Raw genomic sequence first — 55,903 nt, 5'->3', positions numbered from 1 at the left:
CTCTGACCGACCGTGACCGAGACATCGTCCAGAACTGGATTCGCGCCGAGGGGTTGGGTGAGCACGTCACCGCCGTCGAACCGCTGACCGGCGGCACCCAGAACATCGTGGTGCGACTGCACATCGACGGCCGCCCGGTGGTGTTGCGCCGCCCGCCCCGGCATCCGCGGCCGACCAGTGACAAGACGATGCAGCGCGAGATCGCCGTACTACGGACCCTGGCGGGGACCGCGGTGCCGCATCCCGCCTTCATCGCCGGCTGTGAGGACCCGTCGGTGCTCGGCGTCGTCTTCTACCTGATGGCCGAGGTCGACGGCTTCAACCCCGGCGAGGAACTCTCGCCGGCCTATGCCGCCGACTCCGGTCTGCGGCACGACGTCGGGCTGTCGTACGCGGGAAGCCTGGCGCAGCTCGGCAACGTCGCCTGGGAGGGCAGCCCGTTGGCGGCCATCCGTAAGCCGGGATCGTTTGTGGCACGACAGGTTCCGCAGTTCGTCGGGCTGCTGCAGAGTTATCGGCATGACCACTACGATCCCGAATCGCTCGACGGGGTCGAGCAGCTGGCGACCTGGCTGACCGACAACCGGCCACCCGATGGCGAGCCCGGCATCATGCACGGCGACTGTCACCTCAACAACGTCATGCTGCGCCACGACCGGCCGGAGTTGGCGGCGTTCGTCGACTGGGAGATGTGCACCGTCGGCGACCCGCTGCTGGACCTGGGCTGGATGCTGGTGTGTTGGCCGACCGCGCCCAACGCCATCGTCGTCGGCGCCGCGCTGGCAGAGGCCGGCGGTCTGGCCGGTCGTGACGAACTGCTGGACGCCTACCTCGCCGCGGGTGGCCGCCGCACCGAGCACCTGGACTGGTACATCGCGATGGCCTGCTTCAAGCTGGGCATCGTCATCGAGGGCACTTGGTCGCGGTTCCTGGCGGGCCTGGCAGACCGTGAGGCGGGGGAGAAGCTGCATGCCTCGGCCACCGAGCTGATACACCTGGGTGTCCGGGTTGCCAAGGGAGACAACCCGTTCGCCTACCGGTAGGCGTCGTAACCCAGCTTGGCCGCCAGCGCCAGGCCGCCCAGCGCGATGGCCAGCCGCAGCGGGGTCGCGGGAGCATGGCGGACCACGATCGGGCCGAGCCGGGCGCCGATCAGGCAACCCAGGCCGAGCGGCCACACGGCAATCCAGTGCACCGGCGCCAGCGCGATGAAGCCAATGCCGGCAACACCATTGGCCGCCCCGAGGACGACGTTCTTGGCGGCGTTGGCATGCGCGAGCGATTCGCTGCCGCCGTGCAGGAACAGCGCCAGCAGCATCACGCCCGCAGCGGCGCCGAAATATCCGCCGTACAAACAGATTGCGAAGATCGCGACGGAGATGAGCACCGAACGCCAGCGGCCGGGCTCGTCGTCCGCGCCGCGGCGCTGGGGTATCGCGATGGTGAGGCTCGACAGTGCCAGCAGGATCGGCACCACCTGCTCGAAACCCTCGGCGGGAAGGGACAGCAGTAGTGCCGCGCCGGCCGCGCCGCCGAGGACGGCCATCGGCATGACCCGGCGCAGCCAATGGCCCATGCCCTCGAGTTCGGGCAGTGAACCCCACACCGATCCGATGGTGTTGAAGGTCAACGCGACGGTGTTGGTCACGTTCGCCGCCACCGGCGGCAGCCCGGCCATCAGCAGGGCCGGGTACGTCGCGACGGACGCCAGCCCGGCGATACTCCCGGTCAGACCGCCTGCGATACCGGCGACGAGCAGAAGTAACGCGTGCTGCCAGCTCATCGCGGCAAACCCTACAACCTCGCGATTTGTGCACGAAAATCCGCGCTGACCGCGGAATAGCGTGCACGAAACGCGGCGGTAACTGTCGTCCGATAGAAACATCTGCATGTCCCCGGCTGATCTTGGTGTCGACGCCGCCCGCGCCGCGATCCTCGCGGCGGGTGGCGAGGACGCGCTGCGGTCGGGAATCGAGCAGGGCCTGCAGGCGGTGCGGGCCGCGGCGCGCGCCTCCGTGCCCGCCGCTGAAGTCGCGGCCGCGTGGTCGCAGGTGCTCCGCTCCGGCGTCGATGCGGCCGTCCGGCTGACGCCCGGCCCGTCCTGGTCGTGGTTCGTCTCCGGCAGCGTCGCGCGGGGCGAGGCGGTGGCAGGCTCGGACGTCGAGACCCTCGTCGTGCTGGCGGACGACACCGTGCGCGACGAAGCGCTGGCGGCGGCAGCGCAGGTGCACGCCGTGCTGGAACGGTGCGGGGTGCGCGCCGACGCCAACGGGGTGCTGGCCAGCCGGCCGCGGTTCTGCCGGACGGCGGGTGCCTGGTCCGACGGCATCGCGCACTGGACGTCCGACCCGCGCGCGGACCGCGGCGTGGTGATGACGGGCGTGCTGGCCGATTCCCGCGGCGTCCATCCGGCCGACGACGGGGTGGCCGAGGATCTGCTCCGCGCACAGGTGGTGCGCGCCGCTGTCGGCAACTACCCGGCCCGCCAGTACCTGCTGCAGGACGCCACGACGTTCCGCGCGACGTTTCCCTCCCGGCTGCGCATGCTGGCCAATCAGTCCGACACCGTCGACCTCAAGCTGGCGGCCATCGATCCGCTGGTGAAGATCGCGCGGTGGGCCGGCGTGTCGGCAGGTTCCACCGCGCTGTCGACGCCGAGCCGCATCGACGCGGCGGGGGCGGCAAATGTGCTTGACGCTGAAGATGTTTCGACGCTGCGGGACTGCTTCGCCGCCCTGGTGCGATTCCGGTGGACGTCTCGCGCCGGCGGCGATCAGGTGGTGCTGTCGGAACTGCCGCCACAGGAGCGGGCCATGCTGCGCAGCGTCGCCCGCGAGGTGGCCGGCATCAGCCGCAAGCTGACCTACCTCGCCTCGACGTCGGCGTTCCGCTGATGGCGACGACCTTGTTGGCGCAGCACGCGGTGCAGCAGACCCTGGCCGCCCAGCGCATCGAAGGCTGGGAGCCCCAGCCCGCCCATATCGTCGAGCTGGGTGCATTGGCGTCCGGTGCCGTCGAATTCGACGATTACCTGGCACGGTGCAGTGCGCAGTATCCGCCGACGCCCGAAAAGCGCCGCCGGTTCTTCCAGCGCCGGGCGCCGTATCTGATTCCCGGAACATCGGTGCTGCGCAACAACTTCGGTATTCAACACGGGCCGGACCTGGCGGCGGTCGAATTTCAGGTGACGGCGGGCCGAATGGTGCTGTGGCACTGCCGGCAATCCGCGGCGGTGACCGAGATCGACGTCCGTGCCATGCACCGGGAGCTGTTCGGCGACGTATACGCATGGGCGGGGGAGCTGCGCACCGTCGACATCCGCCGCGGTGACTCGGCGTTCACCTGGCAGGTCGACATTGCCGCCGGATTGGCCGAAATCGAGCTCGCGGCAACGGCATTGGCGGACGTCGGCGCCGAGTTCGGCAACCCGAGGCTGGCGTGGGAACTGTCGCGGATCTACGCCCGGTACAACCAGATTCACCCATTCCGGGAAGGCAACGGACGCACCGGGATGCTGCTGCTGCACGCGCTCGCCGGCCGGTGCGGACGGCAACTGGACTTCACCGGTGTCAGCCGTGCCGCCTGGTATTCGGCGGCGCGGGACAGCATGCCGCTGCACCGCGACGGGCGCCTCAGCCACCGGCCGTTCCTGTGGTTGCTCAACCCGGCGGTGAAATCGTCTTGACCCGAGGCGCGGTTGCGGACTAACCTCGGCGACCATGCTTCACATGCTCGTAGTAGCCAGTACCCACAGCGGGGTCTGATCCTGACCGACCCCTCGCTGTGGGTCGGACGCTACTACCTGTCGGTCACTCCTTTCGAGCAGAAAAGACCGACGCATGTTCACCTCCACCGCCATTTCCACCACGTCGCGTTTCGCGGATCTGTTTGACCGTCCGTTGCCCCGTGACCTGCGCGAACACGCCGAAACCATGTGTCACGACACCTTCGTCGACCACTACGGCCACCAGGGTGGTCCGGTCCGCCTGGGCAGTTGGGGAACGGCGGGCGACGACGACCGTCGCCGCGGCATCACCGCCCCGCGCCGCTATCGCGCCAGCATCGCCGTCGGCGACCGCATCGCGACCTCGACGGCCGCCGCGACCGGCCCCGTCGCGGCCCTGACCGCGATGCTGCACGAGCGCGGCATGGCCGTCGAGATGATCAAGTTCCATCAACTGCCCGCTGTCGGCGGCGGCATCGCGACCTTCATCCACGGCAGCGACGGCGTGCGCGCGGAGTGGGCCATGGGCTGGGCCCGCGACCCGGTCCAGTCAGCGCTGCGGGCGATGATCGCGTGCGCGAACCGGCTGCACGCCTAGTCTGGAAGGCCGTCTCGGCGCGGGTCAGCGAATGGGACGCAACACGATCGGCATGCCGTCCACCGGCACGGCCATGCCGCCGTAGTCGTACCACGGCTCGTAGCCGGGGTGGGTCAGCTCCAACCGGTACTGGCGCAGCAGCCGGTGCATCACGGTCTTGATCTCCAGCTGCCCGAAGACCATGCCGATGCACTTGTGCGCACCACCACCGAACGGGGCGAACGCGTAGCGATGCGCCTTGTGCTCGTTGCGCGGCTCGGCGAACCGTTCGGGGTCGAACCGCATGGGGTCGGTCCACAGCTCGGACAGGCGGTGGTTCATGCCGGGCCACGTGACGACGTCGGTCCCGGCCGGGATGTAGTAGCCCAACAGCTCGGTGTCCCGGACCGCGCGGCGGAAGTTGAAGCCCAGCGGCGTCTGCAACCGCAGCGACTCGTTGATCACCAGGTCATAGGTTTCCAGCTTCTCCAGTGCCTCGATGTCGAGCGGCGCGTCACCGATGCGTTCGGACTCCTCGCGCAGCCTGTCCTGCCACTGCGGGTTGGCCGCCAGGTGGTAGGCCATGGTCGTCAGCGTCGACGTCGTGGTGTCGTGCGCGGCCATCATCAGGAAGATCATGTGCGCGACGATCTGGTCGTCGGTGAAGGTCTGCCCGTCTTCGTCCTGCGCGTGACAGAGCACGCTGAACATGTCGGTGCCCTCGGAGCGGCGCTTCTCGGCGATGGAGCCGGAGAAGTAGTCCTCGAGCGTCTTCCGGGCCTGGACACCGCGCCACCAGGCGAAGGGGCGCACCGGCTTACGGATGATCGCGTTGCCGGCCCGGGTCGTGGTGGTGAAGGCCTGATTGATGGTGGTGACGAGCTTGTGGTCGGTTCCCGCGGGGTGTCCCATGAACACCTCGGACGCGATGTCGAGCGTCAGCTCCTTGACCGCCGGATGGAACAGGAATCGGGGATCGTTCGCCACCCAGTCGTTGGCCAGCACCTTGGTCGCCACGGAATCGATGTGGGACACATAGCCCGTCAGCCGCGAGCGGGTGAACGCCTCCTGCATGATCCGGCGGTGGAACATGTGCTCGTCGAAATCGAGCAGCATGAGGCCGCCCTCGAAGAACGGCCCGATCACCGGATCCCAGGCACGCTGCGAGAAGTCCTTGTTGCGGTTGGAGAACACGGCCTGCGTCGCATCGGGTCCCAGCGCCATTACGGCCGGCAGCGCCGGCGTCTGCGCGTAGTACAGCGGCCCGTGCTTGCGGTAGATGTCCAGAACGTAGTCGGGCCCGCCCCGGAACACCTCGATCAGGTGTCCGATGACCGGCAGCCCGGAGTCGCCCATGATCGGTTTGAGGCCGCTGCCTGTCGGCGGCTCGGCGAGCTTGAACTGCTCCCAGTCGGTGGCCAGCAGCCGCTGCTCGATGATGCCCATGCCCGGCACCGTGACGGGTGTCGGCTTGAGGCGCCGCATGGCCTGATCGAGGAGGTAGTTCGGGGTGCTGATAGTCGCCATCCAGGGATTCCTGTCTGCTCTTGATGCTCTTTTGTGGTGAAAGTCACCACCTGTTGTCATCTTGGCCGCCATACTTGACGCGTGTCAAGTTTTGAATTGGTGTGTCGGCGATGACATCGTGAGCGCCATGAGTGCTGAAGTCGAGACGGCCGACAAGGGCCGTAGTCGCGGCGACAAGCAACGCGACGCGATCATCGAGGCGGTTCGCGAACTGCTGGAGGAGCGGCCGTTCGCTGATCTGTCGGTCAGCACCATCAGTGCCCGCGCCGGCGTGGCGCGGTCAGGCTTTTACTTCTACTTCGACTCCAAGTACTCGGTGCTGGCCCGGATCGTGTCCGAGGCGATGGAGGAACTCGACGAGCTCACCCACAACTTCGCGCCGCGCGAACCGGACGAGACGCCGGCATCCTTCGCCAAGCGCATGGTCGGTAACGCGGCGGCGGTCTACGCGATCAACGACCCGATCATGGCGGCGTGCACCGCAGCCCAGAACACCGACGCCGAAATCCGCGACCTGATGGCCGACTTCGAGGACGGCGTCATCGACAAGATCGTCGGACTCATCGAGCAGGACGCCGGTCGGCGCCCGATTTCCGACGACTTGCCGGCGTTGGTTCGCACCCTGGTGTCGACCACGGCCTATACGCTGTCGCGCGACAGCGCATTCATCGGACGGGGCGGAGACCCGCAGCGCGCCGTCGACATCGTGGAACGACTGTGGCTCAGCGCGTTATGGGGTGGCGGCGACCTGCCTGTGTAGGGTCGGGCCATGACGGGGTGGAGCGGCTACGCAGGCAAGCGGTGTTTCGTGACGGGGGCGGCCAGTGGCATCGGCCGGGCGACCGCACTCAAACTGGCTCAGCAGGGCGCGGCCCTCTATCTGACCGATCGTGACGCCACCGGGCTGGAACAGACCGTCGCCGACGCCCGGGCGCTCGGCGGGGAGGTGGCCGAACACCGCGCGCTGGACATCTCCGACTATGACGCCGTCGCGGCGTTCGCCGCGGACATCCACAGCCGGCACGAGCCCATGGATGTGGTGCTCAACATCGCCGGGATCTCGGCCTGGGGCACCGTCAGCACCCTGACCCACCAGCACTGGCGCTCGATGGTCGACGTCAACCTCATGGGGCCCATCCACGTCATCGAAACCATGGTGCCGCCCATGGTGGCGGCCGGCCGCGGCGGTCGGCTGGCCAATGTCTCGTCGGCCGCGGGCATCGTCGCGCTGCCGTGGCACGCCGCCTACAGCGCCAGCAAGTACGGCCTGCGCGGGGTCAGCGAGGTGCTGCGCTTCGACCTGGCACGCCACCGTATCGGGGTGTCGGTCGTGGTGCCCGGCGCGGTGAAAACGCCTCTGGTGCAGACGGTTCAGATTGCGGGTGTGGACCGCGACGATCCGCAGGTGCAGCGCTGGGTGGCCAGGTTCGCCGGGCACGCAGTCTCGCCCGAGCAGGCCGCCGACAAGCTGCTGTCCGGGGTCGCCAAGAACCGGTTCATGATCTACACGTCGCCCGACATCCGGGCGCTGTATCTGTTCAAGCGGCTGGCCTGGTGGCCCTACAGCGTGTCGATGCGTCAGGTGAACGTGTTGTTCACGCGCGCCTTGCGGCCGAAGAGGCGCTGAACCCAACCCCTGGGCTTCAGCGCTTTCCCCAGTCCCACGGCGGCGCGGTGAGCATCGTCTGGCCGTCGATCTGGGTTTCGCCCCACTGCTTGACCAGCTCGACCTCGCTCGCGTCGCACGCGGCCAGCCGCTCGCGCAGCCGTGCCGAGTGGGTGACGACGATGACCTGCGTCTTGCGTGCGGCAGCGGCGATCATGTCCGCCAATGGACCCACCAGGTCGGGGTGCAGGGACGTCTCCGGCTCGTTGAGCACCATGAGCGCAGGCGGCTGCGGCGACAGCAGGGCGGCGCCCCAGAGCAGGAACCGCAGTGTGCCGTCGGACAATTCGGCTGACCGCAGCGGACGGAGCATGCCGCGTTGGTGCAGCTGCAGTTCGAACAATCCGCCGTCGGAGCTCACCGATATCTCGGCGCCGTCGAACGCGTCGCCGACCGCCCGCGGCAGGTCGTCGAACCCGGCTTCGAGGATGGTCTGCACGGCCGCGGCCAGGTCGTTGCCGTCGTTGCTGAGCACCGGCGTCCGGGTGCCCACCTGGCGGCGGCGAGCCGGTGCATCCCGGTCGACGCGGAAGCCGTCGTAGAAGCGCCAGTCGCGCAACCGATCCCGCACCGCGGCGAGCTCGGGCAGTGCCTCGGGATTCGCGTATTCGGCCAGGACGCTGCGGTAGCTGGGCAACGCGCGGGTCAGTTCGTCGAAGCCGCGGCCCGAGTCGGAGGCCACCTCGGCGTACGTGCGAGTCCGGCGGACCAGGGCGCTGCTGGGCCGGGGAGAGCGCCCGGCGAACACCGTCTCGCGCTTGATCTCGGGATCCTGGCCGAACATCGAGTTGTGGCCCGGGTCCTGTGGCAGCCCGAGGTCGATGAAATAGCCGAAATCGGTTGCCGCGAAGCCGAGTTCGAGCGACACGGGCCGGGTCCGGCTGGTGCCCTCTGTGGTGCCGGTCCGCCGCGCGCCACTGGTGTTCTCCGGGCCGGCCCACAGCACCGACTGCAACCCGCCCTCGCGGGCCAGGGAGCCGATGACCTCGCCGCGTCCGCAGTCGGCCAGCAGGCCCAGCGCCCGGTACACCGAGGACTTGCCGGTGCCGTTGGCTCCGGTCACCACGGTCAGCTCCGACAGCGGCAGGACAATCTCGCGCAGCGACCGGTAGCCCCGGATGGCGATGGTGGTCAACACTTCGGCGGAGCCGAATCAACGGGCTTCTGTGGCGGAGCCGAATCAACGGGCTTCAGTTGTGGCATCTCCAGTTCCAGCCGTACCCCGAGCAGTCGCACCGGTCGGTCCAGTTCGAAGTCGTGCAGCAGGTCGATCGCGGTCCGGGTGATGGTCTCCAGATCGGTACCGGCCACCGGTAGCTTGCGAATCTTGGTGCGGGTGAAGAACGTCTTGGTGCGCAGGGTCACGGCGACCCGGGTGACGATGCGGCCCTGCTCGACGATCTCGTCCAGGGTCTGCCGGGCCAGATCACGGACCGCGGCGTCCATCTCGGCGACGTCGGTGAGGTCCGCCGGGAACGTCACCACGTGGCTGCGCGAGCGCGGGACCCAGGGTTCGGCCGTCACGTTGCTGTCGCCGCCGCCCTTGGCGAGCAACAGAATCCACAATCCGGTTGTCGGCCCGAAGGTCGACGTGAGCAACTCGGCGTCGGTGCGGGCCAGCTCCGCGACGGTGGTGATGTCCAGCTCGGCAAGCTTTTTCGCGGTCTTGGGGCCCACTCCCCAGAGTGCGTCGACGGGCCGGTCGCCCATGACCGTCATCCAGTTCTCGGCCGTGAGCGCGAAAACCCCGGCCGGCTTGCCGAATCCGGTGGCGACCTTGGCGCGCTGCTTGTTGTCACTGATGCCGACGCTGCACGACAGGCCGGTCTCGGCGGCGATCACGGCGCGAATCTTCTCGGCAAGCGCGACCGGATCAGCCACGGCCGCACCGACGTACGCCTCGTCCCAGCCCCACACCTCGACCGGATGTCCGAGGTCGCGCAGCAGGCACATGACCTGTTCGGAGGCCTCGTCGTAAGCGGGCGCGTCGGAGGGCAGGAAGACGGCGTCGGGGCATTTGCGGGCGGCGCTGCGCAGCGGCATCCCGGCATGGACGCCGAATTCCCTTGCCTCATAGGAAGCGCAGGTGACCACCTTGCGCGGTTCGGTGGGGTCGCCGCTGCCGCCGACGATGACGGGCTGCCCGACCAGCTCCGGGTGGCGGCGCAGTTCGACAGAAGCGAGGAACTGATCGAGGTCGACGTGCAGTACCCACGTCATCTCAGGTCCCGCAAAGCTTGCGCGCCACGCTTTCCCACGCATCGCCCTGCGCCTGCAGGCTGTGACCCAGATCGTCGAGCTGGTGGCTGATGTAGTCGGCGTCGAGCAGGGCCAGCAGGGCATCGGTCTGGGCGTCCAGGTCTCCCGTGGTGCCGGCGGTGTGCAGCAGCATCCGGACGTGGGTGCGGTGGACAGCGGCCGCGGCCCCGAAGCGGCTCTGCGGATCACGCCCGGCGTCGGAGAGCAAGGCGCGGTGCTGCCAGGCGAACTGCAGCCGGTCACGACCGTAGGCGAGCAGTCGTTCCAGCGGCGGGGCACCGGGACCCAGCGGAGGTGGGCCGAACATCATGGCGTTCTGCTCGACCTGCTCGTCCTCGTCGAGGAGTACGAGCATGAGGCCGGCGCGGCTGCCGAACCGGCGAAATAGGGTGCCCTTGCCGACGCCGGCCTCGGCCGCGATGTCGTCCATGGTGACGGCGTCCGAGCCGCGCGCGGCGATGAGCCGGCGGGCCGCGTCGAGAAGGAGGAGCCGGTTGCGCGCTGCATCCCCGCGCTCGACCGGCGCAGCCGGACTCATCGGCAGACCCGCCAGGGGCAGGTTCGTGGGCCGCAGTTGCGCCACCCCGTCGCTCATGAAAAAACTTTAACTCAGGCGGAATGAATCGGACCGTAGTCCGGTTGACTCGTGCGAGGATCGGTTCGCCGGAACCGTCCGAAGAGACAAGCTAGGGGAAAGAAAATGGCAGATACCAAGGTCCTGGTCCTGGTCGGCAGCTTGCGTTCGGCCTCGCTGAACCGTCAGCTCGCCGAGGTGGCGGTCGAATCGGCGCCGGAAGGCGTGACGGTACGTGTGGCGGACGGTCTCGGCGACCTGCCGTTCTACAACGAAGACATCGACAACGACTCGGTTTCCGAGGCGGTCGTCGCGCTGCGTCAGATCGCGGGCGACGCCGACGCCATCCTGGCTGTGACCCCCGAGTACAACGGCACCATTCCGGCCGTCCTGAAGAACGCTATCGACTGGCTGTCGCGCCCGTACGGCTCCGGCGCCGTCGCCGGCAAGCCGCTGGCGGTCATCGGTACCGCGCTCGGCCAGTACGGCGGGGTGTGGGCACACGACGAGAGCCGCAAGTCGTTCGGCATCGCCGGCGCGGATGTCGTCGACGTCAAGCTGTCCCTGCCGGCATCGGCGTTCGACGGCAAGCACCCGCGCGAGGCGGCCGAGGTGGTCGACAGCGTGCGTGGCGTGGTCGCCAAGCTGGCCGCCGAAGTCGGCTGAACGCAACTCGACTGAGCGTCAAGGGCCGCCGGTATCCGCAACGGATATCGGCGGCCCTTGACGCTGTGTGGCCGCTGAGCGCCGGCCGACGAAATATCCGGCAGCTGTCGTCCTTCGGGCACAAACGGACTGACGACGAACTACGGTTTGGGGGTGGCCGGGAAAACAGGCAGTTAACGTGGCCGGTGGCGCAGACCGCACTGGCGCGGGTGATGCGTTGACGCACGCGGTGGCCGGAATCGGCACCCGATTGGACGCTCGGCTCACCGACATCACGCGCTCGGTCTCGGAGCTGCTGGTGGCCGATATCCGCGAACTGCGCGACGAAGAGCAACTCCAGCAGGTGCTGGCCGATTCGGTCTCGGCGAATATCGATGCGTTCTTCGCCGCGGCCCGGCACGGTATCGCCATCGACCTGTTGCACGCCCCCGCGGCCGCGCTCGAGCATGCCCGCCGGTTGGCGCAGCGCGACATCTCGGCCAACGTGCTGGTCCGGTCGTACCGGCTCGGTCACCAGGCGGTACTGAAAGAGGTTCTGGATGAGGTCCGGGCCGCTGACCTCGATCCACAGCTCGCGTTGGACGTCTTCGACGTGATGTCGACGATCTCGTTCAACTACATCGACAGGATCTCCCAAGAGGTCGTCGAGGTGTACCAACAGGCTCGGGAGAGCTGGCTGGAGAACCGAAACAGCGTACGCATCACGGAGATTCGCGAGCTGCTGGCCGGCGGCGACGTCGATGTCGACGCCGCGACGGTGGCGATCCGGTATCCGTTACAGCGCACCCATCTCGCGGTGGTGCTGTGGTGCGACGACTCCGAGGACCGGCTGGCCGAGATGGAGCGGCTGATCCAGCAGTTCGCCGCGTCGATCGGCGCGGCAGACTCGCCGCTGTTCATCTCGGTCGATCGCGCGACGGCGTGGGCCTGGGTCGCGGTTCCCGCGGCAGTGATCGGGGAGGCGGTGACCTGGCTGGGGAGTCTGGTGCCGGCCGACGGGCCGTACGTGGCCGCCGGCACGCCGCAGTCCGGCGTGGCCGGATTCCGGCTGTCACACCGGCAGGCCGAGGACGCCCGCGTCGTCGCGGTGGCATCGGGGTCGCAGCGGCGCCGGTTCACCGCGTTCGGCCACCGTGGCATCGCGCTCGCCGCACTGCTGGGGTCCAACGTCGAGGCACTGTCGGCGTGGGCCACGGAAGTGCTTGGCCCACTGGCCTGTTCGACAGACGGGGACCAGCGCCTCCGAGAGACGCTGCAGGCCTTCCTCAAGGCGGGCGGCAGCAACAAGGCCGCGGCCGAGGAACTGCACCTGCACACCAACTCGGTGAAGTACCGGGTGCAGCGGGCGATCGAACGCCGGGGCCGGCCCATCGAGGACGACCGGCTCGACGTGGAGGTCGCGCTGCTGCTCTGCAGTCTGTTCGGTGACCGGCTGCTGGACCCGGTGGATGACGGCGGGTGATGACGGCTGATGACGCCTGCGTCGGCCTGGTGTAACCCCGGCGGCTATCTACTTGTCGAAGTGGTCCCGGGGTGTGCCGGGCCGCACCGATGAGACGGGGCCAATGTGTCTGCGCAGCGTGACCCTGTGCACCGGACCCCACTGCGCGTGGTCTCGTCGGATTCCCGGTATCCCGACTGGGAATCCGTCTACCAGGACAACGCGACGTGGGTGTACCGCACGATCTACGCGCGGGTCGGCAATCAGGCCGACGCCGAGGACCTCACCGCCGAGGTGTTTCTCGCCGCGCTGCGGCCGTTGCGGCTGACGGCCAGTGCCGCCGAGGTGCGGTCCTATCTGCGGAGTACCGCGCGCACGGTGCTCGCCGCGCACTGGCGCGAGACGATGGGGCGGGAGATCACCTGCATCGACCTCGATATCGAGGCGCCACCGGAAGCCGAAGAGTCCATCAGCACCGCACCGGATCGTGTCGCCGCGGTGTTGGACGCCCTGCCGGACAATTATCGACGCATACTGGAGCTGCGATTTCTCCAGACCAAGTCGATCAAGGAGTCCGCAGCGGAGCTCGGTGTCAGCGTCGCCAACGCAAAGGTGTTGCAACACCGGGCATTACGGCTGGCGGCACAGATCAACGAGAAGGGCGAGCCATGAACGCGCGGGGGTTGCGCCGGTACCTCGACGATCTGCTGCGCGGGCGCAAGCCGTCGGGATTCACGCCCGACGATTTCGACGCGGCGCAGATGCGAACGGCGATCGACCTGCAGGCGGCCCGGCCCGGCGCCGACGAGCCGCGGCCGCAGTTCCTCGCTGACCTGCAGGGCAGGCTCGCCGCACAGTTCGACGGCGACGACGCGGCGGCACCGAAGCCCGGCTGGTTGCGTGCCAATCGCCGCCAGGTGATCGTCGGGACCTCCGCGGCCGCCAGTGCCGCGGTCGCGGCGGTGGCCGTCGACCGGGCGTTGGTGGGTCGCGGTGCGGCCGGCTCTCAGGACACCGCGAGCCAGGAGCTGGTCCCGACCGCGGGCAGCTGGCAGAAGGTCGCCGACAGCTCCGACGTGTCGGAGGGGGCGGTGCATCCGTTCGATCTGGGCTCGGTCGTGGGATTCGTGCGCCGGGTCGACGGGAACGTGCAGGGCATCTCTGGTGTCTGCACGCATCAGGGCTGCCGGCTGTGGTTCGACGGACCCGACAACCGGCTGCGCTGCCCGTGCCATTCCACGTCGTTCGCCACGGACGGGCACGTGCTGACGCATCAGTTGCCGATTGCGCCGAAACCGTTGCCCACGTTCGAGGTTCGTGAGGTGAGTGGCGTGATCGAGGTGTTCGCGCCGTCTCCGCCGAGTTGGCCCGCCGCAGGCGTGTAACCCGCCACCGTATCTGTTGGTGAGGGTGCGCAGGCGCACCCGTACCCGACGACCACGGAGGTCCCCGTCGTGTCGCGACGATCCCTGGTTGCGCTCACCGGCGCAGTCCTGCTCCTGTCCGCATGCACCTCGACCGCGCCACAGCAAAAGGCAGCACCCACACCGGTTTTCAGCTCCGACGTCAGCGGGACGCCCGGGATGAGCGGAGCCGGTGCCGGCTCCGGACCCACCATGGGGTCGATGGGGTCGATGACGATGTCCCCGCCCGAACCGGGCCACCAGGCGCCGATGCCGGCGGGGCCGAACGCGGTCAACATCGACAACTTCGCCTTCGCGCCCGACACCCTCACGGTGCCCGCCGGAACGGCGGTGACGTGGACCAACCACGACGAAGACCCCCACAACGTCGTCGCCGAAGGTGGTCAGTTCCGTTCTCCGACAATGGGTTCCGGAGCGACGTTCAGTTACGTCTTCGCGGCGCCGGGCACGTACACCTACGTCTGCGGCATTCATCCCTTCATGCACGGGACGGTGGTGGTCCGATGACCGAGAACACGGCTCAGGGCGACCCGCAGCAGATGAACCGTCGCCAGTTGCTCCGGCACTCGGCGTGGTTCGGCGCCGCTGTGGGCTTGTCAGTGGTCGGTGGGGAAGTGCTGTCGCACGTTGCGGGCAGCAGCTCATCCGCGCCGGCGGCACCGCCCACGCTGCGCTTCGCTCAGGTCAGTGACAGCCACATCGGCTTCACCGGCGCCGCCAACACCGACGTCGCCGGCTCGTTCACGCACGCCATCGACACCGTCAACAACCTTGGCTACACCCCCGATTTCGTCATCCATACGGGCGATCTGACGCATCTGGCCACCCCGGAGCAGTTCGATCAGGTCCGGCAGATGATGACCGGACTGCGCACCCCGCACGTATTCACCGTTCCGGGCGAACATGATTCGGCCGACGACGCCGGCGCCAAGTACCGCCAGGCCTTCGGTGCGGGCACCCGCGGCGACGGCTGGTACAGCTTCGACATCGCCGGCGTCCACGTCATCGCGCTGGTGAACACGCTGAACCTCAAGAAGCTCGGCCACCTCGGCGTCGATCAGCTCGAGTTCGTGGAGAAGGACGTCGCCCCGCTGTCGAGTGATACGCCGATCGTGGTGTTCAGCCACATCCCGCTGTTCGCGATGTATCCCGATTGGGGCTGGGGGACCGACGACTCCGCCCAGGCCCTGAGCTATCTCAAGCGGTTCGCATCGGTGACGTGCCTCAATGGCCATGTGCACCAGGTGTTTTCCAAGACCGAGGGCAACATCACCTTCCACAGCGGCACGACCACCGCCTATCCGTTGCCGCACCCCGGCGATGGTCCGGCGCCCAAGCCGCTGACGCTGCCGGCCGGCAAACTGCACGACGCGCTCGGTATCCGTGAGGTGAGTTACCAGGCCGGTCAGCACATGCTCGCGCTCAAAGAACGGACCCTGCTGTGACTCTCGTCTACCGTCTGGCGCTCGCGGCGGCCATGGTTGTCAGCGGCGGTGTGCACGCGTACCTCTACCTGCACGGTTACGGCCACATCCCGACGGTCGGCACCGGCTTCCTGGTGCAGGCGGCGGTGTTCTGTGCCGTCGGCGCGTTGCTGGCGGTGGGCGCCCCGCAGTGGTTCGCATGGGCGTCGGGACTGCTGTCGGCGGGGGCATTGGTGGCGTTCGGGTTGTCGCGAACGGTCGGACTGTTTGGATTCGTGGAGACGGGCTGGGAGCCGGTACCGTATGCAGTCCTCAGTGTGGTCGCCGAAGCGGTGGCCGTACTGGCGGCGGGGGTGTGGGCAGTGCGCGCCACGCGGGGGTGACAGGCCACATTTGTCACGTTCGTCACGCGGGTCCCACAGCTGTGGCGTCCGTCGCGCGGAAATCGGCGTAGCTGGCGACTTTCGTCTGGCCGAGCTCGGCGCGTCGCGGACGGCGCGCCGCCGGAACTTGTCGGTGCCTGGTGCTAAACCAGTAGTTGGAGCGCGACACGCCCCCCGGTGTGATGTGCGACACGCCGAGCGAGTGTCTCGGATTCGGCCTTACGACCTGGGAATTTCACGAATGTTGTTCAGAACATCTTGTATCTGTTCGGTTTGTCGCCCACTAGGTGTAGTGTTTGACGGACCGACAGGCCCCCACAATTTGAGGGTCGGCCGGGGCCGGAAAGTCAGTCCGACGGGGATTCTCGGACGTGCTGACCGAACGGCCCGGGACGACCGGAGATGCGGGAATTTCAGGGGTTGCCGGGCCGCTGATCCAGATGGGGATATCAGCGGAAAGCGCTACCCCGTCAGTTGCCAGCCATGTTCAGTTCAGCTTCCAGGCCTTCGAAGAGGAGTCGTACCGAGATGACCGTCACCGTGTACACCAAGCCGGCATGTGTGCAGTGCAACGCCACCTACAAGGCGCTGGACAAGGCGGGCATCGCTTACGAGAAGGTCGACATCAGCATCGATGACGAAGCTCGCGAGTACGTGCTCGCGCTCGGTTACCTGCAGGCCCCGGTCGTCGTGACCGACAGCGAGCACTGGTCGGGCTTCCGTCCCGACCGGATCAAGGCGCTCAGCACCGTGGCGGTCACCGCCTAGCAATCAACCAACCGGGGGAGGAGAAGGAAACAGTGAGCAATCTCGTCTACTTCTCCAGCGTGTCGGAGAACACCCACCGCTTCGTCCAGAAATTGGACTGGCCGGCCGACCGTGTCACTCGAATCCCCCTGCACGGCCGCATCGAGGTCGACGAGCCCTATGTGCTGGTGCTCCCGACCTATGGCGGCGGACGGGCCACCCCGGACATCAGCGACGGTGGCTACGTCCCGAAGCAGGTCATCGCGTTTCTCAACAATGAACACAACCGGTCGTTGATCCGCGGCGTTATTGCCGCGGGCAACAACAACTTTGGTGCTGAATTCGCTTACGCGGGCAATGTGGTCTCCCGTAAGTGTGGTGTTCCGTACCTCTACCGCCTTGAACTCATGGGAACCCCGGACGACGTCATCGCCGTTCGTGAGGGTCTGGAAGACTTCTGGAAGGAACTCTCGTGCCACCAACCGTCACAGCTGCAGAACCGGTAGCCGCCACCACACACGCGCTGCCCGGTGAGAGCGACTACCACGCTCTCAACGCGATGCTCAACCTGTACGACGCGGACGGCAAGATCCAGTTCGACAAGGATGTGCTCGCGGCGCGGGAGTACTTCCTGCAGCACGTGAACCAGAACACGGTGTTCTTCCACTCTCAGGACGAGAAGCTCGATTACCTGATCGAGAAGGAATACTACGAGCGCGAGGTGCTCGACCAGTACAGCCGCAACTTCGTCAAGCAGTTGCTCGACCGGGCCTTCGCCAAGAAGTTCCGTTTCCCGACGTTCCTGGGCGCGTTCAAGTACTACACCAGCTACACGCTGAAGACCTTCGACGGCAAGCGCTACCTGGAGCGATTCGAGGATCGCGTCGTCATGGTGGCCCTCACCCTGGCCGCCGGTGACACCGAGCTGGCCGAGAAGCTGGTCGACGAGATCATCGACGGCCGGTTCCAGCCGGCCACCCCGACGTTCCTCAACTCGGGCAAGAAGCAGCGCGGCGAGCCCGTGTCGTGCTTCCTGCTGCGGATCGAGGACAACATGGAGTCCATCGGCCGCTCCATCAACTCGGCGCTGCAGCTGTCCAAGCGCGGCGGTGGAGTTGCCTTGCTGCTCAGCAACATTCGCGAGCACGGCGCACCGATCAAGAACATCGAGAACCAGTCTTCGGGCGTCATCCCGATCATGAAGCTGCTGGAGGACTCGTTCTCCTACGCCAACCAGCTCGGTGCCCGTCAGGGTGCGGGTGCGGTCTACCTGCACGCGCACCATCCGGACATCTACCGCTTCCTCGACACCAAGCGGGAGAACGCCGACGAGAAGATCCGGATCAAGACGCTCTCGCTGGGTGTCGTCATCCCGGACATCACGTTCGAGCTGGCGAAGAAGAACGAGGACATGTACCTCTTCTCGCCGTACGACGTCGAGAAGGTCTATGGGCTGCCCTTCGCCGACGTGAACGTCACCGAGAAGTACTACGAGATGGTCGACAACGGCGCCATCCGTAAGACGAAGATCAAGGCGCGCGAGTTCTTCCAGACCCTCGCCGAGCTGCAGTTCGAGTCGGGCTACCCGTACATCATGTTCGAGGACACGGTGAACCGGGCCAACCCGATCGACGGCAAGATCACGCACTCGAACCTGTGCTCGGAAATCCTGCAGGTCTCGACGCCGTCGCTGTACAACGACGACCTGTCCTACGCCAAGGTCGGCAAGGACATCTCGTGCAACCTGGGCTCGCTGAACATCGCGAAGGCCATGGATTCGCCGGACTTCGCGCAGACCATCGAGGTGTCGATCCGCGCCTTGACCGCGGTGTCGGACCAGACGCACATCTGGTCGGTGCCGTCGATCGAGCAGGGCAACAACGACTCTCACGCCATCGGCCTCGGGCAGATGAACCTGCACGGCTACCTGGCCCGCGAGCGGATTCACTACGGTTCTGACGAGGGCATCGACTTCACGAACATCTACTTCTACACGGTGCTGTTCCACGCGCTGCGCGCCTCGAATCGCATTGCGATCGAACGCGGTACGAAGTTCGGCGGGTTCGAGAAGTCGAAGTACGCCTCGGGCGAGTTCTTCGACAAGTACACCGAGCAGGAGTGGGCGCCGAAGACCGAAAAGGTCCGTCAGATCTTCGCCGACGCCGGCATTCACATTCCGACGCAGGACGATTGGCGTTCGCTGAAGGAGTCGGTGCAGGCGCACGGCATCTACAACCAGAATCTGCAGGCCGTCCCGCCGACGGGCTCGATCTCGTACATCAACCACTCGACGAGCTCGATCCACCCGGTCGCGTCGAAGATCGAGATCCGCAAGGAAGGCAAGATCGGTCGGGTTTACTACCCGGCGCCGTACCTCACCAACGACAACCTGGAGTACTACCAGGACGCGTACGAGATCGGCTACGAGAAGATCATCGACACCTACGCCGCCGCTACTCAGCATGTGGACCAAGGGCTATCGCTGACGCTGTTCTTCAAGGACACCGCCACGACGCGTGACGTCAACAAGGCTCAGATCTACGCGTGGCGCAAGGGCATCAAGACGCTGTACTACATCCGGCTGCGCCAGATGGCTCTGGAAGGCACCGAGGTGGAGGGTTGCGTCAGCTGCATGTTGTAAGCATAGCTAACTAAAATGCGGGCCAGGGGAATCCCCTGGCCCGCATTTTTGCAGCGACCACCTTGGAAACTTGGCGTGTCTGCGGCCCGCGGTCCGCGGAAGGCCCGGCATGCTTCATGTGAGAGGGGAGCGTCGATGACTGCGCAGGAAGCAAGCCTTGTCGACCGAAGCGGGCGGCGATACCCCGCTGACCAACCCCGCTGGCGCGGTGACGACGGCACCCCGCTGGTCTTCGAACCGCTACCGGGCATCGGTCGCGAGCAGATCGATACTGCGATCAACTCGCAATGGCGCTACCGCGCGGCGCTGCCAAATCCCTTGGCGCACATCGAGCCGGTGACGCTGGGCGAGGGTCGGACGCCGTTGATCACCCGGACCTTCGACGGCATCGACATCGGCCTGAAGGTCGAGTCGATGAACCCGACCGGCAGCTTCAAGGACCGCGGCGTCGCGGTGATGACGACCGTCCTACGTCACCAAGGGATCGACCGCGCGCTCGAGGATTCCAGCGGTAACGGGGGATCCTCGGTCGCGGCGTACTGCGCGGCAGCGGGGATCGAAGCCCACATCCTCGTGCCGGCTGCGACCTCGCCGAACAAGATCGTCCAGAGCCGGTTGCACGGTGCGCACATCGAACTGATCTCCGGCACAAGGCAGGAGGTGGCCGACGAGGCCGTCCGCCGGGCCGAAACAGCGTTCTATGCGAGCCACAACTGGCACCCGTATTTCCTGCAAGGCATCAAACTGATCGCCTACGAGATGTGGGAGGACCTCGGATTCCGCGCTCCCACAGCGGTTCTTGTGCCCGCCGGCGCCGGCAGCTTGGTCCTCGGCTGCGCCATCGGATTCGGCGAACTGCATCGAGCGGGCGAGATCGCCCGCGTACCAAGAATTCTCGTCAGCCAGCCGCAGAATTGCTGTCCGCTCGTCACGGCCATGGAACAGGGGCGGGACGACGTCGCCGTACACCAATGGTCGACGACCGTCGCCGAGGGGACGGCCATCGCCAAACCCGTGCGGGATCGCGAAGTGCTGCAGGCGATCCGGGACACCGGTGGGACGGCCGTTGCGGTCCCCGAAGACGAGTTGCTGCCCGCGGTGGGGGAGCTCGCCAGGGCCGGGCTGTTCGTCGAGCCCACCAGTGCCCAGGTCGTGCCCGCGTTGCGTCGGCTACGGGCGGCCGGAGAGATCAGTGCCGCGGACACGGTCGTCGCCGTCCTCACCGGTTCTGGGCTGAAGGCCAGTCACCTTCTCACGCCAGGGCATAACGCTGGCGCGGGCGGCCGGCGGAGCCATACTGCAGGCCCATCGTGAGGGTGCCGGCCCGCACCAGATCCGCGAGGTAGCGCCGCGCGGTAGCCGGGGCGATGCCCACCAGCTGCGCTATCTCGTCTGCCAACAACGGTTCCCCCGCCTCGCGGAGCGCGTCCACGATCAGGCGTTCGGTCAGCGGGGCGCCGTCGTCCTTCTTGGCTGCCGGCCGCTCGGACCGCAGCGCCGAGACCGCCGAGTCCACCTGTTCCTGCGTCACGTGTGGGCCGTCGAGGATCCGCCGATACGCCGTGTAGGCGGCCAGGCGCCGCGCCAACTCGGTGTTCGGGAACGGCTTGATGAGGTAGTGCAGGGCACCTGCGGCCAACCCGGCCCGGATGCTCGCCGCATCGTCGGCGGCACCGAGAATGAATGCGTCGCAGCGCAGGTTGCGCACCAGGTCGATGCCGGAGCCGTCCGGCAGGTAGACGTCGACCAGCGCCAGATCCACCGGTGCCTGCGCGGCGTCGGCATCGGCCAACATCGTCCTGGCTTCCGTGATGGTTCGCGCCGAGCCGACCGTGACCAATCCGAGCATCGAGTCCACCACCGAGGCGTGCAGCGCCGCGACCCGAAAGTCGTCGTCCACCACCAGGATTCGCAGCTCACGCGCCATCGTCCAGAACACCTCCCGGAATCGTCGCCAGCACCGTCGTCGGCTCGCCGTCGGTGCCGCCGCGTGCGGCGATGGTGACGTCCCCGCCATGTCCGCGTGCCACCTGCCGTGCGATGGCCAGGCCCATACCGCGCCCGCCCGGCACCGTCGGATCAGATCGCGTGGTCACGCCCTCCAGGAAGGGGTCGTCGACGGTGAACCCGGGCCCGGTATCCGTCACCACGATCACCAGATCATGTCCGTCGCGCAGCAGATCCAGCTCTACGGCCGGGACGCGCGCGTCCGTCGCTGCGTTCTCGGCCGCCGCGTCGATCGCGTTGTCGAGCAGGTTCCCGACCACCGTGGTGGTGTCCACCGGGTGGGCAAGTGTGCCGACGAGTGCCGTCTCGTCGCCCACCCGCAGCACCACGCCGCGCTCGTGCGCACGGGCCGCCTTCGCCCCGACGAATGCCCGCAGATGCGGCTCGTCGAGGCGTTCCAGACCCGGCACCGGGGCCACGCCGGCTCGCCCGGTGATCTCGTCGAGGTAGCTCAGCGCTTCGGCGGTCCGGTCGTCGCGGAGCAGGCCTGCCACCACGTGCAGGCGGTTCGCCGACTCATGGCGCTGTGCCCGCAGCGCCGAGCTCATCGCCTGCACCGAGTCCAGTTCCCGGGTGAGCGCCTCGATGTCGGTGCGGTCCACGGCAGTCAGCACCGTGCCCAGATCGGTGCCGTCGCGGTGTACCCGCCGCGACGACACCAACACCACGCGTTCGTTGACGGCCGCGGCCACCGGCACCGTCGTCGGCTCCGCCGCGACCGCGGCCACGCGCGGAGTCAGGCCCAGATCGCCGAGCGGGGTCCCCGGTGCAGCGGCGATGCCGAGCAACTCCCGCGCCCGCTCGTTGATCACCCGGGCGATGCCGTCCGCATCTATCGCGATGACGCCCTCGGCACCCGAATGCAACACCGCGTCCTGCTCGCGGATCAGCTCGGCCATCTCCTCGGGCTCCAGGCTCAGGGTGAGACGGCGCCACCGCCGGGTCAACAGCGCCGAGCCGATCGCGCCCACCGTCAGTGCAACCGCCACCAACGTCACCATGAGGACCAGGGTGCGGTGGGTGGCCTGATTGACGGTGTCCATTGCCACGCCGACGCTGACCAGGCCGACGACGGTGCCGTCCGGACCGCGGATCGGTGCCTTCGCGCGGACCGAATCTCCGAGCGTGCCCTGCTGCACCGTCAGTTCGGATTCGCCACCGAGGACGGCGGACGGATCGGTGCTCAGCGGCCGGTCCAGCTGCGTCGCGTCGGGATGTGCGATGCGATAGCCGGCGTCGTCGGCGATCACGACGAACAACACCCCGGTGCGGGCGGTGATGGCCGCGGCCTGCCGCTGCAGCGGGGCGGCGGCCAGCTCCGCGGCGGAGGCCGGGTGGCCGGCCCGGCGCGCCGCCGATTGCGCGGCCGCGCCGGCCTGCACCTCCTGATCCGAGGCCACCGTCTCCGCGATGGCCTGGGCGCGGCGCGCGAATTCGGTTCGGGTCTGGGTGTCGGTGCGGTGGATGATGATGCCGAAACCGGCGGCCAGGCTGGCGGTCACGATCACCATCTGCAGGATCAGGATCTGCGTGCGTAATCGGATCCTCGGCATGATGGTCGAGGCTATCGCCGTCGACGACGGATCGGCCGCGGATCGGCGCGTCAGAGCGGTATCTGGCCGAGGACGACGCCCACCACCAGCATCGTCAGCGAGACCACCGCCGCGCGCCACAACACCTTCTTGTGATGATCGGCGAGGCCGACGCCGGCCAGCGCGACCAGCAGCAGGATCGCCGGGACCAGTGGGCTCTGCATGTGGAACGGCTGTCCGGTGATCGAGGCCCGCGCCATCTCGGCCGCGCTGATCCCGTAGTGGCCCGCGGTCTCCGAGAGCACCGGCAGGACGCCGAAGTAGAAGGCGTCATTGGACATCAGGAACGTGAACGGGATGGACAGAATGCCGGTGATCACGCCGAGGTGCGGGCCCATCGACTCGGGGATGATGCCGGTGACCCAGGTGGCCACCGCCTCCACCATGCCGGTGCCCTTGAACACTCCGGTCAGCACCGCGGCAGCGAGCACCATGCCCACCACCGACACGATCGATGACGAGTGCCGAGTGATCGCGGCTTGCTGCTCGGCCACCTGGGGGAAGTTCACCATGAGGGCCACCGCCGCGGCGATCATGAAGAGCACCGGGATGGGCAGGATGTCCATGGTGAGCACCGCCAGCAGCGTGATGGTGACAAATGCGTTGAACCACAGCAGTTTTGGTCGGGCGAACTCACCGGAGATCGCGCCTGAGTTATCGGCGGCACCTTCGAATGCGTCACCGCCGCCGAGGCCTGACGGTTCCGGCCCACCACCGACACCGGCCAGGACCCGCTCGCGAACCACGATCGAGCCGATCCGTTTGCGCTCCAGCACTCCCAGGTGCCACGCGAATGCCAGCACGATGAACATTCCGGCGATCAGCGACGGGATCATCGGGACGAACACCTCGGACGGCGAGATCTTCAGTGCGGCCGCCGCACGCGCCGTCGGGCCGCCCCACGGCAGGATGTTCATGGTGCCGTTCGCCAACCCGGCGACCACGGTGAGCACCACCGGGCTGACACCCAGCTTCAGATACAGGGGTAGCAGCGCCGAGACGGTGACGATGAACGTCGTCGAACCGTCACCGTCGAGGGAGACGACCGCCGCGAGCACCGCGGTGCCGACCACCAGCCGCGCCGGATCGTGATCCACCATGCGGATCACGGTGCGGATGACCGGATCGAAAAGCCCGACATCGATCATGATCCCGAAGAACACGATCGCGAAGAACAGCATCGCGGCGGTGGGCGCCAGGTCCTTGATGCCGTCGGTGATCATCTTTCCGATCCCGCTGCCCGCCCCGGCCAGCAGGCCGAAGACCACGGGGACGGCGATCAACGCCACGATGGGCGTGGCGCGCTTGGTCATGATGACGACCATGAATGCGGCGACCATGGTGAGGCCGAGGGCTACCAACATCAGCTATCTCCTGAGGGGGTGACTGGAGCAGTCTCAGAAGGGTCGCTGTAACCGGCATCACAACGCGAGCTTGTACGTATTAGTCGGGCTTTTGCGCGTTTCGCGCAGTGGTGCGCTGCCCCGCACCGACGGTGACTAGTGCGTCGCGTGCCCGATGGCGGCGGTGAGGCGACGGCCCACCCGCGTCGCGAAGCGGCCGACCCGGATGAGCGCCTTGGGGAGCGGGGTACGCAGAGTGGCGTGCTTTCGGACGTAGTCCGGGACGTGCCACCGGTGGGTGGTGCCCGCGGCGAACACCGCGGAATCGCCGGGCCTGAGCCAGATTCCGGTCTGCGGATCGCCGATTCGGACCTCGCCGGCGACGATGTGCACCGCCTCCTCGGAGTAGAACGTCCAGTCGAATGTGCCCGCCGAACAGTCCCAGATGTAGAACTCGACTGCCGAGTCGCTGCTGGTGTGCCAGCGCCGCGATCGTGCCCGCGGGTGGCCGTCGACAACCCAGGACGGATCGATCGGGCTGTCCGTCAGGTCGTCGTCGTGTGCACGGGCCGACTGCATGGTGGGGAATCGTAGCGACGCGCGGCACTCGCCGAGGGCGGTTCTCGGACTAGGTGGCGACTGGCGTCATCGCGAAGATCTGCCAGGAGTGGCCGTCGAGGTCGTTGTAACTGCGGCCGTACATGAAGTCCTCGTCATCGGTGTCGCCTGCCGTTGCGCCTGCCGCGAGGGCACCGTCAACGAGTTTGTCCACACACTGGCGACTTTCGACGGCCAGACAGACGACGCACTCCTTGGTTTTCGAGGCGTCGGCGGTTTCGGCGGGGTGCAGCGAGTCGAAGACGTCGCGTTGGGTCAGCATCGCGAACTGGTTCTCGCCCAGCACCAATGTCACCGCGTTGTCGCTGCTGAAGGTCTCGTTGAACGAATAGCCGAGGCCTGAGAAGAACTTCCGCGAGCGCGCGACGTCGGCGACGGGCAGGTGGACAAAGATCATGGCGTGCATCGGGCTGCTCCTGTCTTCCGCGGCGCCCGGAAGCGGGTGCCGTCACAGGGGTAGACAGCCGGCCCGCGCACAACTCATCGGTGCCAGTTCAGGGGAAGTCGTACTGCACGACCACTGGCGCGTGGTCGGATAGCCGCGCGCCGGGTGCGGCTTCCTTGTCGACCGTCACCGACACGGCGGTCCGCGCGAGACGCGGCGTGGCCAGGTGGTGATCGATGCGCCAGCCCACGTCCTTGGCGAACGACTCGCCGGCCCAGCTCCACCAGGACAGCGGCCCGGGGCGGTCGCCGTGCAGCGTGCGGACCACGTCGACGAGTGTGCGCGGCCCGATCTGTGCGTCCAGCCAGGCGCGTTCCTCGGGAAGGAAACCCTCCATCTTCTGCGCGGCCCGCCAATTGGTCACATCGTGTGGCAGGTGGGCCACGTTAAGGTCGCCGAGCAGCAGGAACTCGCGGCCCGCCGCGAGCGCCGCCCGGCGGTTGCGGCTCAGCTCGCGCGAGAACGCCCCGAGAAAACGCATCTTCCGTTCGTACTTGGCGCCGCCGTCCGGAATGTCGCGGATGTTGCCGGGCCGCTGCAGGTGCGCGGGCAGGCCGCCCTTTGGCAGGTAGAGGCACGCCACCGTGAGGGGAGCGTCCGTGAGGTCGACCTCGAGATACCGGCCCTCGAGCGCTTGCGCCCCAAGTCCCCGGCTGCGCGGCGGATGCGAAACCCAGGTCCGCACGTCGGAAGGTGCCTCCCGCGTCAGGATCGCGACGCCGTTGCGGCCCGGGATGGAGCCACTGTCGATCGCCGCGTGATAGCCGTCGAACGCACCGACCTCCGCGGGCGGGCAGCGCAGCTCTTGCAGGGCCACCACGTCGAGTCCCCGCCCGGCGAGCCAGGCGTCGAAGCCGCGGCGGCGTGCCGCCCGGATCCCGTTGACGTTGAACGTGGCGATGCCCAGCGGCGGGTTCGGTGTGTCAGCCATCGGGTCTACCCAAGCAGATCGCCGTGGCGGCCGTTCGGCGGAGTCGGTATGTCCGCTGATCGGTGGAGTGCGGTTCCACCGGCGAATCCGCTGTTCGGGGGAATCCGGGAAGACGTCATTCGCGGAATAGTTGGCGGTGTCAGAAAGACGTCCCAAACACCGTCTCGGAAAACAACATTCACGTGCAGGAGGCCCCATGAACATCACGACGGCTCGTATCGCCGCGGCAGGAACGGGGATTGCCGCCGCGCTGTCCTTCGCCGCTGTCGCCAACGCGGGCACCATGCCGGTCACTCATCCCGGCGAGCCGACCATCGCGATGACGATCACCAACCACACCGACAAGGTTCAGTTCCTGCTCAATGACGGGACGAGCCCCAACGGCACATGGGTCGACGGCCCCCAGCGGATACTGGCCCCCGGCGCCACCGAAACGGTGACAGCCGTTGCGCCACAAGGTGACTCGCTCGACATGCACGTCGCCTACCGGGTGGGCGTCGGCGGCCCGACCGCCACCTACGAGGTCAACAACTCGAAGACCAACACGAATGTCGCGAACACCGGGGTCACCGGTTTTCTCGCCAAGAACTACTGGATCAACCACAACTTCAGCAGCCACTATCCCAGCACCAATGTCGGTTTCGACCTCTGGTGAGTGCCCGCGGTGACGGACCGGTGGCTACCGGTCCGTCACGCTTCGCGATCTTGATCGGCGTGCAGCGACTTGATGCGTCGCTGCTCGCGCAGCACGTTCTGGTAGCTCTCGCGTTCGATGACCAGCCAGTCCGGCTTCTCTTCGAGCAGGGCGTCGATCTGCTCGGTGGTCAGCGCCTTCTCGACGCCACCGCGCGTGAGGCCGGCGATCGAGATGCCCAGCTTGGCCGCCACCAGGTTCTTGGGGTGCGGCCCGTTCTTGCGGAGGTCCTTGAGCCACTGTGGCGGGTCGGCCTGCAGGGCGGCGAGCTCGGCGCGGGTGATGGCGTTCTCCTGGAACTCCGCAGGCGTCGCGGGCAAGTACACGTCCAGCTTCTTCGCCGCGGTGGCGGGTTTCATGGACTGCGCGTTGGGCCTGCTCATGGGCATCAGCCTATCGGTAGGCCGGGGCGACGACCCCGTACGATCCGCGATGTGGAGTTTTCGCGGCTGGATCTCGCGACCCGCAAGTTCTGGCGGGCAACCGGCAGAGGCGTCGATCTCGATGGCGGCGAGGCCTGGCTGCAGGCGCCACTCGGGTCGCGGGACGGCGGGAACAGCTGGCTGCTGGACGAAGCGGCCCGGCGCGGTGGCGCGCTGCGGGACGAGGATCCGGACGCCGGGCTGCAGCCGGATCTAGACGGACTGTCCGGGCCCGGGTTCGACGCCGCGGCCGTCCACCCGATGATCCACGACTTCTACACCCACACCGCGCGCTGGCGCATGGAGGTGTGGAGCAGCTGGTCACCGTTGTTCTGGCCCGGCGGCGAACTGATCTCGCGTGTGTTCGGCAAGCGCGTGCAGCAACTGGCGCTGCCGATGCGTCCCCTCGACGTCGCACGGGGCATCGACGGCCGGGTGTCGGTGATCACCGACGGCACCGGCGCGCAGGTCGCGGCCGGCTGGATCCGGACCCTGCGTGGAAACGGCGACACCGTGTTCAGCGGATGTTATTCGCGCAGAACGCTTCCCGGCGCCGATCGGGCGAGCGTGCACGTGACGTTCCCGTTGGAGGAAGGCAACGTCCAGGTCTTCCTGCGGCCGCAGCACCTGCCGGACGGTGGGCTGCGGTTGTCGTCCCCGGCCGGCCCGTGGGGTGCCGACGGGGCGTACGTCCTGGTCCGTGATCGCGGTCGCCATTTCGCGCGGCGGGTGCCCGTGCACGAGACGTTCGACCTCTACGTCGACCGCGAGCAGGTGCTCCGTACCGACCATGTGCTGCGAATGTGGGACCTGCCGGCCGTCCGCCTGCACTACAAGCTGGAACGCCGCGGGACGTAACCGGTACGACCGTCCCAGTAGCCATGTTCGGAGATGGGGCGGAACCGGTAGGTCGCGAACTCGTGGTGGAAGTCGCGGCGGCGGCGCTCGGCCATCGCCTCGGCGTGCCGCGCCGGGTCGGCGAGCTCGGCCACCTCACCGCGGCCGTGCACCATGTCCGTCATCGCCCGCACCGAGTTCCAGATCGAGAAGGTGGAGATCGAGCGGGGCGGGCGCACCGCCGCCAGCGCCAGGGTGGCGTCCGGATGATCACGGACCAACCGCTCGACCGGCTTGCCCCACGTGAGGAAGCGCGGCACCTCGGGCAACCGCATGCGCGCCAGGGTGACGGCGACGACGGGCTCGTCAGCGTCGGAGGCGTCGGCCTCCTGCGGTAGATCCGGGAGTGCCGCGAGCGTGGACCAGCGCCGCAGAAACGTCATCCGGACGTGCCAGCCGGCAGCGAAGCGTGCGCCCGGATCGGCCAGGAAGGCGTCGATCGCGGACTCGTCGTCCCACCGGGCGAACATCGCGAGCCGCCGCAACTGCAGCCGGTCGGGGGAGACCGTCGGTGCGCCGAGACGCATCAGCGACAGGCATTCCGCGTAGCGCAGCCCCGTCACCCGGTCGGGCTGAGGTGGTCGCCGCAGCAGCGGCACCGTGGCCGTCACCGGCATCTCGACGAGATGGAATGTGAAGACGCCTGGCCCGGTCATGCCTCAATTATCGGCGCTGACCACGAACCGCCCGACGCGCGTTTGGGTAGCGTGATCGCCGTGTCACCGTCCTCCTTGTCGGCCTCATTGACCCTCGGGTACGTCCCCGGCGGGACGCCCGCGAAGTGGGCGCGGATCTGGTCCGAGCGTCATCCCGAGGCAGCGCTGGTTCTGCATCCGGTCGCCGCGGCCGATGCGGCCGACGCACTCCGGGCCGGCACCGTCGATGTGGCGCTGCTCCGGCTGCCGGCCGATACGAGTGGCCTGGCCGTCATCTCGCTGTACGAGGAGACGACGGTGGCCGTGGTGCCGACCGATCATCTGCTCACCGCCGTCGACGAGATCGCCGCCGCCGACCTCGACGGCGAACCGATCCTCGTACCGCTCGACCACGTGGTCGCGTGGGCCGACGCCCCGGGCGCGCCCGTCGACCACCGGCCCGAAACCACCGAGCACGCAATCGAACTCGTGGCCGCCGGGATGGGTGCGCTCATCGTCCCGCAGTCGCTCGCGCGGCTGTATCACCGCAAGGACCTCACGTACCGGCCGATCACCGACGCGCCCACCTGCGCCGTCGCACTCGCTTTTCCGGAAGGGGAGCAGTCGGAGCTGGTCGAGGAGTTCATCGGCATCGTGCGCGGCCGGAAGGCGAGTTCGTCGCGGGGGCAGGCCGAGCCGGCGCCGAAACGCAGCGCGCGGGAGAAGACCCTCGCCAAGCAGGCGGCCCGGGCCGCGGCGGGCAAGGTCGCGCGAAAGCCGGGCCAGGCCAAGCGCGGTCGGCGCTGACGCCGTTGTAGCCCGTCGCGTTTGCCCGGCGCTACTACACTCCCAGGCCATGAGCAGACCGTCGGCGGGCACAGGCAAAACCACCGCGCCACGATCCGCGACATCGGGAAGTCCGCGCACGATACGCGGTCTCGACGCCGAGCAGCGCCGAATCCACCGCCGTGAACAACTGCTGGCATCGGCGTTCGAGCTGTTCGCCCGGGACGGCTATGCGAACACTTCGATCGAGCAGATCTGCCAGAACGCGTTCGTGGGGAACAAGGCGTTCTACGAGACGTTCGACAGCAAAGAAGACTGCTACATCGAGTTGCTCCGGCAGATCGCCGAGCGCATCGAACGCCATGTTGTCGAGATCCTCGGCAGCGCACCGGATGACGACGACGAGACCGTCCGCCTGCTGCTGTCGGCGTTCGCCCACGCTCTGGTCGATGACCCCCGGATTGCGGTGGTGGCGTTCGGGGAATGCGCGGGCATCTCGCCGCGGGTCGAGCGTCAGCGTCGCGAGAATCGGCGTTGGACCGCAACGTTTGTCGAAGAATTGTGGCGGCGTCGCGAGTTCCCGGAGATCGCGGACAATGCCGCGCTCGACTTGCATGCGCTGGCGGTCCTGACGGTCGGTGGTCTGTTCGAGGCGGTTGCCGACTGGCTGCACGACCACGAAGCCGACCCCGAATCACGCCCGAGCATCGACACCCTGATCGGCAATCTGACCAGCTTCATGGCAGTGGTGCGGGCCGGTATCGCCGCCTCGGTGCGGTGATCGCGGGTCCTTCATACCTGCTGATCGCCGATTGCGGACGCTTTTGAACAAGACTTCTTGTTTTTAAAAAGAACTCTTGTTTTCGAATGCGGGATTGCTATAGCGTCCTGCGGCTATGGGGGTCAACTCAACACAACAATGGCAATCGTCGCGGTGGACGACCACGGTCTTGGCGAGGGGTGTCGCGGTCGGCATCGCGGCGGCGGCAGTGGCCGGTGTGGCGGCACCGGGTGCTCCGATCGTGTCGCAGGTCGCCGTACGGCTCGTCGACACCACGATCGGCATCGGTGGGTCCTTCGACCCGCTCGGGCTGAGCATCCCGATGTTCTTCTACGGAACCGCTGTCCCGCAAGGAGATTCGTTCCACGTCGTGCCCTACCCGGGGCAGATCAACGTCGAGTGGCCGATCATCTCCGCGCTGCCGGGTTTGTCGGGCATTCCGTACTGGCCGCATTCCTTGAAGCAGTCCGAGCGCATCGGCGCCGGATATCTCGAGCAGGACATCGCCAAACAGGCACCTGGCGAGAAGATCACCATTCTCGGCATGTCCCAGGGCGCGGAGGTTGCCGAGATCGCGCGCGCCGACATGGCCAAGGACCCGGCCTACGTGGCTCATGCGGGCGACTACACATTCACCCTCATCGGCGATCCGTACCAGCCGAACGGCGGAATCCTGTCCCGCTTCACCGCGTGGAATCGCATGCCGATTCTCGGTGACCTGTTTCCGTTCGGGCGACCGGGGCCGTCCGACAGTCCATTCCAGACCACGGTCTACCAGAACCAGTACGACGGATTCGCTGATTTCCCGGCGTATTTCAACCCGCTGGCCGTCGTCAACGCCGTCATGGGCATCGTGTTCGAGCATGTCCTGCCGGGATATGCGCTGGAGCCCAAGGCCAGTTCCAACACGGTCAGCACCACCGTGGGCAACACCACGTATGTGACGTTCCCGCAGCGCCTGCCGCTATTGGCGCCGCTGCGCCTTGCTGCATCCCTGATCGGGGCGCAGCGCCTTGTCGACGCCATGGACCCGGTCCTGCGCGTCATCATCGAAAGCGCTTATGAGCGCACGGCCGATCCCAGCCAGGTCAAGCAATTCAGCTGGACCACGCCACAGGCCAAGATCAAGGCCGCGCTCAAAGAGCTGCCGGGAGCGCTGGCGCAATCAGTGGAGATTCTCCGGACCGGCAAGTACACGCCGACCTTGCCGCAACCGACGGTCGATGCCACCCAACCGGTGACACCCACCACCGATCATCCCGCGACGACAGTCGACAATTCACCGCTGGCCAGAGCGATCCGGCAGACGGTGGTGAATGTGACTGCGGCGCTGACGAATATCACTCGTCCGGTGGCCAAGCTGCTGCAGGTGGTCGGCGGGCAGAAGCCGACGTCGGCAACGCCACCGAGTACCTCAGTCAAGTCCGTCGCCACCGTGACGACACCTGAGGCGGTGCCGACGACCGGAAGCCGCCTCGCGGCAACGGCACCGCGGACCGCGCAGGCGACGTCGGGGGACCCGGACTCGACCGCGGCCTCCGGTGATGTGGCGGCCTCGTCGTCACCGGCCGCCTCGAAGGGGAAACCGGCCAAGCGCGCGCGCTCGGTGCGGCCGACACCAGACGCCGTCGCGCCGGTGCGGCAGACCCGCGATCGGCGACCGCAGTCCGCGGACGCCGGTCACACAGATACCGGTACCGACGCGACCGCACCGTCCGTCAAGGCCGGCGACCGGCGAAGCGAATCTGCCAGGAGCACAACCAAATCCGACGCACCCGCCGGCACGAAGGCCGATCACGCGCCATCAGGAAAGGGCGCCCGGCCGGCAGCGTAGTCAGGTGTGTGCCGGCCCCTCGGCCTTCTTGTACAGCGACTTCAGCAGCACATCGCGGAAGACGCGGCTGTCGACCGCGCGGCGGCCGGCATCGGCCACCCAAGGGATGCCGGCCAGCTTGTGAAACAACCGGCCACGCCGGTACTCGCGGCCCCACGCGGCCTCGATCCGCTGCTGGTAGTTGGTGAAGTCGTCGGGACCGCCGTTCGCGAGTGCCGCGACGGCGCATTCGCCTGCGGCCAAACCGGATTCGAGTGCTTTCGAGATGCCCGCACCGGAGGCCGGCTTGCCGGCGCCCAGCGCATCACCGGCGAACAGGACGCCGGGCCGCCACGGCGGCCATGCGGTGAACCCCATGGGCAGGCGCCAGGCCCGGACGCTCCGGTTCTTCTTCAATTCGTCGATCGACGGCAGCGCCCAGTCGCGCGGCAGTGTGTTCAGGAAGTCGCCGAGGAACCGGGTTGCGTTGATGGCCTGCCAGTTCCGGTAGCTGTTGACGTAGCCCAGCCCGATGTTGAAGGAGCCGTTGCCCATGGGGAACACCCAGCCGTAGCCGGGCAGTTGATCACCGTCGAACAGCAGCTTGAGATAGATCTCCAGGGCGTCGGAGTCGGGCCGGTCGGCCGGCATCTCGGCGCGAATGGCGATGGCCGAATAGCCATGGAAGTCCGACTCGATCTGCAGTGCCCGTTTGATCGGGGAGTAGGCGCCGTCGGCCGCGATCACGGCGTCCGCGTGCACCGTCTCGCCATCCTTGAGCACCACGCCGGTGACGCGGCCGTCGTCGCTGCGCTCGACGCCCGCCACCTCGCTACCCTGCCGTACCTCCGCGCCCGCGGCCGCGGCATGGCCGAGCAACAGCGCATCCAGGTGGGTTCGGCTGACGGTGCAGCCGTGGTCGGGCATGCCGGGGCGGCGCGGGAACGACAGCTCCCACTCGTGCGGGCTGAACACCGTGACCCGATTGATCCGGTGGAACTCGGCGACCTGATCTGCCAGGCCCATCTTCTGCAGGTAGCTGACCCCGCGGGCGGTCAGGCCGTCGCCGCACGGCTTGTCGCGCGGGAAGGTGGCCTTGTCGATGACGAGCACGCTCGCGCCCGTCTGCGCGGCACGCCACGCAGCCGCCGATCCGGCGGGACCTCCGCCGGCGACGATGACGTCGTACCGCTGCACCATGCAATCAATTCCTTGTCAGGCCGGTACTTTCGGGCGAGCCCTGACGCCGATGCTACGCGCGCAGGCTGTCCATCCGCTGGGTGCGACGAGGCATCGGCAGGTGTGAGACGCGCCGCGCCGGGCGGTCTGAGCAGGTCAGATTTGGCCCGCCCGGTACAGTGGCGGGGTGCGCAGGCCATCTCTTCCACGCACCGGCATCCAGGCCGGGGTGAAAGTTCCTGGTGTGCCGGGCGTGAACGTTCCGTCGGTCACCGTGCAGGTGAAGGTCACTCCGCCCAAGGGTGCGCCCGAGAAAGTGGACGCCCGCAGCGAGCGCTGGCGCGAACACCGGCTCAAGGTCCGCGAGGAGATCGTCGACGCCGCGTTCCGCGCGATCGACCGGCTCGGCCCGAACGTCAGCGTGCGGGAAATCGCCGAAGAGGCCGGCACCGCCAAGCCCAAGATCTACCGGCACTTCGCCGACAAATCCGACATGTTCTCGCAGATCGGCGAGCGGATGCGCGACATGTTGTGGGCGGCCGTCATTCCGTCCATCGACATCGAGCACGATTCGACCGGGCAGATCATCGGCCGCGCCGTCGAACACTACGTCGACCTGGTGGACCAGCACCCCAACGTGGTGCGCTTCCTGCTGCAGGGCAGGTTCGCCGACCAGTCCGCCGCCGCGATGACGACCGTCAACCGCGGCCGTGACATCACCCTGGCGATCGCCGCCATGATCAGCGGCGAACTCAAGGACATGGACCTGGATTCGGCCATCTTCGAGCTGGCGGCGTTCACGCTGTTCGGCGCGGCCGCGTCGGCCACCGACTGGTGGCTCGGCGGCAGCGACGACACTCCGCGCCGGCTGCCCCGCGACCAGTTCGTCGCGCACATGACCACCATCATGATCGGCGCCATCAACGGCACCGCCAGACTGCTCGGCATCCGGTTCGACCTGGATCTGCCGGTGCACGACGCGGTGCGCCGCGAAGAGTCCGTCGGCTGACGATTCCGCTCCTGACGTGGTGCGTTGACACCTCGCGGGTCTGACCGGAGACTGTCCAGTATCCGGTACCGCCGTTCCCAGGAAAGAGCAGGTTCATGACGGTCGAGCAGTCAACTGGAGCGCAGTCCGTCGGCAACGAGGCCGCCGAGCCCATCGTGACGCGGGCGGTGATCATCGGGTCCGGTTTCTCCGGGCTGGGCATGGGCATCGCGCTGCGCAAGCAGGGCTTCGGCGAGCGCGACTTCCTGATCCTGGAGAAGGCCGACGAGGTCGGCGGCACCTGGCGCGACAACACCTACCCGGGCTGCGCGTGCGACATCCCGTCACACATGTACTCGTTCTCCTTCGAGCCGAAGGCCGACTGGACGCACATGTGGTCGTTCCAGCCCGAGATCTTCGACTACCTCAAGGGCGTCACCGACAAGCACAACCTCCGGCGCAACATCCGGTTCAACACCCACGTCGACCGCGCGCACTGGGACGAAGACGAGCGGCGTTGGCACATCTACGACACCGGCGGCCAGGAGTACATCGCCCAGTTCCTCATCTCCGGCGCGGGCGGTCTGCACATCCCGGCGGTTCCCGATATCGAAGGCAGCGACGAATTCGCCGGTGCCGCTTTCCATTCCGCGCAGTGGGACCACAGCGTCGACATCACAGGCAAGCGCGTCGCGGTGATCGGGACCGGCGCCAGCGCCATCCAGATCGTGCCCGCGATCGTCGACCAGGTGTCCGAGTTGCACCTGTACCAGCGCACCCCGGCGTGGGTCATGCCCCGGCCCAACAACGCTTTTCCGGAGTGGATGAAGAACACCTTCCGCCGGGTGCCGGGTACGCGGGCGCTCATGCGGGACGCCATCTACTGGATTCACGAAGGCGTCGGCTTCGCGATGACCAAGCAGCCGCGACTGCTCAAAATCGGTGAGCTGCTGGGCAAATGGAACATCAACCGCAGCGTCAAGGACCCCGAGCTGCGGCGGAAGCTGACGCCGAACTACGTGGCGGGTTGTAAGCGAATCCTGAACTCCGACACCTACTATCGCGGCATCGCCAACCCGAAGACGCAGGTCTTCACCGAGGGCATCGAGCGGATGACCGCGGCCGGCATCGTCACCCGCGACGGCGTCGAACATCCCGTCGATGTGGTGGTGTGGTGCACCGGTTTCCACGTCACCGACTCGTACACCTACGTCGACATCAAGGGCCTCGGGGGAGAAGACCTCGTCGACCGGTGGAACCGCGAGGGCATGGCGGCGCACCGCGGCATCACCGTGGCGAACATGCCGAACCTGTTCTTCCTGCTCGGCCCGAACACCGCGCTGGGCCACAACTCGGTGGTGTTCATGATCGAGTCGCAGATCCGCTACGCCGCGCAGGCCATCGCCGCGGCCGACAAGGCGGGCGCCGCCGCGCTGATGCCGAGCCGACGCGCCCAGGACGAGTACAACGCCGAACTGCAGCAGAACCTGGCCGGCACGGTGTGGAGCACCGGTGGTTGCCACAGCTGGTACATGGACGAGCACGGCGTCAACCGCACCTTGTGGAGCGGCATGACCTGGCAGTACTGGCTCGAGACCCGGAAATTCAAGTCGACCGAGTATGAGTTCATCCGCTGATCGCGACACGCTGCGACACGACATGTGGTGTGCGCACTCGCGCAGCGGTCCCAGGGGTAGTGTCTGTGGTGCCGATCCGGCAAACAGAGTTCCAGTCGAAATGGGGTCACGGTGTCTGAAGGTATGAAGCTGATCGACCGGGCCTCCGCGATCAACTGGAACCGCGTGCAGGACGACAAGGACGCGGAGGTCTGGGACCGTCTCACGGGCAACTTCTGGTTGCCGGAGAAGGTGCCGGTGTCCAACGACATCCCGTCCTGGGGCACCCTGACCGACAGCGAAAAGCAGCTCACCATGCGGGTTTTCACCGGCCTGACGCTGCTGGACACCATCCAGGGCACCGTCGGCGCCGTCAGCCTGATCCCCGACGCGCTGACCCCGCACGAGCAGGCCGTCTACACCAACATCGCCTTCATGGAGTCGGTGCACGCCAAGAGCTACAGCAACATCTTCTCGACACTGTGCTCGACCGTCGAGATCGACGAGGCGTTCCGTTGGTCGGAGGAGAATCCGAACCTGCAGCGCAAGGCCGAGATCGTCATGAAGTACTACCGGGGTGACGAGCCGCTCAAGCGCAAGGTGGCCTCGACGCTGCTCGAGAGCTTCCTGTTCTACTCCGGCTTCTACCTGCCGATGTACTGGTCCTCGCGCGCCAAGCTCACCAACACCGCCGACATGATCCGCCTGATCATCCGTGACGAAGCGGTGCACGGCTACTACATCGGCTACAAGTACCAGCGTGGCCTGGCCTTGGTCGACGAGGCCAAGCGGACCGAGCTCAAGGACTACACCTACGAGCTGCTGTTCGAGCTGTACGACAACGAGGTTGAGTACACCCAGGACCTGTACGACGGCGTCGGCCTCACCGAGGACGTCAAGAAGTTCCTGCGCTACAACGCCAACAAGGCGTTGATGAACCTCGGCTACGAAGCGCTGTTCCCGCGCGACGAGACCGACGTGAACCCGGCGATCCTGTCGGCGCTCTCGCCCAACGCCGACGAGAACCACGACTTCTTCTCGGGCTCGGGTTCGTCGTATGTCATCGGCAAGGCCGTCAATACGGAAGACTCGGACTGGGACTTCTGAAAAGGGCCGCACACCCTTGCGGCTGACGCCGGGAGGCCGCGATGACGGAGTACGACCTTCCTGAGGCGTTCGACCGGATCGCGGCCATGGCGCGCGAACTGCACGACACTTCGCAACCCGATCCGTCCTCGTCAACCAGGTGGTGCAGGCCGCCGTCCGTGAGGTCCCCGGTGCTCAATATGCGGGTATCACGTTGGGCCACACCAACAGTGGCAAGGTGGAGACACAGGCCACCACGCACGACTACCCGGTGATGCTCGACGCCATCCAGCAGCGCTACCTGGAAGGCCCGTGCCTGAGCGCGACGTGGGAGCGCGACATCGTCGAGGTCAGCGACATGCGCGCCGAGAAGCGCTGGCCGAAGTTCGCGGCAGACGCCATCCGGGTGACCCCGATTCGCTCGATGCTGTGCTTTCGGTTGTTCACCTCGCAGAAGACGCTGGGCGCACTGAACTTGTACGCCCAGGCCGTGGACGCTTTCGATGAGGAATCCGAGCAGGTCGGTTACGTGTTGGCCACGCACGCCGCGCTGGCGTGGGACAGTGTGCGCCGCGAGGTCGACTTTCGTAGCGCGCTGAGCAGCCGCGACGTCATCGGCCAGGCCAAGGGCATCATCATGGAGCGTTTCCAGGTCAACGCGGTGGCGGCGTTCAACATGCTGACCCGGTTGTCGCAGGAATCGAACACCCCGGTGGCGGTCCTTGCGCAGAAACTCGCCGAGCGGGTGTCGTCGGGCGGGCGGTGCTGACCGTCAGGCCAGCGGCGGTACCGGGTTGATGGTGAATCCGAACTTCGTCAGCGGCTCAAGGGATTTGCGCGCCTCGGGGCTGGCGACCGCGAAGGTGATGATCGCCGTCTGATCGCTGACGGCCGACGCGAACAGTGCCATGAAATTGCGCTGCAGCGCCGAGGTCATGTCGCTGTTGGCGGTCCACTGCGTGATCCACAGGCCGTTGGTCAGGCCGGGATTCACCGCGCTCGCGCAGGTGCCCGCCCGGACCGCGCCGGGCCAGTCGCGGGCGGCGATGGCGGGATCGTCCTGGTTGAAACTGCCTGGCGCACAGACGGATTTCTGCCAGTCGTTGAGGACGCCGGTGACGCCGGCGGACACGGGAGCCGGTACCGGTACCGGCTCGGGATCGGCCTGCGCGACGCCCATCGGCAGCAGGGCGATGGCCACGCCGGCAAGGGCCAGCTGGGGCAGCGGAGCACGGCGGCGAGCGGACGTCATGCTCCAAGTATTAATGCGTGACAGTAAATTCCGTCAACAGGGCAGCTCAGTCCGCGTTGGACTCCCGGTCGCCGACGAAGGCGAGCAGGGCGGCATCGCCGGAGCGGATCACGTCGACCCGCTCACCGCCGTCGCACTGGAACAGTCCGATCGTCAGTTCCTCCGCGCGGCGGCCGATGATCCGCCAGACGCCACCTGCAAGCTCCCAGCGCTGCAGGATGTCTACCGCATCGTCGGGCACAAGGGAGATTGTGGCCGGTACTCCGAGAGCAGACGCGCAAACCCCCGATCCGGTGAAAAGTGGTTCCGGCCTCGGTCAGTTTGTGCTCCGGGGATTGCTTCAGCGTCCAGATGTCGGCGCGTCCAGTGGTGGGTTGACCGGGCAGCGGCGAGACTTACCGGGTGTCGACGAAGTCGCTGCTGCTTTCGGTGCTGAACTGGCTGCGTGCCGGTTACCCGGAGGGGGTCCCAGGCCCCGACCGGGTGCCGCTGCTGGCATTGCTGCGGGCCACGCCACTGACCGAGGATCAGGTGGCCGAAGTGGTGCGCAATATCGCCGAGGCCTCAGCGCCCGCCGACGTCGACAATCCCATCGAGCGCAACGACATCGCCGAGTTCATCGCCGACGTCACCCACCATGACGCCGGCCCGGAGAACGTCGCGCGGGTGGCTGCCAAACTGGCTGCGGCCGGCTGGCCGTTGGCCGGTATGGACCTGTTGCCTGACGCCGGCCCCGGCACAGACGGCCGATAACGCGTTACGCCGAGGATTGCAGTCACTATTCGACTGCAATCCCCGGCGTTGACGAGAACCCGCGGCTAGATGGTCGCGGTGTCGATCACGAAGCGGTACCGCACGTCACTGGCGATGACGCGCTCGTAGGCCTCGTTGACGTAGGACGCCTCGATGATCTCGATCTCCGGGGTGACGTCGTGCTCGGCGCAGAAGTCCAGCATCTCCTGGGTTTCCGGGATGCCGCCGATCAAGGAACCGGCAAGGGTGCGGCGCATGCCGATCAGCGGGAACACCGGCACCTCGAGCGGCTTCTCGGGCGCACCGAGCTCGACGAGCGTGCCGTCGGACTTCAGCAGGTTCAGGTAGAGCCCCATGTTGAGGTTCGCCGACACCGTGTTGATGATGAGGTCGAAGCTGCCGGCCAGTTTCTTGAAGGTGTCCGGGTCGTTGGTGGCGTGGTAGTGGTGTGCGCCCAGGCGCAGACCGTCTTCCATCTTCTTGAGCGACTGGCTCAGCACGGTGACCTCGGCGCCCATCGCGACGGCGAGCTTCACGCCGACGTGGCCCAGGCCGCCGAGACCGACGATGGCGACCTTCTTGCCCGGTCCGGCGTTCCAGTGCCGCAGCGGCGAGTACAGCGTGATGCCGGCGCACAGCAGGGGCGCAGCCTTGTCCAGCGGGATGCTGTCCGGGATGCGCAGCACGTAGTTCTCGTCGACGACGATGGCGGTGCTGTAGCCGCCGTAGGTGGGCGTGCCGTCACGGCCGGTGGCGTTGTACGTGCCGATGTTGCCGCCCTTGCCGGTGCAGTACTGCTGCAGGCCGGCCAGGCAGTTCTCGCACTCGCGGCACGAGTCGACGAAGCAGCCGACGCCGACGTGGTCGCCGACCTTGTACTTGGTCACCTCGGAGCCGACAGCGGTGACGACGCCGGCGATCTCGTGGCCGGGTACGACGGGGTAGTTGGCCGGGCCCCATTCGGACTTGACGGTGTGGATGTCCGAGTGACAGATGCCCGCGAACTTGATGTCGAATGCCACGTCGTGCGGGCCGATGTCACGGCGCTCGATGGTGGTCTTGGTCAGCGGGCTGGTCGCTGAAGTCGCGGCGTAGGCGGAAACGGTCGTGGTCATGCGTGTCAGTCCTCTTCATTCTCGGCTTGCCTAGCGGCGGTTACCTGCTACAAAGATTAGCGAAGGTAACGAAATGTGGGGCATTGCGTCAGGCCCTGACCACACTCAACGGCGGCTGTCGCCGAACTAATCCCGGATTCGGCTGTGAATTTCCGGTTAGAGCCCGGCGGCGCGGAAACCGGCGTTGAAGCTCACGCGCTCGTAGGTGGCGACGCCGGCGTGCACGTACGGGTCGCTGGCGGTGAGCGCGTCGGCTTCCTCGGCCGTCATGTCCGAGGCGATCAGCACGGCGCCGGCCTGCGACTCCAGTCGGCCGGCAAGAAGGATGCGGCGCTCCTCGACCAGTTTGCCGAGCCATTCCAGATGCGCCGGCCGCGCCTGGTCGACGACGTCCAAGGGTTGCGTGTAGGTGATGTTCAGTACGTGAAACACGCTTAGAGGTTATCCGGGGCAGGTGTGTTGTTCGATGACCTGCCTGGTGCGCTCGCGTAGTGCGGGTGTTTCGGCGTCGAGGACGCCCAGCACGCGGACGCCGGCATCGGCGACCTGCATGGGCAGATCGCATCGTTCGGGGCCGTGCGGCACCGACCACATGTTGACGAGCGATTCGACCAGCCGGAACGGCAGGTCGGCGGCCGCCGGATGGACGCCGGTGCGTTCCAGCACTGCCCGGCTCAGGGTCAGGTAGTGCTGTCGCAGGCATTCGCGGTCGGACCAGAAGGGCTCCAGGCGATCGGCGCGCAATTCGGGAAGCAGGTAGAGCGCGCCCAGATTCCACGTGCCACCGAGTAGTTGGTCTCCGTCGAACGTCGCCAGGGCGTGCAGGTGCTCGGTTGCGGTCAACGCCGGCGTGGCGCTCAGCAGGCTCGGGATGAACGCCAGTGTCGGGGCGACGGTCTGGCTCAGTACGGCGCACAGGATGTCGTCCTTGGTCTTGAAGTAGTGGTACAGCGACGCCTGCCTGATGCCGACCGAATCGGCGATGGTTCGCGTCGACGTACCGGTGTAGCCCAAGGTCGTGAACAATTCGCTTGCCGCATCGAGGATTTCGTCTCGTGCGGTGATGCCCGGACGTCGCTGGGGCCGCAGTCGAGGCCTTCCTGTGTGGGTGGTCGACATTCATTCATCGTGGTCCACGGCAGGTGTCATCGATACCGGCGGTCAGTATCTGTCACGCGACAGAAACCTGCGATATCCGCCGGTTACTTTCGGCCCCCGGTTGCTTACATCGTGCTTACTTCGGCGACACCATGCGGGATGGTCCGGGGAGAAAACTGTCAACTGACAGGCCAGCGGTCAGCGACGCACCAAGGCATGGCGATCAGAACGCAGGAGAGCGCACATGGGCACTGCTGTATCGGTGGTGGATGCCACGCAGGTCGCGACCGTGTCGCCGACCCCCGAGGCGGTGGCGACCGTGGCGGGTCTGCACGTCACGTTCCAGCGCAACGGCCGCGAGGTACACGCGTTGCGCGGGGTCTCGCTGACCGTTCAGCGCGGCGAAATCCTCGGGCTCGTGGGCGAATCGGGCTCGGGGAAAAGCGTATTGGGGTTCGGCATGCTCGGGCTCCTGCCGGCGTCCGCCCGTATCGACGGCAGCATCTCGGTCGCCGGCTCGGACATGGTCCACGGTGACGCGAAGACGCTGCGCACGGTTCGCCGCCTCGATCTGGGCGCGGTGTTCCAGGACCCGATGACCTCACTCAACCCGACCATGCGGATCGGCAAGCAGGTCGCCGAGGCCGCGGGCAGTGACGAGGAAGCGCTGCGCCTGCTGACCGCGGTCGGCATACCCGACCCGGCGCGGCGGATGCGCGCCTACCCGCACGAGCTCTCCGGCGGCTTGCGTCAGCGCGTGATGATCGCCATCGCGATCGCCGGCTCACCCGAACTCATCATCGCCGACGAGCCGACCACCGCGCTGGACGTCACCGTGCAGGCCCAGGTCTTGCGGCTGCTACAGCGACTCCGCGACGAAATCGGTTGCAGCATCGTCTTCATCACCCACGACCTCGGGGTGGCCGCGCAGATCTCCGACCGGATCGCCGTGCTCTACGCCGGCCGGATCGCCGAGGTCGGCCAGGCCGCCGACGTTCTGGGCGCACCGGCCCACCCGTATACCCGCGGACTGCTGCGGTCCCGGCTGACGCTGGACACCGCGCGGGGCAGTCGACTCGCGGCGATGCCGGGTTCGGTGCCGAGCCCGCTGTCACCGCTACCCGGATGCGCGTTCAGCCCGCGCTGTGACCAAGCCACCGACAACTGCGAGAAATCTTCTCCCGAACCGGTTCCCGTCGGCCCCGGGCGGGTCAGCGCCTGCCTGCTCACCCCGGAGCAGCTGCACGATCTGGCGGCGGAGCCCGACGCCGCGCCGGAACCCGTTGCCGCACAGTCGATCAGCTCTGCCGCTGCGGACCAGCCCGCCGCCGTCACGGTGACCGACGTGACCAAGACCTTCACCGTGGGGCCGCACGGCAAGCTCCAGGCGCTGCGCGGCGTGACGCTGCGCGTGGGGCACGGCGAGTCGGTGGCGCTGGTGGGGGAGAGCGGTTCGGGAAAGTCCACGCTGTTGCGGGTGATCGCCGGTCTGGAGAAGGCGACCACGGGCACCGTCGAGGTGGCGGGCGAACAGCGCCCGCAGATGGTGTTCCAGGACGCCGGCGCCTCACTCACGCCGTGGCTGTCGGTGGGCGAGTTGATCGCCGAGCGACTGCGCGGCCGGAAACTGTCGCGGGCCGCGCGCCGTGATGCCGTCATCGAGGTTCTCGACCGGGTGGGGCTACCCGCGGAGGTGGCGAAGTCACGCGCCGGCCAGCTGTCCGGCGGTCAGCGCCAACGGGTTTCGCTGGCCCGCGCCACCGTCGTCCCACCCGCGGTGCTGTTGTGCGACGAACCCACGAGCGCCCTGGACGTGTCCCTTGCCGCCTCGGTGCTCAACCTGATCGGGGACCTGCGCCGCGGTCTGGACATGTCGGTGGTGTTCGTGACGCACGATCTGTCGGTGGCGCGGGTGGTCGCCGATCGCATCGCCGTGATGTACCTGGGCCGCATCGTCGAGATCGGGCCGGCCGAAGAGGTCATCGGCAACCCGACGCACCCGTACACGCGCGCGCTGGTCGACGCGATCCCCGACCTCGGCCGCGAATCACGGGTCCTGCCAGGCGAACCGGCAAGCCCGCTGTCACCGCCGACCGGGTGTGCGTTCCATCCGAGATGCCCGATCGCCGTCGACGCCTGCAGCGGCGACGAACTCGACGTCCGACTCGTCGGCAAATCCGGTGGCGCACACCAGGTCGCCTGTATCGAAGAGAAGGTGCGCTGATGGCCATCGCGATCCCCGCCCCGAGTCTCACTCGCGGTCGCGGCCGGCTGCGACTGGCGCTGCCACAGTCCCGGTCGACGATCCTCAACCGCGCGGGATTCTCCCTCGTGATCCTGTTGACGCTGGCCGTCATCGCGGTACCGCTGCTGGCTCCGCACGACCCGCTGATCCCGGTCGGGATGCCGTTGCAGGCGCCGGGCGAGCACGGGTTCCTGCTCGGCACCGACAGCGTGGGACGCGACATCCTGTCCCGCGTGCTCTACGGCGCGCGGTCGAGTTGGCTGGCCGCGCTGGCGGTCGTGGCGCTGGGCCTGCTGATCGGCGGGCTCGTGGGCCTGATCGCCGGGGCGGCCGGTGGCTGGGTCGACTCGACGCTGATGCGCATCACCGACGGCTTCCTGTCGCTGCCCGCGCCGGTGCTGGCGATCGCCGTGGTCGCCGCGCTGGGACCGAGCTTCCTCCACACGCTGATCGCCGTATCCATCGTGTGGTGGCCGTTCTACGCACGGCTGGTGCGCGGGGAGGTGGCGCGGCTGGCGGCGCGCCCCCACGTCGAGGCCGCAAAGCTGGCCGGTGTCAGCCGATTTCGGCTCGCGGGACGGCACCTGCTGCCGGGCGCGGTGCCCAACGCCTTGGTCGCCGCGAGCCTGGATATCGGCACGCTGATCCTCACTCTGGCCGGCTTGTCCTTCCTCGGGCTCGGTCAGGCCGCGCCGGCACCCGAGCTTGGTGCCGACTCGGCGCGCAACCTGAGCTACTTCCTGCAGCAGTGGTGGATTCCGGTCATGCCGGGACTGGGCGTGCTGGTGCTGGCGCTGGTCGCCAACATCTCCGGCGACTGCCTGCGCAACCTGATGAAGACGACCTAGGCCGCCGAACCGGTGGTGGTGATGAGCGCGCGCGTGAAGAGAGGTGGGTGACGACATGAAGACCTTCGTGGCCTCGCGGTTGGGGTCGATGGTGGCCATTCTGGTGGCCCTGACGGGAGTGATGTTCGTCCTGCAGAACATCTCGCCGCTGGATCCGGTGAAGGCCCAACTGGGCGCACAGGCCTCGGCCGATGCGGTGGCGGCACGGCGCGCCGCGCTGGGACTGAATGACCCTGTGCTGGTGCAGTTCTGGCACTACCTCGCCGGCGCCGCGACCGGCGACCTGGGCACGTCGTACCGGACCCGGCACGCGGTGATGTCCGATCTCGGGTCGTTCGTGCCCGCAACCCTGGAGCTGGCGCTCGCCGGCCTGCTGATCGCCATCGTCCTCGCGGTACTGCTGGCGTTCAGCACGACGTTGAAGTGGCGCGGCGCCAACGTCCTTCGGGCCGTATTGTTCGCCGGTTCCTCGGCGCCGATGTTCCTGCTCGGCATCCTCGGCCTCATCGTCTTCTACCAAGACCTGGGCTGGGTACCGGCCAACGGCCGCAGTGCCGTGCCGAGCCCGCCGACGGGGCCGACCGGCATGCTCACCGTCGACGGTCTGCTCCACGGGCGGCTCGATGTCGTGGCCGACGCCGCGCACCACCTGATCCTGCCGGCGTTCGTCATCGCGATCGGCCCGGCCGTCGCGATCGGCCGGGTATTGCGCAGCAGCCTGCTGGCCGACATCGACAGCGACTACGCGCGGACGGCCCGCGCCAAGGGACTGTCCGAGACCCGGATCCTGGCCAGGCATGTGCTGCGCAACTCGGTCGGCGCCGCCCTGTCGATGACGGGACTTCAAGTGGGCCTGATGTTTTCGGGTGTCTTGGTGGTCGAGCAGGTCTTCGGCTGGCCCGGCATCGGACAGTACGTCGCGCAGAGCATTCCTGTGGCGGATTTTCCGGCGATCGCCGGGGTCACGCTGATGCTCGGTGCGCTCTACGTCGTCATCAACACGGTGGTGGACCTGCTGCAGGCCGCCGCTGATCCGCGTATCGCAGTCACAGGAGGTTAAGTGCCGAAACAGCCGCTCATCGTTGGTAATCCCGTCCTGGTCGTCGTCGACATGCAGGAGTCCGGCGACATGCCGGCCGAGTTGGTCGGCATCGAGCACATGGCCGGTTACGACGGCCGGATCGCCCGGGCCCAGCGCCTGATCGCCGCCGCCCGCGCCGCGCGGATACCGATCGTGTTCTTCCAGGAGGTGCACCGCCCCAACGGGATCGACTTCGGCCGTGAGCTCGACGGCGCCGAGGGAGAGCACTGCGTGGACGGCCGGCCGGGCACCCCGCTGCATCCCGCGCTGCTGCCCGACCTCGACGGGCCCAACCACGAGTTCCACATCGTCAAACGCCGCTATTCCGGTTTCATCGGAACGGATTTCGAGATCGTGCTGTCGGGCCTGCGCGCCTCGACGCTGATTCTCATCGGCGGGCTCACCGACGTCTGCGTGCACTACACCTTCGCCGATGCGCACCAGCGTGACTTCTACGTCCGCGTCGTGACCGACTGCGTCGGCGGCTCGTCGACCTATCGGCACGACGCAGCGCTCGATGCCATGGAGTACCTGCAGGCCGGTGCCATGCGCACCACCGACGAGATCCTCACCGCCTTTTCCGAAATGTGTCCGCCCGAATTGTCCAGCCCCGCCCTCGAAGGAGTTGCCCGATGATGAAGAGCCACAAGGTCCCCGGTCGCGCGCGCGGAGGCTGGCGGATCGCCGCTGCCGGTGCCGCCGTGATGCTGACGCTGAGCGGTTGCGGTGGTTCGAATTCCGGCAGCGGCACGCCCAACGCCGCGCCCACCGACAAGGTTCTGCACCTGTCGTTCCTGCAGGACCCGGGCCAGCCGCCGGACCCCGACATCTACTACGCAGGCCAGGGTCTGTTGCTGACCACCAACACCTACGAAGGTCTGCTGCAGTACAAGGCCGGTGTCGACAAGGCCGTCCTGGAACCGCTGCTGGCCACGAGCTGGACGGCGTCGCCGGACAACAAGGTGTTCACGTTCAAGCTCCGCGAGGGCGTCAAGTTCCACGACGGCACGCCGTTCACGTCGGCGGCGGTCAAGGCGTCGTTCGATCGCCGGGTGGCCGTCAACCAGGGCCCGGCCTACATGGTCAAGGACGTGGAATCGGTGACCACGCAAGGGGATTACGACGTCACCGTCACGCTGAAGGCGCCCAACTCGGCGTTCCTCGATTACCTGGCGTGTCCGTACGGCCCCCGCATGCTCAGTCCTGAAGGACTGAAGAAGAACGCCGGCACGGACAACGCGCAGGGTTACCTGACCACCCACGATCTCGGCACGGGGCCGTTCGTGCTGACCGACGCCCAGGTGGGGTCGCACTACGCGATGGCCGCCTTCCCCGAATACTGGGGCACCAAGCCGTATTTCGAGAAGGTCGAGCTCCCGGTCATCACCGACGTGTCGGCGCAGCAGCTGCAGTTCAACAACGGCCAGGTGGCCGCCATCCTGCACGATCTGCCGTCCTCGGCGGTCCAGTCGTACCTGAACAACAAGGCGTTCACCAACTACTCGCTGCCGACCATGATGTCGAACTACGTGTACATCAACCCGAGCAAGGGCATGATGACCGACGCCAAGAACCGCAACGCGGTGATGCAGGCGATCGACGTCGACGAGCTGGTGAAGCAGACGTATTTCGGGCGAGGTAAGAAGGCCGAGCAGATCTACCCGCCGAACATGATGGCCGCCGAATACGGCAAGCAGTCGGTGCCGCACGACCCCTCGGCGCTGTCCGCCATCGCCGCGACGCTGCCGGCCGATCAAAAGGCCGTCACCATCGGCTACGACTCGAGCAACCCGGACAACCAGTTGATCAGCAACCTGATTCAGACCGAACTGGCCGCAGCCGGTCTGACCGTCAAGGTGCAGGCGTATCCCACGTCGGAGATTTACGGGTGGGTCGGTACTGACGGAAAGTCCGCACCCGAGATCATGACGTACGTCGGCTGGCCTGATGCGCCGTCGCCGTACACCTGGGGCCACATCTCGTGGGATGCCGGCGGCGGCCTGAACTTCTTCGGCTGCTCGTCGCCCGCGGTGACCGACGCATTGGCCAAGGGCCTGCCCGCCGATTCGGCCCCGGACTTCTCGACGGCCGGTGTGGAAGCGGTCAAGACCGGGTGCTGGCTGAATGTCGCCGACGTGAACGACTTCATGGTGGCCCAGCCCTGGCTCAAGGGCGTCGAACAGGCACATGTGGTCACCAACCCGAATTCACTGCGTCTGAACGCCCTTTCGGTCGGCTGATGGCCACTCTGGTCGGCAAGCCCGGGGTCCGGCGGATCATTCTGCTGACCCTGGGCTGGGAGGAGCTGCCGAAGTCGGTGTCGGTGTACGGGGCACCGCCGGAGGAGCGCATGCGGGAGCCGGTGCCCGGGGTGTTGTTGCAGACCGACGGTGGTTGGGTTCTGCTCGACACGGGATTCAACACCGCGCTCGTGCGGGATCCGGCGCTGTACCGGCGGTTCTTCCCGACCGTCGAGTACCGCCCGGTGCTGCCCGGCCCGGGTGAGCCGATCGAGCAGCGGCTGGCGGAGGTCGGGGTGGATTTCGACGAGATCCACACCGTCGCCGTCAGCCATCTGCACCACGACCACGCCGGCGGGCTCAAGCTGTTCGCCGGCAAGGTCCCGGTGCACGCGCAGCGTCGTGAACTCGAGTACGGGCTGTCGAATCACCCCGAACCCGAACGCAATGCGATCAATCGGATCGATTTCGACGACCCGAACATCGAGTGGCTCCTGGCAGACGGGGAAGCCGAGATCGCCCCGGGCATCACCGCGGTGCCCACCTATGGGCACACACCGGGGCATCAGAGCTTCGTCGTCGAACTCGACCAGTCCGTCGGCGGTGACGGCTTCGTCTTCGCCTTCGACGCCGCCGATCTGACGGAGAACATCGAGCACGAGCTCGCCATCGGCGGGTTCATCGACGTCGACCCGCAGGACACGATCGAGCCGATTCGCCGTCTCAAGAAGTTGGCTGCCGACAGGGGTTTTCAGCTGATTCCCGGTCATGATCCACACGTGTGGCCCGAGCTCACCGAGCATTTCCACCACAGATTCGGCGGGCTGTGATGGAGTGCGTGCTGCGCGCCGAGCGGGTGCTCATCGACGGCCACCAGGTTCCGGCCGCGGTGGGAATCGATCGGGGGCGCATCGCGTTCCTCGGCGAGGTCGACGCCGATTGCCCGGCGGGAGAAGACATCCGGTTGCCCGAATCGGTGGTGCTGCTGCCCGGTTTCGTCGACACGCACGTGCACATCAACGATCCGGGTACCGACTGGGAGGGATTCGAGACCGCCACCGCGGCGGCTGCCGCGGCCGGGATCACCACCGTGGTGGACATGCCCCTGGACTGCGACCCGGTGACCACCAGCGTCGCGGCGTTGAACATCAAAAAGGCCACGGCAGCGGGTAATTGCCACGTCGACGTCGGGTACTGGGGTGGCGTGGTGCCCGGCAACCTGGACGACCTGGCGGACCTGGCGCGCGCCGGGGTGCGCGGCTTCAAGTGCTTCCTCGCCGACTCGGGCAACCCGCATTTTCCGCACCTGAGCCCGGCCCAGTTCCGGGATGCCATGCGGCGTATCGCCGAACTGGGGTCGGTGCTGCTGGTGCACGCCGAGAGCAACCGGGTGATCGACGCCGGCCCAGCCCCTTCGGGCCGGGAATACCGGTCGTTCCTGGCGTCGCGACCCGACGCCGCCGAAGACGATGCCGTGGCCCTGGTGATCGACGCGGCGGCGGCGACCGGGGCCCGCGCACACATCGTGCACGTCTCGAGCGCCACAGTGCTGGCGCGCCTGGTCGAGGCCAAGCGCGCCGGGATACCGGTGACGGCCGAAACCTGCCCGCATTACCTGACATTCGCCGCCGAGGTGGTCCAGGATGGCAGAACCGAATTCGCCTGCTGCCCACCGATCCGGGATGGCGCCAACCGTGAACTGCTGTGGTCGGCGCTGCACGACGGCACGCTGGACCTGGTGGTGTCCGACCACTCGCCCTGCGCGCCGCGGCTCAAGGGCGACGGGGATTTCGGGCGGGCGTTCGGCGGGATCAGCTCACTGCAGCTCAGCCCGCGCGCGGTGTGGACACAGGCCGCCGCACGCGGTTTCGGGCTCGCCGACCTGAGCCGGTGGATGTCGGAACGGCCCGCCGCGCTGGCCGGTTACGCCGACCGGGGACGAATCGCGGTGGGCCTGCGGGCCGACCTGTGCGCCTTCGACCCTGGTGCCCTCGACACCGTGCGGGCGGCGACGCTGCGGCACCGTCACCCGGTGAGCCCGTATGACGGTGTCACGCTGCGGGGTTCGGTACTGCAGACCTGGGTTGCCGGCACGCCGGCGTTGGTAGGGGAGCCGGTATGAGAATTCTGGTGCTCAATCCGAACACCTCGGCGGCCATGACCGCCGAGATCGCGGCCGCCGCGCGATCGGCGGCGCATTCTGACACCGAGATCGTCTGCATGTCACCGTATTTCGGCTCGGCGGCGATCGACTCGTCCACCGAGAGCTACCTTTCCGCGGTCGGGGTGATGGACCTGGTGGCCCGTCTCACCCGGTCGGGTGACTTCGACTTCGACGCCGTCGTCCTCGCCGGATTCGGCGAGCACGGCCGTGACGCGCTCGCCGAGATGCTGACGGTGCCGGTGTTCGACATCGCCGAATGCGCCGCACACGTCGCGCATCTGATCGGCCGGCGGTTCTCGGTGATCACCACGCTCGCCCGGTCGATCCCGCCCATCGAGGACCGGCTGCTGCTGGCCGGCCTGAACGCACACTGCGCCTCGGTAAGGGCCTGTGGTCTCAGCACGGCCGACGTGGACGCCGACCCCGCCGGCGCCGTGCAGGCGATTGTCGATGAGGCGGCGCGCGCCATCAACGAGGACGGCGCCGACGTGATCTGCCTGGGGTGCGCCGGCATGGCGGGAGTGACGGCGGCGATCTCCGCCAAGCTCGGGGTGCCCGCGGTCGACGGGGTCGCCGCCGCGGTGGCCCTCGCGCAGGCCGTCGTCGGGCTGGGTCTGTCCACCAGCAAGGCCGGTGTGTTCGCGCCAGGACCGGACAACCCGCGCAGCCACTGGCCGCTGTCGGAGGCTCTGGGACTATGACCGACGTCGATCTCGCCTCGCGCCTCGTCGGCGGCAGCGTGGTGGCCGCCAGTGACGAATCCTTCGGATTCAAGGAGCGACTCGTCGACCCGGCCGAACCCGCCTTTGTGCCCGGAACTTTCGACCTGCGCGGCGAAGTGGTGGACGGCTGGGAGACGCGCCGCCACGCCGGCCGGGCCGGAGACTGGGCGATCATCCGGCTGGGGACACCCGGCCGGCTGCGCACCATCGACGTGGACACCCGGTTCTTCTCGGGCAATCACCCGAGTGGCTGCGCGGTGGACGCCTGCGTGCTGGCGCGCACCGACGATCCGACAGACCCCGCCGTGGCCTGGACGCCGATACTGGAACCCACTGTGCTCAAGGCTGATTCGCACAATCTGCTGGCCGTCGCGGACCGCAGGCGGTGGACGCATCTACGGCTGCGGTTGCAGTCCGACGGCGGCGTCGCCCGGCTGCGGGCCTACGGCGACGTGGTGCCGGACCCCGCGTCCTGGAGCGATGTCACCGTCGAGGTGTCCGGCCTCGAAAACGGTGGCCGGGTCGAATGGTGCAGTGACAGCTTCTATTCCAGTGCCACGTCGCTGATCCTGCCGAACCGGCCGCACAACATGGGTGACGGGTGGGAGGCACGCCGACGCCGTGACGTCGGACCGGACACCCATGACGCGGTGATCGTGTCGTTCGCCGCCCCCGCCGACCTGCGCCGCATCGAGGTCGACACCTCGTACTTCGTGTTCAACGCCAGCCTGGAGGTGTCGGTGCTGGGCAGTCGTAGCCGTCCCGATCGGGAACATGGTTGGGGGATGGTCGCTTTCGACGTTCCGGTGCTGCCGCGGACGCGACTGCTCGCCGATGCGCGCCAGGTGTTCGCGGTCGACGTGCCCGACGTGGCGGCACTGCGCGTACAGGCCTACCCGGACGGCGGGATCGCGCGGGTGCGGGCAATAGGAGTGTCCACCGTTGACGGACTGCGGATGCTGCAGCACAACTGGGAGGAATCGTCGTGACACCACTGCTGACCGACTGCGCCGGCCTCTGGCGCCGCACGCTGTTGATCGAGGTCGACGGCACGCGCGACGCCGAACCGGGGGTGCTGTGGCTGCAGAGCCTGACGGCCTACGTGGACTCCCGCGGCTTCGCGGGCACCCTGCACCAGGACGGCGACGTCTTCGAGTGGCATCGAGACTTCGACATCACGACGCCGGGCCCGCATCCCGACGCCGGCGTAATGCACTGGGAGGGTGACGTTCTCGTCGAGACCGGCGTGCATGAGCACTACATCGAGCATTGGGTCCGCGACTCCGGCGACGCGGGGCCGACGGGCGCGCTGTACTTGTCCGGGCCCGCCGGAGCGTCGGCGCTACTGGTCCGGGTCGGCACGATGTTCGGCTGGGCCGACGGCACTCAGGTGGTGCTCGGCACCGTGGGCGGCGACGAGCAGCGAGCCCTCGGTATCGACTTTGCCGACATGGCTTCTGTCGGCGACGAAATCCAGGCCAACGGCGTGCACTGGACGGTGGACAACTCGGAAGGGAATGTGAATTCATGAGTGGCGTAACGTCATTCACGTCGGTGCCGATCATCGACATCAGCGGATTGTCGTCACCCGAGCGTGCCGAGCAGCACCGCGTGGCCGCCGAGCTGGGCCGGGCGGCGGCCGACGTCGGCTTCTTCTACATCAGCGGCACCGGCATCGATGAGTCGTTGTTCAGCGCGATGCTGGCGGCGGTGAAGGAGTACTTCGCGCTGCCGGTGGAAGAAAAGATGCGCGACTACATCGGGCTGTCCCGCTGTCACCGCGGGTATGTGCCGGTCGGCGAGGAGGGCCTGGAGGGCACCGTCCCGGATCTGAAGGAAGCGTTCGACACCGCGCTGGACCTGCCCGCCGACGACCCGGATTACCTGGCCGGCAATCCCATGCTGGGCCCCAACGCGTGGCCGGACCTACCCGGCTTCGCCGACGCGGTGACCGCCTACTACCAGGCGGTGCTGGCCGTGGGGCAGCGGCTGCTGTGGGCGTTCGCCGTCGCCCTCGGTGAGGATCCCGAGGTCTTCTCCCGGCATGCCACCAAGACCCCGAGCCAGCTGCGGCTCATCCACTATCCGTACAACCCGGACGCCCACGACAGCATCGGGATCGGCGCGCACACCGACTACGAATGCTTCACCCTGCTCAAGCCGACGGCCCCCGGCCTCGAGGTGCTCAACGGCGCGGGCGAGTGGATCGACGTACCGCCGGTCGACGGGACGTTCGTCGTCAATGTCGGGGACCTGCTGGAGCTGTGGACCAACGGCGCGTTCGTGGCCACCAGCCACCGCGTCCGCAAGGTCGCCGAGGAGCGGTACTCGTTCCCGCTGTTCTTCAACGTCGACTACCACACCGAGGTGAAACCGCTGCCGCAGTTCGCTTCGCCGGATGCCAAGCCGCGCCCGGCGCTGCGTGCCGGTGAGCACCTGTTCGCCCAGACCGCGCAGACGTTCGCCTACCTGCGACAGCGCATCGAGTCGGGCGAACTGGTACTGCCCGACGGCTCACTGGAACTGGGACAGTTCGGCCAGCAGGCGTTGCAGGGCGCGGGCTGACTAGTTGATGGGCGCGTTGAGCCAGTGCAGGTCGTCGAGCATGCCGCGGGCCGCCACGATGCCCTGACCGGTCTGCCACACCTCGTTGTTCACCACGAACACCCGGTTGTCGCGCGTGGCGGCGAGCTTCTTCCAGGCCGGGCTGTCGAGCAACACGGCGGCCTTGTCCTTGGCCGCCGGTGACTCGAACGTCATGTAGACGATGTCACCGTCGGCCGCCGAGAAATCGGTGCCGGGCCCCAGCTTCGAGATGTCGATCTCGCGGTAGGGCTTGTCGGTGAATCGTTGTGGCGCAGGACGATCCGCGCCGATGCGGGCCAGCACGCTGCCCGGGAAGTTGTTGGCGCCGAAGATGCGCAGGGTGCCCTCGGTCAGCTGCACCACCGACACCTGGAAGTGCGAGGCGTCGTTCTGCCCGCCGACCCTGGTGGCGTCGGCGTTGAAACCGTCGACCAGTGCGCCCGCGGCGGCACCGCGGCCGGTCGCCGCCCCGACCATCCGCAGATCGTCCTGCCAGGCCGCGCCGGACGGTCCGGTGAGCACCGTCGGCGCGATCGCCGACAACGCGCCGTAGGTGTCCGACGTCGCCGACACCTGCGAGCCGATGATCAGATCAGGGTTGGCGGCCTTGACCGCCGCCATGTCGGGTGCGCCACGCGTCCCGGCCGCCGGCACGTTGTGGATGACGGTGCCCAGGTATGACGTCTGGCCCGACGAATCCGTCGGGGTCGCCGCGGCGACGACACGGGACTGCAGTCCCAGCGCGCACAGCGCGTCGAGCGCGGTGCCCGAGAGCACGACGATGCGCTGCGGGTCCGCGTTGACGTCGGTGGCGCCGGCGGCGTGGTGCACCTGACGGGTGGGGGGACCCTCATCGAGCGCTGCCGGGGTGGGCGCGCACGAGTCGTCGGGCCGGCGCTGGTTGCCCAGCACGCCCGCGGTGGCGATACGGGTGGTGCTGGTGATGGGCGCCGAGTTCGCTGCCTGAGGTTCGCTGGTGTGTCCCGAACAGCCCGTCAGGACGGTCGCGGCCGTCGCGCACAGGGCGGTGAGAACCGCCGCGCTTGCGCTGGACAGCCGGGTACGGGGAGTCGGAAACTGCACGTGGCCGACGGTAACACTCGCGCCGTCAGGCCCAGATGAGGCGCGGTCGCGGGCGCCGGCGCCACGCCGGGGTCAGCGGCCGGTCCAGCCAATTACGACAGTTTGTAGGACCCTCGCCGCAAGGCTGTGCGATGGGGGATAAGATCACCGGCAGACAACATGGGATGCCCCGTGTGCTCGAACTATTCGCCCGGAACATTTGGAGGATCTGTTGGTAGCCGAAGCGCCCCCAATCGGAGAACTCGAGGCTCGTCGCCCGTTCCCGGAGCGTATGGGCCCCAAGGGCAACCTGATCTACAAGCTGGTGACCACGACCGATCACAAGCTGATCGGCATCATGTACTGCGTCGTCTGCTTCGTGTTCTTCTTCATCGGTGGCCTGATGGCGCTGTTCATGCGCACCGAGCTGGCCATGCCGGGACTGCAGTTCCTGAGCAACGAGCAGTTCAACCAGCTGTTCACCATGCACGGCACGGTGATGCTGTTGTTCTACGCCACCCCGATCGTGTTCGGCTTCGCCAACCTGGTGCTGCCGCTGCAGATCGGCGCCCCGGACGTCGCGTTCCCGCGTCTGAACGCCTTCTCGTTCTGGCTGTTCCTGTTCGGCGCCATGATCGCCATCGCCGGCTTCATCACCCCCGGTGGTGCCGCTGACTTCGGCTGGACCGCCTACTCGCCGCTGACCGACGCGATCCACTCGCCCGGTGCCGGTGGCGACCTGTGGATCGTCGGCCTGGCCGTCGGTGGTCTGGGCACCATCCTGGGTGCGGTCAACATGGTCACCACCGTGGTCTGCATGCGCTGCCCGGGTATGACGATGTTCCGCATGCCGATCTTCACCTGGAACATCCTGGTGACCTCGATCCTGGTGCTGCTGGCCTTCCCGCTGCTGACCGCCGCGCTGTTCGGCCTGGCTGCTGACCGCCACCTGGGCGCGCACATCTACGACCCCGCCAACGGCGGCGTCCTGCTGTGGCAGCACCTGTTCTGGTTCTTCGGCCACCCCGAGGTGTACATCATCGCGCTGCCGTTCTTCGGCATCGTCTCGGAGATCTTCCCGGTGTTCAGCCGCAAGCCGATCTTCGGTTACACCACCCTGATCTACGCAACGCTCGGTATCGCCGCCCTGTCGGTCGCCGTGTGGGCCCACCACATGTACGCCACCGGCGCCGTGCTGCTGCCGTTCTTCTCGTTCATGACGTTCCTGATCGCCGTTCCGACCGGTATCAAGTTCTTCAACTGGATCGGCACCATGTGGAAGGGGCAGCTGACCTTCGAGACGCCGATGCTGTTCTCGGTCGGCTTCCTGATCACCTTCCTGCTCGGTGGTCTGTCGGGCGTGCTGCTGGCCAGCCCGCCGCTGGACTTCCACGTGACGGACAGCTACTTCGTCATCGCGCACTTCCACTACGTGCTGTTCGGCACCATCGTGTTCGCCACCTACGCGGGCATCTACTTCTGGTTCCCGAAGATGACGGGCCGTCTGCTCGACGAGCGTCTGGGCAAGCTGCACTTCTGGCTGACCTTCATCGGTTTCCACACCACCTTCCTGGTCCAGCACTGGGTCGGTGACGAGGGCATGCCGCGCCGGTACGCCGACTACCTGCCCTCCGACGGTTTCACGACGCTGAACGTCGTATCCACCATCGGGTCGTTCATCCTCGGAGTTTCGGTCCTTCCGTTCGTGTGGAACGTGTTCAAGAGCTGGCGTTACGGCGAGCCCGTCGTGGTCGACGACCCGTGGGGCTACGGCAACTCCCTGGAGTGGGCCACCAGCTGCCCGCCGCCGCGGCACAACTTCACCGAGCTGCCCCGCATCCGTTCGGAGCG

At 67.4% G+C, this 55,903-nt stretch carries 59 protein-coding genes and 1 pseudogene (1 of these 60 cut by a window edge); 40 read left to right on the top strand and 20 right to left on the bottom strand.

The genetic code is table 11. The annotated features are described in order from the left end of the window. Positions 1–1,043: the 3' portion of a phosphotransferase family protein gene (locus tag H289_RS0127275; protein WP_155944279.1), read on the top strand. 10 nt of this gene lie to the left of the window's left edge; the window shows 1,043 of its 1,053 coding nt (coding positions 11–1,053); its start codon lies off the left edge, out of view; the stop codon is at positions 1,041–1,043. Here H289_RS0127275 and H289_RS0127270 read toward each other — a convergent pair. Then, complete coding sequence (locus tag H289_RS0127270; protein ID WP_020104033.1) at positions 1,034–1,783, bottom strand: sulfite exporter TauE/SafE family protein; 750 nt, start codon at positions 1,781–1,783, stop codon at positions 1,034–1,036. The two genes, H289_RS0127275 and H289_RS0127270, sit on opposite strands and share 10 nt — an antisense overlap. A 106-nt stretch (positions 1,784–1,889) precedes the next feature. Here H289_RS0127270 and H289_RS0127265 point away from each other — a divergent pair, with 106 nt between their 5' ends. The 3 genes from H289_RS0127265 to H289_RS0127255 all read left to right on the top strand — a co-directional run bounded on the left by H289_RS0127265 (position 1,890) and on the right by H289_RS0127255 (position 4,322). Then, the gene (locus tag H289_RS0127265) at positions 1,890–2,894 is read left to right on the top strand and encodes a putative nucleotidyltransferase substrate binding domain-containing protein (RefSeq protein ID WP_020104032.1); all 1,005 of its coding nucleotides are present in this window, start codon (positions 1,890–1,892) and stop codon (positions 2,892–2,894) included. Next, positions 2,894–3,685 carry a Fic family protein gene (locus H289_RS0127260; protein ID WP_020104031.1) on the top strand — a complete coding sequence of 264 codons (792 nt, stop codon included), beginning with the start codon at positions 2,894–2,896 and terminating at the stop codon, positions 3,683–3,685. The genes H289_RS0127265 and H289_RS0127260 overlap by 1 nt, the downstream gene beginning before the upstream one ends. Before the next feature lie 154 nt (positions 3,686–3,839). Continuing rightward, entirely contained in the window at positions 3,840–4,322 is a 483-nt protein-coding gene (locus H289_RS0127255) for a 2-isopropylmalate synthase (RefSeq protein ID WP_020104030.1), read from the top strand. A 24-nt stretch (positions 4,323–4,346) separates the two neighbouring features. Here the strand turns inward: H289_RS0127255 and H289_RS0127250 are convergent, their stop codons facing one another. Then, on the bottom strand, positions 4,347–5,828 hold the full coding sequence (locus H289_RS0127250) for a cytochrome P450 (RefSeq protein WP_020104029.1): 1,482 nt from the start codon (positions 5,826–5,828) through the stop codon (positions 4,347–4,349). Positions 5,829–5,955: 127 nt separating this feature from the next. Between H289_RS0127250 and H289_RS0127245 the strand changes: the two genes are divergently transcribed. Together H289_RS0127245 and H289_RS0127240 are read left to right on the top strand one after the other, a co-directional pair. Further along, complete coding sequence (locus H289_RS0127245) at positions 5,956–6,588, top strand: TetR/AcrR family transcriptional regulator (protein WP_020104028.1); 633 nt, start codon at positions 5,956–5,958, stop codon at positions 6,586–6,588. 9 nt (positions 6,589–6,597) lie between these two features. After that, the gene (locus H289_RS0127240) at positions 6,598–7,455 is read left to right on the top strand and encodes an SDR family oxidoreductase (protein WP_020104027.1); all 858 of its coding nucleotides are present in this window, start codon (positions 6,598–6,600) and stop codon (positions 7,453–7,455) included. 16 nt (positions 7,456–7,471) lie between these two features. Here the strand turns inward: H289_RS0127240 and H289_RS0127235 are convergent, their stop codons facing one another. From H289_RS0127235 to H289_RS0127225, 3 genes are read right to left on the bottom strand one after another with little or no spacing between them, the layout of a single operon-like run. Then, positions 7,472–8,632 carry an AAA family ATPase gene (locus H289_RS0127235; RefSeq protein WP_020104026.1) on the bottom strand — a complete coding sequence of 387 codons (1,161 nt, stop codon included), beginning with the start codon at positions 8,630–8,632 and terminating at the stop codon, positions 7,472–7,474. Then, positions 8,626–9,714 (bottom strand): DNA polymerase IV, encoded by a 1,089-nt coding sequence (locus H289_RS0127230; protein WP_020104025.1) that lies wholly within the window; start codon positions 9,712–9,714, stop codon positions 8,626–8,628. Before H289_RS0127230 ends, H289_RS0127235 begins: the two co-directional genes overlap by 7 nt. 1 nt (position 9,715) lies before the next feature. Next, positions 9,716–10,291, bottom strand: a complete 576-nt coding sequence (locus H289_RS0127225) for a TetR/AcrR family transcriptional regulator (RefSeq protein WP_051128618.1) — start codon at positions 10,289–10,291, stop codon at positions 9,716–9,718. Between the two features lie 162 nt (positions 10,292–10,453). Here H289_RS0127225 and H289_RS0127220 point away from each other — a divergent pair, with 162 nt between their 5' ends. The 11 genes from H289_RS0127220 (at position 10,454) to H289_RS0127170 (ending at position 20,367) form a co-directional block, all read left to right on the top strand. After that, the gene (locus H289_RS0127220; RefSeq protein ID WP_020104023.1) at positions 10,454–10,993 is read left to right on the top strand and encodes an NADPH-dependent FMN reductase; all 540 of its coding nucleotides are present in this window, start codon (positions 10,454–10,456) and stop codon (positions 10,991–10,993) included. A 178-nt stretch (positions 10,994–11,171) separates the two neighbouring features. Further along, the gene (locus tag H289_RS0127215) at positions 11,172–12,455 is read left to right on the top strand and encodes a PucR family transcriptional regulator (protein ID WP_020104022.1); all 1,284 of its coding nucleotides are present in this window, start codon (positions 11,172–11,174) and stop codon (positions 12,453–12,455) included. 105 nt (positions 12,456–12,560) lie between these two features. After that, positions 12,561–13,106 (top strand): RNA polymerase sigma factor, encoded by a 546-nt coding sequence (locus H289_RS0127210; RefSeq protein ID WP_029105818.1) that lies wholly within the window; start codon positions 12,561–12,563, stop codon positions 13,104–13,106. Then, on the top strand, positions 13,103–13,819 hold the full coding sequence (locus tag H289_RS0127205) for a Rieske (2Fe-2S) protein (RefSeq protein ID WP_020104020.1): 717 nt from the start codon (positions 13,103–13,105) through the stop codon (positions 13,817–13,819). The genes H289_RS0127210 and H289_RS0127205 overlap by 4 nt, the downstream gene beginning before the upstream one ends. Before the next feature lie 231 nt (positions 13,820–14,050). Then, entirely contained in the window at positions 14,051–14,365 is a 315-nt protein-coding gene (locus H289_RS0127200) for a cupredoxin domain-containing protein (RefSeq protein WP_029105817.1), read from the top strand. Further along, positions 14,362–15,303 carry a metallophosphoesterase family protein gene (locus H289_RS0127195; RefSeq protein ID WP_020104018.1) on the top strand — a complete coding sequence of 314 codons (942 nt, stop codon included), beginning with the start codon at positions 14,362–14,364 and terminating at the stop codon, positions 15,301–15,303. The genes H289_RS0127200 and H289_RS0127195 overlap by 4 nt, the downstream gene beginning before the upstream one ends. 32 nt (positions 15,304–15,335) lie before the next feature. After that, positions 15,336–15,665, top strand: a complete 330-nt coding sequence (locus tag H289_RS0127190; RefSeq protein ID WP_051128617.1) for a hypothetical protein — start codon at positions 15,336–15,338, stop codon at positions 15,663–15,665. Between the two features lie 528 nt (positions 15,666–16,193). Further along, on the top strand, positions 16,194–16,433 hold the full coding sequence (gene nrdH, locus H289_RS0127185) for a glutaredoxin-like protein NrdH (RefSeq protein WP_020104016.1): 240 nt from the start codon (positions 16,194–16,196) through the stop codon (positions 16,431–16,433). 32 nt (positions 16,434–16,465) lie between these two features. Continuing rightward, the gene (nrdI, locus tag H289_RS0127180; protein WP_020104015.1) at positions 16,466–16,918 is read left to right on the top strand and encodes a class Ib ribonucleoside-diphosphate reductase assembly flavoprotein NrdI; all 453 of its coding nucleotides are present in this window, start codon (positions 16,466–16,468) and stop codon (positions 16,916–16,918) included. Next, positions 16,885–19,053, top strand: a complete 2,169-nt coding sequence (gene nrdE / locus H289_RS0127175; RefSeq protein WP_029105814.1) for a class 1b ribonucleoside-diphosphate reductase subunit alpha — start codon at positions 16,885–16,887, stop codon at positions 19,051–19,053. The genes nrdI and nrdE overlap by 34 nt, the downstream gene beginning before the upstream one ends. Positions 19,054–19,188: 135 nt before the next feature. Beyond that, positions 19,189–20,367 (top strand): threonine synthase, encoded by a 1,179-nt coding sequence (locus tag H289_RS0127170; protein WP_020104013.1) that lies wholly within the window; start codon positions 19,189–19,191, stop codon positions 20,365–20,367. Here the strand turns inward: H289_RS0127170 and H289_RS0127165 are convergent. The 6 genes from H289_RS0127165 to H289_RS0127140 form a co-directional block, all read right to left on the bottom strand. Continuing rightward, positions 20,306–20,980: a response regulator gene (locus H289_RS0127165; protein ID WP_036421679.1), complete on the bottom strand. Its 675-nt coding sequence runs from the start codon at positions 20,978–20,980 to the stop codon at positions 20,306–20,308. The two genes, H289_RS0127170 and H289_RS0127165, sit on opposite strands and share 62 nt — an antisense overlap. Beyond that, positions 20,970–22,613: a sensor histidine kinase gene (locus H289_RS0127160; protein WP_020104011.1), complete on the bottom strand. Its 1,644-nt coding sequence runs from the start codon at positions 22,611–22,613 to the stop codon at positions 20,970–20,972. Before H289_RS0127160 ends, H289_RS0127165 begins: the two co-directional genes overlap by 11 nt. 50 nt (positions 22,614–22,663) lie before the next feature. Continuing rightward, positions 22,664–24,016, bottom strand: a complete 1,353-nt coding sequence (locus tag H289_RS0127155; RefSeq protein ID WP_020104010.1) for a CitMHS family transporter — start codon at positions 24,014–24,016, stop codon at positions 22,664–22,666. A 135-nt stretch (positions 24,017–24,151) separates the two neighbouring features. Then, the gene (locus H289_RS0127150) at positions 24,152–24,574 is read right to left on the bottom strand and encodes a cupin domain-containing protein (protein ID WP_020104009.1); all 423 of its coding nucleotides are present in this window, start codon (positions 24,572–24,574) and stop codon (positions 24,152–24,154) included. Between the two features lie 49 nt (positions 24,575–24,623). Further along, positions 24,624–25,019, bottom strand: coding sequence for a VOC family protein (locus tag H289_RS0127145; RefSeq protein ID WP_020104008.1), 396 nt, complete (start codon positions 25,017–25,019; stop codon positions 24,624–24,626). Between the two features lie 88 nt (positions 25,020–25,107). Beyond that, positions 25,108–25,989, bottom strand: coding sequence for an exodeoxyribonuclease III (locus H289_RS0127140; RefSeq protein ID WP_020104007.1), 882 nt, complete (start codon positions 25,987–25,989; stop codon positions 25,108–25,110). Positions 25,990–26,185: 196 nt separating this feature from the next. On the opposite strand from H289_RS0127140, the gene H289_RS0127135 reads away from it, so the two are divergent. Further along, on the top strand, positions 26,186–26,644 hold the full coding sequence (locus H289_RS0127135; protein WP_020104006.1) for a hypothetical protein: 459 nt from the start codon (positions 26,186–26,188) through the stop codon (positions 26,642–26,644). A gap of 35 nt (positions 26,645–26,679) precedes the next feature. Here the strand turns inward: H289_RS0127135 and H289_RS0127130 are convergent, their stop codons facing one another. Continuing rightward, entirely contained in the window at positions 26,680–27,066 is a 387-nt protein-coding gene (locus H289_RS0127130) for a DUF5997 family protein (RefSeq protein WP_020104005.1), read from the bottom strand. A gap of 51 nt (positions 27,067–27,117) precedes the next feature. Between H289_RS0127130 and H289_RS0127125 the strand changes: the two genes are divergently transcribed. Beyond that, positions 27,118–27,963, top strand: a complete 846-nt coding sequence (locus H289_RS0127125) for a hypothetical protein (RefSeq protein ID WP_020104004.1) — start codon at positions 27,118–27,120, stop codon at positions 27,961–27,963. Here the strand turns inward: H289_RS0127125 and H289_RS0127120 are convergent. Further along, complete coding sequence (locus tag H289_RS0127120; protein ID WP_020104003.1) at positions 27,936–28,658, bottom strand: hypothetical protein; 723 nt, start codon at positions 28,656–28,658, stop codon at positions 27,936–27,938. The two genes, H289_RS0127125 and H289_RS0127120, sit on opposite strands and share 28 nt — an antisense overlap. Positions 28,659–28,709: 51 nt before the next feature. On the opposite strand from H289_RS0127120, the gene H289_RS0127115 reads away from it, so the two are divergent. From H289_RS0127115 to H289_RS32100, 3 genes are all read left to right on the top strand, one after another. Further along, the gene (locus H289_RS0127115) at positions 28,710–29,444 is read left to right on the top strand and encodes a LysR substrate-binding domain-containing protein (protein ID WP_020104002.1); all 735 of its coding nucleotides are present in this window, start codon (positions 28,710–28,712) and stop codon (positions 29,442–29,444) included. A 49-nt stretch (positions 29,445–29,493) separates the two neighbouring features. Continuing rightward, positions 29,494–30,204, top strand: coding sequence for a TetR/AcrR family transcriptional regulator (locus tag H289_RS0127110; RefSeq protein ID WP_020104001.1), 711 nt, complete (start codon positions 29,494–29,496; stop codon positions 30,202–30,204). Between the two features lie 169 nt (positions 30,205–30,373). Next, positions 30,374–32,038 carry a PE-PPE domain-containing protein gene (locus tag H289_RS32100; protein ID WP_231388135.1) on the top strand — a complete coding sequence of 555 codons (1,665 nt, stop codon included), beginning with the start codon at positions 30,374–30,376 and terminating at the stop codon, positions 32,036–32,038. Here H289_RS32100 and H289_RS0127100 read toward each other — a convergent pair whose 3' ends face one another. After that, a complete protein-coding gene (locus H289_RS0127100; protein WP_020103999.1) occupies positions 32,039–33,217 on the bottom strand; it encodes an NAD(P)/FAD-dependent oxidoreductase in 1,179 nt (392 codons plus the stop codon). Positions 33,218–33,470: 253 nt separating this feature from the next. Between H289_RS0127100 and H289_RS0127095 the strand changes: the two genes are divergently transcribed. From H289_RS0127095 to H289_RS33950, 5 genes and pseudogenes are all read left to right on the top strand, one after another. After that, positions 33,471–34,205, top strand: coding sequence for a TetR/AcrR family transcriptional regulator (locus H289_RS0127095; RefSeq protein WP_043985139.1), 735 nt, complete (start codon positions 33,471–33,473; stop codon positions 34,203–34,205). A gap of 95 nt (positions 34,206–34,300) precedes the next feature. Next, positions 34,301–35,821, top strand: coding sequence for a flavin-containing monooxygenase (locus H289_RS0127090; protein WP_020103997.1), 1,521 nt, complete (start codon positions 34,301–34,303; stop codon positions 35,819–35,821). 123 nt (positions 35,822–35,944) lie between these two features. After that, positions 35,945–36,907, top strand: coding sequence for a class 1b ribonucleoside-diphosphate reductase subunit beta (nrdF, locus tag H289_RS0127085; protein ID WP_020103996.1), 963 nt, complete (start codon positions 35,945–35,947; stop codon positions 36,905–36,907). Positions 36,908–37,040: 133 nt separating this feature from the next. Then, a pseudogene (locus tag H289_RS33955) lies at positions 37,041–37,433 on the top strand (GAF domain-containing protein); the annotation flags it as partial. Next, complete coding sequence (locus H289_RS33950; protein WP_286133714.1) at positions 37,416–37,655, top strand: ANTAR domain-containing protein; 240 nt, start codon at positions 37,416–37,418, stop codon at positions 37,653–37,655. The pseudogene H289_RS33955 and the gene H289_RS33950, both read left to right, overlap by 18 nt. Before the next feature lie 3 nt (positions 37,656–37,658). Here the strand turns inward: H289_RS33950 and H289_RS0127075 are convergent, their stop codons facing one another. Beyond that, a complete protein-coding gene (locus tag H289_RS0127075) occupies positions 37,659–38,138 on the bottom strand; it encodes a hypothetical protein (RefSeq protein WP_020103994.1) in 480 nt (159 codons plus the stop codon). 46 nt (positions 38,139–38,184) lie between these two features. After that, on the bottom strand, positions 38,185–38,379 hold the full coding sequence (locus H289_RS0127070) for a hypothetical protein (RefSeq protein WP_020103993.1): 195 nt from the start codon (positions 38,377–38,379) through the stop codon (positions 38,185–38,187). Between the two features lie 161 nt (positions 38,380–38,540). Between H289_RS0127070 and H289_RS0127065 the strand changes: the two genes are divergently transcribed. Continuing rightward, entirely contained in the window at positions 38,541–38,891 is a 351-nt protein-coding gene (locus H289_RS0127065) for a DUF3349 domain-containing protein (protein ID WP_020103992.1), read from the top strand. Between the two features lie 65 nt (positions 38,892–38,956). Here H289_RS0127065 and H289_RS0127060 read toward each other — a convergent pair whose 3' ends face one another. From H289_RS0127060 to H289_RS0127050, 3 genes are all read right to left on the bottom strand, one after another. Next, positions 38,957–40,006, bottom strand: coding sequence for an NAD(P)-dependent alcohol dehydrogenase (locus H289_RS0127060; RefSeq protein ID WP_020103991.1), 1,050 nt, complete (start codon positions 40,004–40,006; stop codon positions 38,957–38,959). Between the two features lie 156 nt (positions 40,007–40,162). Then, complete coding sequence (locus H289_RS0127055) at positions 40,163–40,438, bottom strand: YciI family protein (protein ID WP_020103990.1); 276 nt, start codon at positions 40,436–40,438, stop codon at positions 40,163–40,165. 9 nt (positions 40,439–40,447) lie between these two features. Then, a complete protein-coding gene (locus H289_RS0127050; protein ID WP_029105808.1) occupies positions 40,448–41,125 on the bottom strand; it encodes a TetR/AcrR family transcriptional regulator in 678 nt (225 codons plus the stop codon). A gap of 223 nt (positions 41,126–41,348) precedes the next feature. On the opposite strand from H289_RS0127050, the gene H289_RS0127045 reads away from it, so the two are divergent. Genes H289_RS0127045 through H289_RS0126995 form a run of 11 tightly spaced genes read left to right on the top strand, consistent with a single transcriptional unit; the run spans position 41,349 to position 52,969 of the window. Beyond that, positions 41,349–43,328 (top strand): dipeptide ABC transporter ATP-binding protein, encoded by a 1,980-nt coding sequence (locus H289_RS0127045; protein WP_029105807.1) that lies wholly within the window; start codon positions 41,349–41,351, stop codon positions 43,326–43,328. Beyond that, a complete protein-coding gene (locus H289_RS0127040) occupies positions 43,328–44,197 on the top strand; it encodes an ABC transporter permease (protein ID WP_020103987.1) in 870 nt (289 codons plus the stop codon). Before H289_RS0127045 ends, H289_RS0127040 begins: the two co-directional genes overlap by 1 nt. A 55-nt stretch (positions 44,198–44,252) precedes the next feature. After that, positions 44,253–45,257 (top strand): ABC transporter permease, encoded by a 1,005-nt coding sequence (locus H289_RS0127035; protein ID WP_029105806.1) that lies wholly within the window; start codon positions 44,253–44,255, stop codon positions 45,255–45,257. Further along, positions 45,258–45,914: a cysteine hydrolase family protein gene (locus H289_RS0127030; RefSeq protein ID WP_020103985.1), complete on the top strand. Its 657-nt coding sequence runs from the start codon at positions 45,258–45,260 to the stop codon at positions 45,912–45,914. Next, on the top strand, positions 45,914–47,518 hold the full coding sequence (locus tag H289_RS0127025) for an ABC transporter substrate-binding protein (protein ID WP_020103984.1): 1,605 nt from the start codon (positions 45,914–45,916) through the stop codon (positions 47,516–47,518). The genes H289_RS0127030 and H289_RS0127025 overlap by 1 nt, the downstream gene beginning before the upstream one ends. Continuing rightward, positions 47,518–48,348: an N-acyl homoserine lactonase family protein gene (locus tag H289_RS0127020; protein WP_020103983.1), complete on the top strand. Its 831-nt coding sequence runs from the start codon at positions 47,518–47,520 to the stop codon at positions 48,346–48,348. The genes H289_RS0127025 and H289_RS0127020 overlap by 1 nt, the downstream gene beginning before the upstream one ends. Beyond that, positions 48,348–49,640: an allantoinase AllB gene (gene allB / locus H289_RS0127015; protein WP_020103982.1), complete on the top strand. Its 1,293-nt coding sequence runs from the start codon at positions 48,348–48,350 to the stop codon at positions 49,638–49,640. Before H289_RS0127020 ends, allB begins: the two co-directional genes overlap by 1 nt. Beyond that, positions 49,637–50,383, top strand: coding sequence for an aspartate/glutamate racemase family protein (locus H289_RS0127010; RefSeq protein WP_020103981.1), 747 nt, complete (start codon positions 49,637–49,639; stop codon positions 50,381–50,383). Before allB ends, H289_RS0127010 begins: the two co-directional genes overlap by 4 nt. After that, on the top strand, positions 50,380–51,393 hold the full coding sequence (alc, locus tag H289_RS0127005) for an allantoicase (RefSeq protein WP_020103980.1): 1,014 nt from the start codon (positions 50,380–50,382) through the stop codon (positions 51,391–51,393). Before H289_RS0127010 ends, alc begins: the two co-directional genes overlap by 4 nt. Further along, on the top strand, positions 51,390–51,935 hold the full coding sequence (locus tag H289_RS0127000; RefSeq protein WP_020103979.1) for a hypothetical protein: 546 nt from the start codon (positions 51,390–51,392) through the stop codon (positions 51,933–51,935). Before alc ends, H289_RS0127000 begins: the two co-directional genes overlap by 4 nt. Then, a complete protein-coding gene (locus H289_RS0126995) occupies positions 51,932–52,969 on the top strand; it encodes an isopenicillin N synthase family dioxygenase (protein WP_020103978.1) in 1,038 nt (345 codons plus the stop codon). Before H289_RS0127000 ends, H289_RS0126995 begins: the two co-directional genes overlap by 4 nt. On the opposite strand, the gene H289_RS0126990 is transcribed toward H289_RS0126995, so the two are convergent. Further along, positions 52,970–54,073, bottom strand: a complete 1,104-nt coding sequence (locus H289_RS0126990; RefSeq protein ID WP_020103977.1) for an iron-siderophore ABC transporter substrate-binding protein — start codon at positions 54,071–54,073, stop codon at positions 52,970–52,972. Positions 54,074–54,284: 211 nt separating this feature from the next. Here H289_RS0126990 and ctaD point away from each other — a divergent pair. After that, positions 54,285–55,903 (top strand): aa3-type cytochrome oxidase subunit I (ctaD, locus tag H289_RS0126985; protein WP_036421667.1); only part of this gene is annotated, 1,619 nt, incomplete at its 3' end.

Source organism: Mycobacterium sp. 360MFTsu5.1, assembly GCF_000383495.1.
In the GTDB taxonomy this organism is placed as follows: Bacteria; Actinomycetota; Actinomycetes; order Mycobacteriales; family Mycobacteriaceae; genus Mycobacterium; species Mycobacterium mucogenicum_B.
This window is presented reverse-complemented; position numbering and strand designations above follow the sequence as displayed.

What these genes read in the sequence shown, in the direction of transcription:
- H289_RS0127270 (WP_020104033.1), bottom strand. Translation starts at nt 1,783, where the DNA reads ATGAGCTGGCAGCACGCGTTACTTCTGCTCGTCGCCGGTATCGCAGGC.
- H289_RS0127265 (WP_020104032.1), top strand. Translation starts at nt 1,890, where the DNA reads ATGTCCCCGGCTGATCTTGGTGTCGACGCCGCCCGCGCCGCGATCCTC.
- H289_RS0127260 (WP_020104031.1), top strand. Translation starts at nt 2,894, where the DNA reads ATGGCGACGACCTTGTTGGCGCAGCACGCGGTGCAGCAGACCCTGGCC.
- H289_RS0127255 (WP_020104030.1), top strand. Translation starts at nt 3,840, where the DNA reads ATGTTCACCTCCACCGCCATTTCCACCACGTCGCGTTTCGCGGATCTG.
- H289_RS0127250 (WP_020104029.1), bottom strand. Translation starts at nt 5,828, where the DNA reads ATGGCGACTATCAGCACCCCGAACTACCTCCTCGATCAGGCCATGCGG.
- H289_RS0127245 (WP_020104028.1), top strand. Translation starts at nt 5,956, where the DNA reads ATGAGTGCTGAAGTCGAGACGGCCGACAAGGGCCGTAGTCGCGGCGAC.
- H289_RS0127240 (WP_020104027.1), top strand. Translation starts at nt 6,598, where the DNA reads ATGACGGGGTGGAGCGGCTACGCAGGCAAGCGGTGTTTCGTGACGGGG.
- H289_RS0127230 (WP_020104025.1), bottom strand. Translation starts at nt 9,714, where the DNA reads ATGACGTGGGTACTGCACGTCGACCTCGATCAGTTCCTCGCTTCTGTC.
- H289_RS0127225 (WP_051128618.1), bottom strand. Translation starts at nt 10,291, where the DNA reads ATGAGTCCGGCTGCGCCGGTCGAGCGCGGGGATGCAGCGCGCAACCGG.
- H289_RS0127220 (WP_020104023.1), top strand. Translation starts at nt 10,454, where the DNA reads ATGGCAGATACCAAGGTCCTGGTCCTGGTCGGCAGCTTGCGTTCGGCC.
- H289_RS0127205 (WP_020104020.1), top strand. Translation starts at nt 13,103, where the DNA reads ATGAACGCGCGGGGGTTGCGCCGGTACCTCGACGATCTGCTGCGCGGG.
- H289_RS0127200 (WP_029105817.1), top strand. Translation starts at nt 14,051, where the DNA reads ATGGGGTCGATGGGGTCGATGACGATGTCCCCGCCCGAACCGGGCCAC.
- H289_RS0127195 (WP_020104018.1), top strand. Translation starts at nt 14,362, where the DNA reads ATGACCGAGAACACGGCTCAGGGCGACCCGCAGCAGATGAACCGTCGC.
- H289_RS0127190 (WP_051128617.1), top strand. Translation starts at nt 15,336, where the DNA reads ATGGTTGTCAGCGGCGGTGTGCACGCGTACCTCTACCTGCACGGTTAC.
- nrdH (WP_020104016.1), top strand. Translation starts at nt 16,194, where the DNA reads ATGACCGTCACCGTGTACACCAAGCCGGCATGTGTGCAGTGCAACGCC.
- H289_RS0127170 (WP_020104013.1), top strand. Translation starts at nt 19,189, where the DNA reads ATGACTGCGCAGGAAGCAAGCCTTGTCGACCGAAGCGGGCGGCGATAC.
- H289_RS0127165 (WP_036421679.1), bottom strand. Translation starts at nt 20,980, where the DNA reads ATGGCGCGTGAGCTGCGAATCCTGGTGGTGGACGACGACTTTCGGGTC.
- H289_RS0127160 (WP_020104011.1), bottom strand. Translation starts at nt 22,613, where the DNA reads ATGCCGAGGATCCGATTACGCACGCAGATCCTGATCCTGCAGATGGTG.
- H289_RS0127155 (WP_020104010.1), bottom strand. Translation starts at nt 24,016, where the DNA reads ATGTTGGTAGCCCTCGGCCTCACCATGGTCGCCGCATTCATGGTCGTC.
- H289_RS0127150 (WP_020104009.1), bottom strand. Translation starts at nt 24,574, where the DNA reads ATGCAGTCGGCCCGTGCACACGACGACGACCTGACGGACAGCCCGATC.
- H289_RS0127145 (WP_020104008.1), bottom strand. Translation starts at nt 25,019, where the DNA reads ATGCACGCCATGATCTTTGTCCACCTGCCCGTCGCCGACGTCGCGCGC.
- H289_RS0127140 (WP_020104007.1), bottom strand. Translation starts at nt 25,989, where the DNA reads ATGGCTGACACACCGAACCCGCCGCTGGGCATCGCCACGTTCAACGTC.
- H289_RS0127135 (WP_020104006.1), top strand. Translation starts at nt 26,186, where the DNA reads ATGAACATCACGACGGCTCGTATCGCCGCGGCAGGAACGGGGATTGCC.
- H289_RS0127130 (WP_020104005.1), bottom strand. Translation starts at nt 27,066, where the DNA reads ATGAGCAGGCCCAACGCGCAGTCCATGAAACCCGCCACCGCGGCGAAG.
- H289_RS0127120 (WP_020104003.1), bottom strand. Translation starts at nt 28,658, where the DNA reads ATGACCGGGCCAGGCGTCTTCACATTCCATCTCGTCGAGATGCCGGTG.
- H289_RS0127110 (WP_020104001.1), top strand. Translation starts at nt 29,494, where the DNA reads ATGAGCAGACCGTCGGCGGGCACAGGCAAAACCACCGCGCCACGATCC.
- H289_RS0127100 (WP_020103999.1), bottom strand. Translation starts at nt 33,217, where the DNA reads ATGGTGCAGCGGTACGACGTCATCGTCGCCGGCGGAGGTCCCGCCGGA.
- H289_RS0127090 (WP_020103997.1), top strand. Translation starts at nt 34,301, where the DNA reads ATGACGGTCGAGCAGTCAACTGGAGCGCAGTCCGTCGGCAACGAGGCC.
- nrdF (WP_020103996.1), top strand. Translation starts at nt 35,945, where the DNA reads ATGAAGCTGATCGACCGGGCCTCCGCGATCAACTGGAACCGCGTGCAG.
- H289_RS0127075 (WP_020103994.1), bottom strand. Translation starts at nt 38,138, where the DNA reads ATGACGTCCGCTCGCCGCCGTGCTCCGCTGCCCCAGCTGGCCCTTGCC.
- H289_RS0127060 (WP_020103991.1), bottom strand. Translation starts at nt 40,006, where the DNA reads ATGACCACGACCGTTTCCGCCTACGCCGCGACTTCAGCGACCAGCCCG.
- H289_RS0127050 (WP_029105808.1), bottom strand. Translation starts at nt 41,125, where the DNA reads ATGTCGACCACCCACACAGGAAGGCCTCGACTGCGGCCCCAGCGACGT.
- H289_RS0127045 (WP_029105807.1), top strand. Translation starts at nt 41,349, where the DNA reads ATGGGCACTGCTGTATCGGTGGTGGATGCCACGCAGGTCGCGACCGTG.
- H289_RS0127040 (WP_020103987.1), top strand. Translation starts at nt 43,328, where the DNA reads ATGGCCATCGCGATCCCCGCCCCGAGTCTCACTCGCGGTCGCGGCCGG.
- H289_RS0127035 (WP_029105806.1), top strand. Translation starts at nt 44,253, where the DNA reads ATGAAGACCTTCGTGGCCTCGCGGTTGGGGTCGATGGTGGCCATTCTG.
- H289_RS0127025 (WP_020103984.1), top strand. Translation starts at nt 45,914, where the DNA reads ATGAAGAGCCACAAGGTCCCCGGTCGCGCGCGCGGAGGCTGGCGGATC.
- H289_RS0127020 (WP_020103983.1), top strand. Translation starts at nt 47,518, where the DNA reads ATGGCCACTCTGGTCGGCAAGCCCGGGGTCCGGCGGATCATTCTGCTG.
- allB (WP_020103982.1), top strand. Translation starts at nt 48,348, where the DNA reads ATGGAGTGCGTGCTGCGCGCCGAGCGGGTGCTCATCGACGGCCACCAG.
- H289_RS0127010 (WP_020103981.1), top strand. Translation starts at nt 49,637, where the DNA reads ATGAGAATTCTGGTGCTCAATCCGAACACCTCGGCGGCCATGACCGCC.
- alc (WP_020103980.1), top strand. Translation starts at nt 50,380, where the DNA reads ATGACCGACGTCGATCTCGCCTCGCGCCTCGTCGGCGGCAGCGTGGTG.
- H289_RS0126995 (WP_020103978.1), top strand. Translation starts at nt 51,932, where the DNA reads ATGAGTGGCGTAACGTCATTCACGTCGGTGCCGATCATCGACATCAGC.